Here is a 57,671-nt window from a genome sequence, read left to right as displayed (position 1 = left end):
GACTTCCTGCCCGAGACCAGGCACGTCCGCGAGTCGGACTGGCGGGTCGCCCCGCCCGCGCCCGGCCTTGAGGACCGCCGGGTGGAGATCACCGGGCCCGTCGACCGCAAGATGACGATCAACGCGCTCAACTCAGGAGCCAAGGTCTGGCTGGCGGACTTCGAGGACGCCAACGCTCCCACATGGGAGAACACCGTCAACGGCCAGCTCAACCTGCGCGACGCGCTGGACCGGACCATCGACTTCTCCGCCGGAGACAAGAGCTACGCGCTCAAGCCGGACGAGGAGCTCGCCACCATCGTGGTCCGCCCGCGCGGCTGGCACCTGGAGGAGAAGCACCTCACCCTCGACGGCGTTCCCTTCTCCGGCTCGATCGTCGACTTCGGCCTCTACTTCTTCCACTCGGCGAAGCGGCAGATCGCCAAGGGCAAGGGCCCCTACTTCTACCTGCCGAAGCTGGAGTCGCATCTGGAGGCCCGCCTCTGGAACGACGTCTTCGTCAGGGCCCAGGACCTGCTCGGCGTCCCGCAGGGCACGATCCGCGCGACCGTCCTGATCGAGACCTACCCCGCCGCCTTCGAGATGGAGGAGATCCTCTACGAGCTCCGCGACCACTCGGCGGGGCTCAACGCGGGCCGCTGGGACTACCTGTTCAGCGTGATCAAGAAGTTCCGCACCCGGGGCAGGGAGTTCCTGCTCCCCGAGCGCAACGCGGTGACCATGACCGCCCCCTTCATGCGCGCCTACACCGAGCTCCTGGTCCGCACCTGCCACAAGCGCGGAGCCCACGCCATCGGCGGCATGGCCGCGTTCATCCCCTCCCGCCGCGACCCCGAGGTCAACAAGGTCGCCCTTGAGAAGGTCACAGCGGACAAGACACGCGAGTCGGGAGACGGGTTCGACGGCTCGTGGGTCGCCCACCCCGACCTGGTGCCGATCTGCCGCGACGTCTTCGACGGCGTCCTGGGTGACCTGCCGAACCAGCTCGACCGGCTGCGCGAGGACGTCTCGGTCTCCGCCGCCGACCTGCTGGCGGTCTCGAAGACTCCGGGTGACATCACCGAGGCGGGCCTGCGCAACAACGTGGACGTGGCCCTCCGCTACCTCGCCGCCTGGATGGGCGGGCTGGGCGCGGTGGCGATCCACAACCTGATGGAGGACGCGGCGACGGCGGAGATCTCCCGCTCCCAGATCTGGCAGTGGATCCACAACGACATCCGGCTCGCGGACACCGGTGCCGTGGTGACCAGGGAGCTCGTCGAGCGGATCATCGACGAGGAGCTCGCCAAGATCAGGGCGGAGGCCGGCTACGACGAGGCCCTTTACGCCCAGGCCACCGCCCTGTTCAAGGAGGTCGCCCTCGACGACGACTTCGTGGAGTTCCTGACGCTGCCCGCCTACGCCCGCATGCCCTAAAGACGACTCCCCTACGGGGCGTCCCTCCACCGAGGAGGGCGCCCCGCGCGCAGGAGACACCGGCCAGGCCCCGTCCGCCGATCACGACGGCGGGGCCGCCCGAGATCCCCGGCACACGGGGAGCTCCCAAGGCTCGCCGGAAAGGAGGAGCGATGCAGGCGAAGAGACTCGACGAGCCGATCCGACGATTCCTGGAGTTCCTCGGCCCCGGCTCCGTGATCACCGATCCCGTACGGCTGCGCACCTACGAATGCGACGGCCTGACCCACCACCGCGCGACTCCCGGGGTCGTCGTGCTGCCGGAGACCACGGAGCAGGTCGCGGCCGTGGTGCGGATCTGCGCCGAGTACGGCGTGCCGTTCGTGGCCAGGGGCGCGGGGACCGGACTGTCCGGCGGGGCACTGCCGAGGACCGACGGGGTGCTGGTCGTCACCTCGAGGATGCGGCGGATCCTCTCGATCGACCTGCGGAACCGGTGGGCGGTCGTCGAGCCGGGGGTCACCAACCTGGCGATCACCGAGGCGGTCCGCGACCAGGGGTACTACTACGCGCCCGACCCCTCGAGCCAGCAGGTCTGCTCCATCGGCGGCAACGTCGCGGAGAACTCCGGTGGCGCGCACTGCCTGAAGTACGGCTTCACGGTCAACCACGTGCTGGCCCTTGAGGTCGTCACCCCGGACGGTGACATCGTCGAGCTGTCCGGTACCGACCCCGGCTACGACCTGCTGGGCGTCTTCGTGGGCTCCGAGGGCACACTGGGCATCGCCACCAAGGTCACCGTACGGCTGACACGGGCTCCGCAGTCCGTGACGACGCTGCTGGCCGCCTTCGACGGCATCGCACAGGGCGGCCTGGCGGTCTCGGCCATCATCGGCGGCGGCATCCTGCCCGCGGCGATCGAGATGATGGACGCCCTGGCGATCGAGGCGGCGGAGGCCGCGGTCTCCTGCGCCTACCCGGAGGGCGCGGGGGCGGTGCTCATCGTCGAGCTGGACGGCCCGGCCCCCGAGGTCGCCTACCAGCTCGGCGAGGTGACGCGGATCTGCCGGGAAAGCGGCGCGTTCGAGCTGCGGACCGCCGCGGACCCGGCGGAGCGGGCGGCCATCTGGAAGGGCCGTAAGTCGGCCTTCGCCGCGGTCGGCCGGATCAGTCCCGCCTACATCGTGCAGGACGGGGTCGTGCCCAGGACCGCGCTGCCCGGGGTGCTGGCGGACATCGACCGATTGTCGCGGGAGCACGGCATCCGGGTGGCCAACGTCTTCCACGCGGGAGACGGCAACCTGCATCCGCTGGTGCTGTTCGACGATGGCGAGCCAGGCGCGGGCGAGCGGGCCGAGCTGGTCTCCGGCAAGATCCTCGATCTCTGTATCGAGCACGGCGGCTCGATCACCGGGGAACACGGCGTCGGTGTCGACAAATCCCGATATATGACGAAAATGTTCTCCAACGACGATCTCGACACCATGCAGCTGGTGCGCTGCGCCTTCGACCCCGTGGGCCTGTCGAATCCGGGCAAGGTCTTCCCGACCCCGCGCCTGTGCGGCGAGGTTCCCAGAGTGCGCAAGGGCGTGCATCCGCTGGTCGAGTCAGGACGGGCGGAGCAGTTCTGATGGACGCCTTGCGCGAGACGGGCGCGACGATCCGGAGGGCGGGGCCCGAGGACGCCGTGGCCGGGATCACGCCCCGCTGGGTCGCGCTTCCGGAGACGACCGCTCAGGTCGCCGCGCTGATGCGGGTCTCCGCCGAGCACGACCTCGCCGTCGTGCCCGTGGGAGACGGGACGAAGCTGGGGTGGGGAAACCCGCCGGAGCGGTGCGACCTGGTGATGGGCACCCGCCGCCTCGTCCTCGACGGCGGGACACCCGTCGAGCACTCCCCCGGCGACCTGGTGGCCAGGGTCAGCGCGGGACTCCCCGTGGACTCGCTCGCCTCCTTCCCCGGGTTCCCGCAGGAGCTGGCCCTGGACAACCCGCTCCCCGCGGGCACCGTCGGCGGCACGCTCGCCACCGCGATCGCCGGCCCCCGCAGGTTCAGGTACGGCACCGCCCGTGACCTGCTGATCGGCGTCACCGTCGTGCTGGCCGACGGCACGGTCGCAAGATCGGGCGGCCAGGTCGTCAAGAACGTCGCGGGCTACGACCTCGGCAAGCTCCTCTGCGGCTCATACGGCACGCTCGGCGTCATCACCGAGGCCGTCTTCCGCCTTCACCCGGCTCCGCCGGAGCGCCGCTGGATCACCGTGGAACCGTCCGGGCCCGCGGAGACGCCCGCCCCGCCGGGTGGGCCGTCCCCCTCGGGGACACCGACGGCCCAGGACACACCCACGGCCCCGGATGCGTTCACCGCGGACCCGTTCGCCGCTCTGGACGCGCTCGTCGCCGAACTGACGGCCTCCCAGGCGGAGCCGAGCGCCATCGAGGTGGAGTGGCCGGACGCGCGGGGCCGGCCGGCCGTGGCCGTTCTCGTCGAGGGGACGGCGGCCGGGGAGCGGGCGCGGGCCGTGCTCGCGATTGCCCGCGAGCACGGAGACGCGCGGATCCGCGAGGGGGCACCCGACTGGTGGAACACCCTGCCCGGCGACAAGGTGCTGCTCGAGGTGCGGGTTCCACCCGCCGGAGCGGGTGAGGCGCTGCGGGCCGTCGCGGCCTGCGGGCTGCCCGCGCGGGTGCGCGGATCGGTCGCGTCCGGGGTCCTCGGGATCGCCCTGCCCGAGGACGTCGGCCAGGCGGCGTTCGCGGCTTTCGTCTCGTCGGTGCGTGTGGCGCTCGGGCACCTCTGCGGCGGGCTGACCGTTCTCGCCGCGCCGTACGAGTTGGCGCGCGGGGTCGACCGCTGGGGGCCGACCGGCGCTCTGCCGCTGATGCGGCGGGTCAAGGAGCGGTTCGACCCGGACCGGAGGATGTCCCCCGGCCGGTTAGTCGGAGGGATCTGAGGTGGACCCCGAGCTGATCGGCGACTGCGTGCACTGCGGGTTCTGCCTGCCGACGTGCCCGACCTACGTGCTGTGGGGCGAGGAGATGGACTCCCCCCGAGGCCGGATCCACCTCATGAAACAGCATGTCGAGGGCACACCCCTGACACCGGAGATGGCCGGGCACTTCGACGCCTGTCTGGGCTGCATGGCGTGCGTGACGGCCTGTCCCTCTGGAGTGAGATACGACCGGCTGATCGAGCAGACCCGGGCCGAGGTCGAACGGACCCAGGTCAGGTCGCTACAGGAGCGGGCGCTGCGTGCCCTGATCTTCCTTCTGTTCCCCTACCCCCGGCGGCTGCGGGCGATGCGGCTGCCGCTGCGGCTCAGCGCGGGACTGCGCCGCCGGATCGCGCCACGGCTCGAACGGATCAGCCCGTCCCTGGCGGCGATGGCCGACCTCGCTCCCCCGGTCTCCGCCAGGGTGCGGCTGCCACGCAGGGTCGCGGCGAGGGGCGAGCACAGGGCCACGGTCGGGATGCTCACCGGATGCGTCCAGGGTGAGTTCTTCCCCCAGGTCAACGCCGCCACCGCGAGAGTGCTCGCGATGGAGGGCTGCGAGGTGGTCATCCCGCCGTCGCAGGGCTGCTGCGGGGCCCTGTCGCTGCACTCGGGCCGGCCGGAGCAGGCGAAACGGCTCGCCAGGCGGATGGTGGCGACCTTCGAACGTGCCGGGGTGGACACGGTCGTGGTCAACGCGGCGGGCTGCGGATCGACCATGAAGGAGTACGCCGACATCCTCGACGGCGAATGGGCGGAGCGGGCACGGGCCATCAGGGCCGTCGACCTGTCGGAGTATCTCGTCGCGCTCGGACCCGCGGCCCGGCGGCACCCGCTGCCGCTCACCGTGGCCTACCACGACGCCTGCCATCTGGCGCACGCGCAGGGGATTCGGTCACAGCCCCGCGCACTGCTGGCCGCCGTTCCCGGTCTCAGGCTGAGGGAGATCGCGGAATCGTCCATCTGCTGCGGCTCCGCGGGAACCTACAATCTCCTTCAGCCGGAGGCCGCACGCGACCTCGGTGACCGCAAGGCGGAGCGGGTGCTGGCCACCGGCGCCGATCTGCTGGTTTCGGCCAACCCCGGCTGCACCATGCAGATCACCTCGGCGATCCGGCGTCGCGGCGCGGAACCGATCCCTGCGGCGCACATCGCCCAGGTGCTGGACGCCTCGCTGCGCGGCCTCGCGGAGGTGCGGTGAGCCCGGGGCGGGACGTGACACCGGCGGCCGGAGGCGCGTGGAGCCAGGCGGACCCGGTCTCGGGAGCGCACGGCCGGGGCGGGAGTCGGGGGAACCGACAGGACGGGCACGGGTGGTATGGACAGCGGCTTGGGCAGTGGCATGGATGTGAACGGCGTGGACATGGGTGAGACAGGAACCGGCGCCCCCGGCGCGAGCGGACGGGGCGCGAGCGAGCAGGGCGCGGACGAGCGGGACGTGAGCGGCACGGACGAGCGGGGTGCCAGCGGCACGGACACGGGCGGGCTGCCCGGTGCCGGCGGGCCGGGCGCGGGGGGCGTGGGGGGCGTGGGGGGCACGGTGCAGTCGGTCGACCGGGCGCTGGACGTGCTGGAGGCGCTGGCGGAGCGGGGCGGGGAGGCCGGGCTCTCCGAGATCGCGGCCGGGACCGGCCTGCCGTACGGGACGATCCACCGGCTGCTGCGCACCCTGCTCTCCCGGGGGTACGTACGCCAGGAGTCCGACCGCCGTTACGCGCTGGGCGGCGCCCTGGTACGGCTCGGCGGGGTGGCCGAGCGCATGGTCGCCACCTGGGCGCAGCCGTACCTGGCGAGAATGGTCGAGTTGTCCGGGGAGACGGCCAACCTGGCGGTGCTGGAGGGCGATTTCGTCGTCTACGTCGCCCAGGTGCCCTCGCCCAGGAGGCTGCGGATGTTCGCCGAGGTCGGCAGGCGGGTGCTGCCGCACAGCACGGCGGTCGGGAAGGTCCTCATGGCCGATCGGACGGACGACGACGTGGCGTCGCTGGTCGAGCGGACCGGCATGCCCAGGCGGACCGCCAACACGATCACCGACCTGCCCGGCATGCTGGCCGAGCTGCGGCGGGTGCGGGAATGGGGCTACGCCCTGGACCTGGGCGAGGAGGAGCTCGGCGTGCACTGCTTGGCCGTCGGGGTGCGCGACGGCAGGCGTACGATCGCCGCGATGTCGGTCTCCGGCCCGGCCGAGCGGATCGAGGCGCTCGACCGGGAGGATCTCGCGGACGGCATGCGGAAGATCGCGCACGACTTCGGCTCCGAACTGGGCGGGTGACCGTCGCCGCGTCCTCTTCCCACGCTCCTTCCGCGTGGTCGCCTCGGCTAGCGGCTCGGCGGGGTGATGTTGAGGTTGCTGCCCTGCGGAACCGGCACCACCGAGACCTGGCCCTTCTGGATGGCCTGCCAGAGCACGGCGCCCTGCGGGCCGAGAACCCTGACGAGGTCCTTGATGGACTCCAGCTCGGTGCGGACCTTGGCGTTGCGCTGGGTCTGGGCGACGTTCTCCGCCTTGGCCGCCTGCTCTGAGGCAAGGGCGTTCACCAGGGCCTCGGGGGGTTCGGGCTTCTGGATGGTCAGGGAGATGTCGCCACACTCGCCGCTGCCGCTGTAGTTCTGGTTGCAGAAGTAGTCGGCGCCGCCGGTCTCCTCGATGAACTGCCTGGCCAGCACGCCGACCCTGGCCTCCCACGCCTGCTTCACCTTGGGGTCGTTGAACAGCCCCCGCCACTCGAACTCCTGCGACGCGGCGTCCATCGCACGGTCGAGCGGCACCCGCATGTAGATGTTGAGCATCCGCCGCCAGCCTTCTGACTGGCCGTCCTCGTAGTAGGCGTGGAACTTCAGCCCGATCTTCTCGTGGAAGCGCTGCAGCGTCTTGCAGTCGGTGTTCAGCGTGAACGTCGCGACCCCGGACACGGTCATCTCGACGTTGTCCTTGGAGACGACGGACAGCGGCTTGGACTCGGCGTCCCTGGCGTCGGAGAAGTCGAAGGTCCGCTGGCCGAACGGGTAGGAGTAGCCGGTGTCGCCGGGGCCGAGCAGCGTGGCGCCGCTCGAGGGGTTGATGCACCGCTCGAACTTGATGGCCTCGAAGACGCCGCCCGCGTAGTGCAGGACCACCTCGTCGGGCTGGGTGCTCACCCGCGTGCATCCGCTGAGGATCAGGCCGCACACCACCAGCACGGGAATCCCGATCAGGTAACCCCTCAGCCGCCTCCGCCTGACTTCTGGCTTCTTCGTGCTCATCGTTTCATCCTTTACTCCCGCTTTATGTCCGCTTCGTCGAAGGCGGATCTTATTACCACCGCGCCGCGAGCGGAGAAAGTCATCTGGAACCGGACGGTGACGAGCGGCGGAGTAGGGGTGTGGGCGCGAGGGCGCCCCGGAAGGAACTTTCTGAGATGACTGGACGAAACGGGTGGTGACGCTGCCCCTCCCCGCTGTGGCCGGGATGTCCGCACCCCCCTCGTTCTCCGATGACGCGACGCTGATCCAGGAGTCGCTCGCGGATCCCGACAGATTCGCCGGGCTCTTCGACCGGCATGCCGACGAGATCCATCGATATGCCGCCCGGCGACTGGATGACATCACCGCGGCCGAGGACGTGACGGCTGAGACGTTCCTCACCGCCTTCCGCAAGCGGAAGCGCTACGACCTGAGCAGAGCCGACGCCAGACCCTGGCTGTACGGCATCGCCTCGAACCTGATCTCGGGACACCGCAGGTCCGAGGTCCGCAGGCTCAAGGCACTCGCCCGGCAGGCGCCGGAACCGGCGGACGGATTCGAGGAGCGCAGCGCGGAGCGGGTCACCGCGGACCGGCTCAGGCCCGCGCTCGCCACCGCGCTCGCCGGCCTCCGTTCCGCGGAACGGGACCTGCTCCTGCTGGTCGCCTGGGCCGAGCTGACCTACGAAGAGGCCGCGCAGGCGCTCGGCATCCCGGTCGGGACCGTACGGTCCCGGCTCTCACGCACCCGAACCAAGATCCGCCGCTTCCTGGAGTCACCCGCTTGACCTCTCCCCTCCCTGAGGGGATTCCCGCGGTCGCCCGCAGGGGTTCCTGTTTCACCGCCGGCCGCCCGCCCGAAAAGGATCTTTCGTTGGGGTCTTACACCGGCTCCGCAGGCGTTTCACCTCTCCGCCGGCCCGGCGGCGAGGGTGGAGCCGATCGTGCGGGTGGCGGCTTGGTCATCGCCGCCACCGAACACATTACCGAAACCTGCGGCGTCGTGCCGCGTTTCCTCCCGGCCCTGAAGGACCGGGTCTCCACACTTAAGGAGTTTCGATGAACAACGACGAGATCCGGCTGGTGGCCGACATCCGCCCGGACGCGCAGCCGTACGACCGTGAGGCGGGGAACGCGGCCCGGCGGAGGCTGGCCGCGACCGCCGGGACGCGCGAGCCGCGCTGGCGCAGGTCCTACACGATGGCGCTGGCCGGGGCGCTCGCGGTCGCGGTCGCGGTCGGCACGACGGTGGTGGTCTCCGTGACCTCGCGGGCGCCGAACCGGGAGGACCTCGGCGCCGAGACGGTCGTCGCGCTGCCGAAGCTCTCCCGCGTGTCCGCGAGCGAGGTGCTCGGCCGGGCCGCGCGGGCCGCACGGGACGAGCTCGATCCGCGTGACGACCAGTTCGTCAAGGTCGAGTCGCAGACGATGAACGCCGTGCTGGGAGGAGAGCTGGTCACCCGCGACGACGGCACGACGGAGCCGCAGAAGCGCTACCTCTACCGGACCAGGAGAGTGATCTGGCAGTCCGCCGACGGACAGCGGGCGGGCGCGCTGAAGGTCGACTATCTGAAGCCGCAGGCCTATCCCGGCTGGCCCATCCCGAAGGAGGCCTACCAGCAACCCGACAACGGGTGGAACAGGCTGCCGGTCTGCGAGAGACCGCCCGCCTATCTGCGCTACGACTACGCGAGCTTGAAGAAGCTGCCCACCGACGTCGACGGGATGCGCGCCTTCCTCTACACGGGAGAGCGCGGCGGCGACTCCAAAGACGCCGCCGCGTGGACCGCGGCAAGTGACATGCTGCAGGAGAACTACATGCCCGCCGCCCAGCGCGCGGCGCTGTTCAAGGCCATCGGAACGATTCCCGGGGTCGACGCCGTGGAGAACGCAGAGGACGCCGCGGGCCGCAGGGGCATCGGCGTCGGCCGGATCTCCTGGGGCGTCCGGGAGGACCTGATCTTCGACCCGAGGACCTACGAGTTCCTGGGCGAGCGAGGCGTCGTGGTGGACGAGAAGGAGGCCCAGGCCCCGGTGGGCAGCCTGGTCGCCTCGAGCGCGCAGTTCTCCGTCACCGTGACCGACTCCGTCCCCGAGGTACCCGAGCAGCCTGGCGACGTGACCGTCAAGATAGACGGCAAGGAGGCCGACTGCGGCTGAGGCGGTCAGCAGGAGCCGAGCACCCTCTGCATGGCGTCCTTCTCCGCGGACGTCACCCACAGGTCGTACTTGACCTTCACCTGGATCTGACGTGAGACGTAGGTGCACCGGTAGGCGTTGCGCGGCGGAAGCCAGGTCGCGGCGTCACCGGCGCCCTTCTGGCTGTTCAGCGGGCCGTCGACGGCCAGCAGGTTCAGCGGGTCGTTGGCGAGTTCCTTGCGCTTGTTCTCCGGCCACTGCTGCGCCCCCTTCTGCCAGGCGTCGGCGAGGGCGACCACGTGGTCGATCTGCACCGCGGAGCTGGTCCGCTGGCCGCGCTCGAACTTGATGGTCTTGCCGCTGTAGGGGTCGTCGAGGGTGCCGGTCAGCACGATACAGTCGTGGGTGCCCTGCTTGAAGGTCTCGTCCTTCAGGTCGCGCTTGAGGATGTCGTTACGGGTGTCGCAGCCGTTGTGGTCGACGTCGGACCACGCGGGACCGAACTCCTCGCGATCGAAGCCGGTCATCGGGGCGCGCCCCTTGACCTGAAGTTTCTTCAGACCGTTGAGAGCCTCGGCGGTGGACTGCCCCCTGGCCGCGGACGAGCCGCCGCCCGCCTGACCCGTGAGGCCGCAGCCCGCCAGCGTGAACGCGACCGCAACGGCGACCGCACCTCGTCCCAGCGCCGATCGCACCATGCCACCCCTTATACGCGTTCACCAACTATGAAGTGGCAAATTACCCCACACATCAGTTCCAATCATAAAAGCCGCGCCCGGCCTTGCGGCCGAGCTCTCCGTCGGCCACCTCGCGGCGCGACGGCTCCGGCGGCTCGAAACGCGATCCGAGCCGCTTTCCGTCCCCCGGGCGCGAACCGGATCCAGGATCTCCTCAGCGGTACCGGGGCCCGCGACGACCTCCACGAGCACCCGGACCTTGGGCTTCGGACCCCTTCGCGGCCTCAGGCTCGGCCGTAGGAGTCCTCAAGACGCTCGATGTCGTCCTCGTCGAAGTGACCGAAGGCCACCTCCAGGATCCTGGTCGCCTTGCCCGCGGAGCTGAGGCGGTGGGTCTGGCCCGCCCGGATGAGCACGCGATCACCGACCGCGGGCTCGATCCGCTCGCCGTCGATCTCGAACACCGCGTCGGGGTCGAGGGCGACCCAGAGCTCATCGCGGTGCTCGTGCCTCTGCAGGCTGAGCCGCTGCCCCGGCGCCACCTCGATGATCTTCACCGTGGACGTCTCGTTGAGCGTGTAACGCTCGAACGCGCCCCACGGGCGCTCGTCGCGAATAACCGCGCCAAGCCGGTCGATCTCCTGCAAGATGCCTCCATCCGCTCACCTGAGTACCGGAACTCTCGCACGTGTGCGTAACAAGCGCGCATGTTCCATGAAACTGGACGCTTAACTCCAGGTGAGACGATTACCTCACGTCACGAGAATTCCACCGTCCACCGGAATCACCGCCCCCGTCACGTAGGACCCGGCGTCGGAGGCGAGGAAGATCGCCGCCGTGACGAGCTCGGCGGGGTCGCCGGGGCGCTTCATCAGCACCCGGTGCTCGAGCTGCCGGTCCAGGTATCCCCTGTTGTACTGCTCCGTCATCTCCGAGGCGAAGAAGCCGGGCGCTATGCAGTTGACCCGGATCCCGAGCCGCCCCGTCCACTGCTGGGCCAGGTCTCGGGTGAGGCCGACGACGGCCGCCTTTGAGGCACTGTAGGCGGCCTGCGGCAGGCCCATCGTGGTCTCCCCCAGGACACTTCCGATGTTGACGACGGAGGAGCCGGGGCGCATGACCCGGGCGCAGGCCTGCGCCATCCAGTAGGTGCCGTACAGGTTGATGTCCACGACCTGACGGAACTGCTCGGGGGTTTCCCTGAGCGCGGGTACCGCCGTACCGACGCCCGCGTTGTTGATCAGGATGTCCACCGCGCCCAGCTCGGCGACCGCCGCGCCCACCAGGGCCTGGCACTCCTGTGGGCTGGTCACGTCGGTCACCCGCGCGACGCACCGCCTGCCGGTCTCCTCGACCAGGGCGCGCGTCCGCTCAAGGCGGTCTTCACGACGGGCACCGATCACGATGTCCGCCCCCGCCTCGGCCAGTCCTCTGGCGAACGCGACACCGAGTCCTGAGGAGGCCCCGGTGACGATCGCGACCTTGCCGTCCAACCGGAACCGATCAAGCATCCGGCGCCTCCTCACGACTTCTCATCCGTCTGTCCGCGCGAACGCAGAACGAGATTCTAGACGTGGGACACGCGCCGCCCGTGAGCAGGTTTCTCACGGGTGGCGCGTGGACGACTCGGCAGAGGCTTCCCGCGGACGGCTACAGGCCGTACTCCTTGGTGATGCGCTCGTGCCGCTCGACCTCGACATCGACGGTCTTGGCCAGGTCGAGCCAGGCCAGGGGGTGGACCCAGCGCTCGGTCGCGTCGTCGAGCACCGCGTCCACCTCGACCGGCGTGACCTCCGGCGGGACCGCGATCCAGCCGAACACACCGGGCAGCCGCTCGCCGGAGGTCGGGTGCGTCACGGTGTAGTTGTCGTCGCTGTAGACCCACATCGGCCAGCCGCGCTCGGCCATGACCTCGTTGAACTCGGTCCAGTCGGCTTCGCTGGGCGCCGCGCCGTCGAAGAACCAGCTGGTGTAGCCACCGGGGCGGAGCATGCCGACCGCGGCGAACGGTGGGATGAAGCCCTCCTGCTCCTCCTGGCTCTCCGGGACCGGCTCCAGCAGCTGCGGGTCGAAGACGACGAGGTCTCCGGCGTTGTAGTCCATGCCGGGAGGCTGCGGAATGGCGAGGCGGGCCGTGGCAGGGCCGGTCCGCAGGCTGATGACCGCGCGCTGGCTGCCGTCGGGGGCGGGCAGGATGATGCGCACCAGGCCCATCTCCTCCTCGATCGGCCCCTCCGTCGACTGCAGCGGCATGCCGAGCTTGGTCGTGCCCGCGCGAACGGTCTCCCAGTCCTCGGCGGCCGTGGCCATGGTGATCATCCGCCAGACGTCCTCCGCCTCGATCCCCTCGGAGTCGAGGATGTCACGCAGGATCGCGGCGCCCTTGGCGTTGTCGCCGCTCTGCTGCACGGCGGTCGACCACAGGCGGCTCGCCTCGACGCCGGCGCCCGCGGCGACCGCCGCCTCGCCCTCGGCTGCGGCCTGCTCCCAGCGCTCCCGGGCGCGGTACAGACGGCCAAGGGCCAGGTGGCGCTGTGCGGCGGGAAGTCGCTGCGCCATCTGCTCGAGGCGCTCGTCCTGACGGGCCTCGATCAACAGGCCGGTGAGATAGGAGACGTCCTGCGGGTCGGCCGTCTCGATGTCGTCCGACTCGACCAGCATGGTCCAGTAGATGTCGGCGCCCTTCGCCGGGTAGCCGAGGAAACCCAGCGTGGTGGTGTGCCTGCGGGTCGCGGGCAGGTCGCTCCCCGACAGCGGGGTCAGCCAGCCGACCCAGCGCTCCGGGTCGGCGTTGAAGCCGTCGGCGGCGTCGAAGTACTCGACCAGCTCGGCCTCTGGGCCGGGAGCCTCCGGCTCGACGATCTCGTCCGCGGCGGCGCGCAGCGCGGCAACCCGCTCCACGGTGTCGCCGGGGACCTTGAGCTCGCCCATGGCGGACTCGGCGATGTCGGCCAGCTGCCGAGCCTGCCAGACGCTCTGCCTGCTGGCCGCCAGGTCCCCGGCGACCAGCGCCAGCTCGACCCTGGCGTGGTAGCCGCCCATCATGGCGAAGTAGTCGATCCACTGCTTGAGGACCCGGCCGAGCTGCCAGGTGTTGGTGATCCTCGCGGATCCGGCGAGCTCGCGGATGGCCCGCGCCCACTCGGCCCAGTCACGCGGGTGATCGCCGACCACGTCCAGATCAGGCAGGGCGTCGACGGACTCCTGCGGCTTCCCCAGGGTGGCGAGCACGAGCGAGCGCAGCACGCCTTCGCGGTGCGCCTTGGCGACGGGGTCGTCGGGCTTGAAATCGGTCGCGGCGTCGAGCGCGGTGAGCGAGTCCTGCGCGCGTCCCGCGGCCAGGAGGGCACGGGCCGAGGCGGCTGCGAGCTCCCAGCTCGACTCCCTGCCCGCGCTGCCCAGCTTCGCCACGGCGGACTCGGCGTAGGTGACCGCCTCGTCCGCCCGGCCCGCGTCGACAAGGGCCGCGACGTACTGCTCCGCGACCGCGGAGAAGGCCAGCGAGTCCGGCTCGACCGTGAGGGCGCCGAGGGCCGCGAGCCGCTCGGCCGCGTAGCCGGGCCCGTCGGTGTTCGCCTGGGTGAGAGCCAGCGCCACCACGGCGCCGGGGGCCCCGGGGCAGTCACGGACGTCGTCGCGTCCCGCGAACTCGACCAACGTCTCCGCGTCGGCGATGGCGACGGCCCCCTGGGCGCGGTCGCCGATACGGCCGATCAGATGCCAGTAGCGGGCGTAGAACTCCAGCCAGGGCAGCTCCAGGTTCTGCGCCTGCTGTGCGATGGCCGGCGCGAGCACGTCGAGCTGCGAGTATCGGCCCTCCAGTGCCTGCGCGGGCACGTCGCCGATCGCCATGGCCAGGCCGGTGTTCCCGGCTTCGTGCAGTTGCCGCTGGGTGTCGCCCACCCAGGCCCAGATGTCCACGTCCATGGGACGTCAGTCTGCCAGGTCGGCGACCATGCCCCAAACGACTCTGTCATCCCGCCCGGCGAAGCGATTCGGCCAGTTCAGCGGAGTTCGCCGTGGCCGGCCTCGAAGACACCGCTTCCGGCGCCCCCGCACCGCGGAAATCCCGTGCCCGCCGCGCGTCTCTTCCTGGGAGGAGACGGTCCCGGCGGCCTCAGAGGCTCAGCTCTCCCGAGGCGACGAGTACGGCGGGGCCCGCGAGATAGCTGGTGTGCTCGTCGAGGGTGACGGAGACCGTGCCGCCGAGAATCTCGACCGCCCAGGTGCCCGTCGACTCCCCCGCCAGGTGGGCGGCCGCCACGGCCGAGGCGACCGCGCCGGTGCCGCAGGAACGCGTCTCGCCGGAGCCACGCTCGAAGACGCGCATCACCACGCGGCGCTCTCCCACCGGGTTGAGCAGCTCGATGTTCACACCGGCGGGGAAGACCCCGGGATCGAACGCGGGCTGGCGGGTCAGGTCGAGCTGGGCGACCGGGTCTCCGATGACGCATGCCAGATGGGGGTTGCCCATGTCGACGTGGAGACCTTCGTAGTGCCTGCCCGCCACGGTCGTGGCGCTGCCGCCGAACACCCGGGGCCGCCCCATGTCCACGGTCACGTCGCCGGTCTCCGCCAGCCGTACGCGCTTGACGCCCCCCCTGGTCGCGACCCCGAACTCCCCCGCGCCCGCCAGGCCGGCGTCGACCAGGTAGCGGGCGAAGACCCTCACACCGTTGCCGCACATCTCTGCGACGCTGCCGTCCGCGTTGCGGTAGTCCATGAACCACTCGGCCTCGCCCGCCTGGCCGGCGACCTCGGGGCTGAGCTTCGTCCGCATCACGTGCAGCACTCCGTCGGCGCCGATCCCCGCACGCCGGTCACAGATCGCAGCGACGCGCGCCGCGGGAAGATCCAGCTCACCGTCGGGATCGGGGAGGATCACGAAGTCGTTCTCTGTGCCATGCCCCTTGACGAATCGCATGTCCCAACTCTATCGGCGCCCGCGGGACCGTCTCGACTCAACGGAGCACTTCGGCGAGCGCCCTGCCGAGCAGGTCCGGGGCCTGCTGGGGCAGCCAGACCACCCGGGGGTCGCGGCGGAACCACGACTCCTGACGGCGGACGAACCTGCGGGTCGCGCGGATCGTCTCGTCCTTGGCCTGCTCCTCGCTCCACTCGCCGCCGAGCAAGCGCAGCACCTGGGCGTAGCCGAGCGCGCGGCTGGCCGTACGGCCCTCGGCGAGCCCGTGCGCGGCCAACTCCCTGACCTCCTCGACCAGTCCGGCCTCCCACATGCGCTCGACCCGCGCGGCGACCCGCTCGTCCAGAACCTCCCTCGGCACCTCGACCCCCAGCTGCACGCTGTCGTAGACCGCGTCGTAGGACGGCATCGTCGCGGAGAACGGCCGCCCGGAGAACTCGATGACCTCGAGCGCGCGGACGATCCTGCGGCCGTTGCTCGAGAGGATCGCCTCCGCGGCCTCCGGGTCCCGCTCGCGGAGCCGTTCGTACAGCGGGGCGGTGCCCACGAGCTCCAGCTCCGCCTCCAGCCTGGCGCGGATCTCCGGGTCCGTGCCGGGGAACTCCAGGTCGTCGAGCGCGGCCCGCACGTAGAGCCCGGACCCACCGACCAGGATCGGGACGATCCCCCGCGCCCGCAGGTCGTCGATCAGCGGCCGGGCCAGCGACTGGTACTCGGCCACGCTCGCGGTCCGCTTCACGTCCCAGATGTCGAGCAGGTGGTGCGGGATCCCGCGTCGCTCCTCCGGGGAGAGCTTGGCCGTCCCGATGTCCATTCCCCGGTAAAGCTGCATGGAGTCGGTGTTGATGATCTCACCCCCGAGTTCGAGGGCGAGATCCACGGCGAGGTCGGACTTCCCCGCGGCGGTGGGGCCGATGACGGCGATGACTGGTAGCTGACGCACAGTGATAAGTGTGTCAACTCTCTGGGTATGCATGAGATGACGATGCTTCGTCGCATCGGATCGGGGGACTCACCTATGTCGATCTTCGACAAGGTCAAGAGCATGCTTGGCGACCACAGCACCAAGGCCGAAGAACTCGCCAAGCAAGGCGTAGACCAAGCAGCACAGGCAGCCAAGGAAAAGACCGGCGGCAAGTACGACGATCAGATCGACACCGCGGCGGCAAAGGCGAAGGAGATGGCCGACCAGATCGACGGCCAGACCGACCAGTCACAGACTCCCGGGCAGACCAGCCCGTACGCGTCCCAGGACGACGACTCTCCCTTCTCCGGCCAGAACGACCCGTACGGGTCTCCGGACGACGAGACGCCTCCTTCCGCGGGCCGTACGGACACTCCTCCGGCCTGAGGCCGGATGGGCTGCGGGGGACGGCGTTCCGGGAAGCGCCATCGGAAAGTTCCGGGGAGACGCCGTCTGGCAGACGGCCGTCCACCAGCCGCCGGGGAGCGATGATCCTTCTCTCCGGCGGCCGGGAGGCGGGGTCCGCGAGGGGCGGGTCAGTCCCAGTCGAGAGTCGGCTGCAGATAGCCCTCCAGGGTCAGCAGCCACCGCTTGGACTCGACGCCCTCTCCCCCGCTGAACCCGCCAAGCCCGTTTCCCGCGACCACCCGGTGGCACGGGACGATGATGGGAATGGGATTGGCCCCCATGATCGACCCGATCGCCCGCGCGGGGACGCCCGTCAGGCTCCGCGCGGCCAGTTCGCCGTAGGTCACGGCCTTGCCGTAGCCGACTGTTTCGTACAGCGTGCCGAGCACCCTGCGCTGCACGGGTGAGGTCAGCCGCCAGTCCACGGCGACGCCGAAGATCCGCAGCCTGCCCGCGTAGTACTCGGCGAGCTCTTCCAGCACGGGAGCGGTCCTGGCCGGGTCGTCGACCTCGGCCAGCCTCAGCCGCTCCAGCATGTGTTCCTTGAGTCCGGCGCTCCTGTGGCTCCAGCCGACCCCCGCGACCCCGTCCTCCGTGACGGCGGCGAGCATGTCCCCCAGCGGTGTCGGGACATTCCCGAATGCCACGGTTCCTACCATATGGACTGTGTCCCTTCGCGAACTCGTCGTCCTCGGCACCTCAAGCGCGGTCCCCACCCGTCACCGTAACCACAATGGGTAGAACCTTCCTTAGAGTAAGAACTCCCAACAGACCTGCGTTCCTCCCGTTCCGTGTGGTGCTCCCTAGATCTCACCAGACATGAAACCCAGAGCGCCGCCGATCACGGTGCGAAAGCCACGGCGGCGGGGCAGACTGGAGAGGTGAACACTCGCTCGCGGTACGCCAGTCACCGTGTGTATCTCGTACCCGTCGATCTGGCCGAGTTGACGGGCCCCGTCACGGGCGTCGTGGAGCTTCCCACCCACCTGGACTGGTCCGAGCAGCATGTCTACGATCTGACCGACGAGAGCCAGCTCGGGCTCATGTACGAGCGGGTGATCCGCGAAGCCGTTCACCCTGACGACCTGCGTGCGCATCTGAACGGCGCGGTGCTGATTCGCATATGGCCGCGCCTGTACCTGCCGGTTCAGGCCAGGCAGGCGTGGGAGGCCCGCTTCCGGGATCTGGTGCGAGCGGCATAGGGCTGCCCATGGAACCGCTGCACGAGCTCGCCACCCGGATCGGCCTGGCGTCGACGGAACGTTTCGGTTTCGCACTCGCCGGTGGCTACGCCGTACAAGCTCATGGCTTCCTCACCCGGCGTTTACCGTATGACGGTACTGCGTGCGACACCGATGGATACGTTCGGCAACGCCCCCTGATGATCTTTAGTACGACGTAAACTCGCTGTCATGAGTGCGGCACACGAAGAGTACGACGATCTTCATCGCCTGGTCGACTGCTTGACGCTGAACCAGGCGCGAGCCCTGCGTGCCGTCGCCTTGGAGCTCGTCGAGAGCGAACCCACACCTCTCGCCGAAACACATGGCCGACGACGGCGACTGTCGTTCGCCGGGATCATCGCCGACGAGCCGGACAGCGCCCAGCGTTCGGAGGAAATCCTTCTCAACCGGTTCCGGGTCGGTTAGTGCTGATCTGCGATACCGGTCCCCTGTACGCAGCGATGAACAGGAAAGACCAGGAGCATGCCCGCTGCCTTGATCTTCTCGAAACCCACCCGGGCCCGCTGATCCTTCCCAGCCCGGTTCTGGCAGAAGTCTGCTGGCTGTTGGAGTCACGGATAGGACCGGCCGCCGAAGCCGATTTCCTTCAGTCCATCGTGGACGGCGAGCTGACCATGGAACCGTTGACCACCACCGACGTCGCCAGGATGAAAGCCTTAGTGGTGAAGTACGCGAACTTCCCTCTGGGAGCAGTGGACGCCGCGGTGATCGCCGTCGCGGAGAGACTCAACGTCCACGAGATAGCCACCATCGACCATCGCCACTTCGGAGCGGTGAAGAATTCCCGCGGCGGTCACTTCACACTGCTGCCGTAACCGCCGACCTCGCGCCCCTCGGACACGAAATCGCCGTCGCGACGGCTCCGTGGGACACCTAGCATCGATTTCGTGTCCCCTCGTGAGCTCGTCGTCCTCGGCACCTCAAGCGCGGTCCCCACCCGTCACCGTAACCACAATGGTTATCTCCTGCTCTGGGACGGTCAGGGCTTTCTGTTCGATCCCGGGGAGGGCACCCAGCGCCAGATGCTCCACGCGGGCGTCAGTTCCCATGACATCACCTGGATCTGCGTCACGCACTTCCACGGCGATCACTGCCTGGGGGTGCCCGGAGTCGTCCAGCGCATCGCCAGGGACGGGGTCGCCCACCAGGTCGGGGCGGTCTATCCCGGGAGCGGTGAGACCTACTGGCGGCGCCTGCGCCACGCGAGCGCCTTCGCCGACACGCCGGTCATCGCCGAGCACCCCGTCGCGGGAGAGGAGGTGCTGCTCGACGCCGGGCCCGTGACCCTCACCGCCCGCCCACTCTCTCACCCCGTCGAGTCGTACGGCTACCGCGTCGACGAGCCGGACGGCTACCGGATGATTCCCGCGCTGCTGGCGGAACGGGGGGTCGTGGGTCCGTCGGTCGGACAGTTGCAGCGCACCGGCACGGTCGTCGCCCCCGATGGCACCACGGTCAGGCTGGAGGAGTGCAGCAGGCCACGTCCGGGCCAGAGCGCCGCCTTCATCATGGACACCCGGCTGTGCGAGGGGGTTTTCGCCCTCGCCGCGGGAGCCGACCTGCTGGTGATCGAGTCCACCTTCCTGTCGGGCGAGTCCGCGCTCGCCTCGCGGTACGGTCACCTGACCGCTGCCCAGGCGGGCCAGGTCGCCGCCGAGTCCGGCGTCCGCCGCCTCGTCCTGACCCACGTCTCCGAGCGCTACGTCGCGGACGACGAGCCCCGTTTCCTCGAGGAGGCGCGTCGGTGCTTCGACGGCGACGTCGTCCTGGCGCACGACCTGGCGCGGATCCCCGTTCCCCGCCGTCACGTCACACGGTGAGCACGCCCCGGGGAGGCCTCAGGGGGTGACGGGCGTTCTCGACAGGAGGCCCGCGACGAAGTAGCCGACGCCGTAGGGGGCGTCCGCGTAGAGGATCTCACCGGCAAGGGAGCCGCCCGCGCCGGCGAGGACCTGGAGCGCGGCCCGGCCCTCGACCCACAGTTCCGCCGCCTCCCGAGGGTCGAGCTCCGGAACCTCCCCTCTGGACAGCGCCTCGACGATCGCGGTGTTGTACGGCTCCGCGCGGGTGTCCAGGTATCCCGGGGACTTCTCGGTGAGGCGGGCGGATCCGTCGGCCATGACCAGAATCGCCACCCTGCCGTGCCCGCCTGCCAGCCGCGCGCCCAGCGACTCGCACGTCTGCCGGGAGGCGTCGAACGGCACCGCGTGGAATCCCGCCGCGGCCAGTCCCTCCCGCTCGAGCAGCCAGCGGCCGATCGACAACGAGAGCGGCAGCACGGCCTCGCCCGTGCCGACCCGGACAGCGGCCCCCCATGGGGCCAGGCTTCCCGCGGCGTCCGCGCCGTAGGCTCCGGCCAGGGTGGCACCGCCGACCACCACGATCGCGTCGGGCGCGGCGTCACGCAGAACGCCCAGCGCGGTCGCGCAGGCCGCCCTGAGCCCGTCGAGCTCGACCGCGGCGGCACCCGCCAGCTCGGGAACCAGCAGCGGGGGATGCGGGCAGACGGCCGCGGCGACAAGCATCTCGACAGACTAACGGAGCACCTCGGCCCGGCCACACGTCGTGCCCCGGGAACGGCCGCCCGGTTTCCCGGTCCTTCCGCGCGGTCTCCTGACCCCCGGCACCCGATCCCGGATTTTCCCGATGAACTGCCTCTTTTCCTCACTTCCGCCGCATCAGGTTTTCACGTCCGGCGTGGAAGAACCCTCACGGAAAGAGCCCAGAAAACCCGTGCCATCCAGGGGAAACCCGCACGGGACCCGTGGAGGCTGCCCCAAACTGGGCGGAAGACGGAAACGCTCGTATGACCTTCAGGAGGAAGTGCGACTTGTCGTATTTCGGGAAATCGGTGACGCGCTTATGGCCGTACACCCTGACAGGTGTGGCCGCAGTCGTCGGCGTCACGGGGCTCGGGTTTTCGCTCATCGTGAGCGCGGTCCCGGACCCGCCCCCGTTCAGCCCCGTGGATGCCGGGTTCCCCGCCGTCTCCCCCGGCATCACGTCGACCATCGCGGGTCCGCCGCGGGAAGTGGGCGGGGCCGGCCCCTCCGCCTCGGAGGCCGTGCTCGTCCCGCCCGCCGGGCGCCCCGCCGGGCAGGGGGCGAAGCCGAGCCGCGAGGTGAGACGAATCCCCGGCCCGCATTCCCGGCTTCCCGGCCCACACCACCGAATCTCCGACCCACGTTCCTGGTTTCCCGGCCCACGCCGCCGGATCCCCGGTCCGCTCTCCCGGCCTCCCGGCCCACGTCCCCGGATCTCCGGCTCGCTCTCCCGGCCCTCAGCCGCCCCGACCCCGGCCAGGCCTCACCCTGGCCAGGCCGGATCATCGCCCGGACGGCCCGACCCCTGCGCGGCCTTCGACGACTTCCGCCGTGCGTACTGCCGGGCCGTACTCGACGAGCTGGCGAACCGCTGAGCGAAGGCCTGCGGCCGGGGTGTCCCTTCCGAGGCTCAGGAGCGGACGGAGCAGCCGGAAGACTCCTGGACGGCGGGGGCGGCGGGACGGCCGATCGACGGCATGCCGAGCATGACCCCGGAGCCCGTGGCCGCCGGAGCGGCCTGCCTGGCCTCCCAGGCGTCGCCCGCGCGGGTACGGCGCAGCTCGGACGCGGGCCCGTCGGCGACCAGATGGTGCGGCGCCGCGTAGGTGACCTCGACGCGGACCATGTCACCGGGACGCGGAACCTCGGCGCCGGGGGTGAAGTGGACCAGGCGGTTGTCGGGGGCACGCCCGGACAGACGATTGGTCGCCCCGTCCTTGCGTCCCTCGCCTTCCGCGACCAGAACCTCGAGCGTCCGGCCGACCTGCTTCTTGTTCTCCTCCCAGGAGATCTCGGTCTGCAGGGCGACGAGACGTTCGTAGCGCTCCTGCACGACCTCCTTGGGGACCTGGCCGTCCATGGTCGCGGCGGGCGTGCCGGGACGGATGGAGTACTGGAAGGTGAAGGCGTTGGCGAAGCGCGACCGGCGTACGACGTCCAGCGTCTCCTGGAAGTCTTCCTCGGTCTCGCCGGGGAAGCCGACGATGATGTCGGTCGAGATGGCCGCGTCCGGCATGGCGGCGCGGACCCGCTCGATGATGCCCAGGTAGCGCTCGGCCCGGTAGGAGCGGCGCATCGCCTTGAGGATCCGGTCCGAGCCGGACTGCAAAGGCATGTGGAGCTGGTGCATCACGTTGGGCGTCTCGGCCATGGCGGCGATGACGTCGTCGGTGAACGCGGCCGGGTGCGGGCTGGTGAAGCGGACCCGCTCAAGGCCCTCGACGTCGCCGCAGGCGCGCAGGAGCTTGCCGAAGGCAAGCTTGTCGCCGAACTCGACGCCGTAGGTGTTGACGTTCTGGCCGAGGAGGGTGATCTCCAGCACGCCCTGGTCGACCAGGGTGCGCACCTCGTTGAGCACGTCGCCGGGACGGCGGTCCTTCTCCTTGCCGCGCAGCGACGGCACGATGCAGAACGTGCAGGTGTTGTTGCAGCCGACGGAGACCGAGACCCAGGCGGCGTACGCGGACTCCCGCTTGGTCGGCAGCGTGCTCGGGAAGGTCTCCAGGGACTCCTTGATCTCGACCTGCGCCTCCTGCCGGACGCGCGCCCGCTCCAGCAGCACCGGCAGCGAGCCGATGTTGTGCGTGCCGAAGACCACGTCGACCCAGGGCGCCCTGCGGACGATCTCCCCCTGGTCCTTCTGCGCCAGGCAGCCGCCGACGGCGATCTGCATGCCGGGGTTGCTGACCTTCGAGGGACGCAGGTGCCCGAGATTGCCGTAGAGCCGGTTGTCGGCGTTCTCCCGCACGGCACAGGTGTTGAACACGACCACGTCGGCGGTCTCGCCCTCGGGCGCCGGGACGTATCCCGCGTCCTCGAGAAGGCCGGAAAGGCGCTCGGAGTCGTGCACGTTCATCTGGCACCCGTAGGTACGAACCTCGTACGTGCGGGCGCTCTCCACGGTGACAGTCATCTCAAGACAAGGGTAGGCGCTTCGCCGACCTCCGGGGACGGCCCACACCATCCCCACTTCAGGTAATGAATTCGTCACTCTACGTCAAGGGAATCGCTAAGCTGGGGTTCCAAAGCCGCATGTGAGAATGAGATTCGTCCGACAGCTGAGAGCGGTGAGCCGGGATGGCGATGCTCGTGCAGACCTCGGAGGCGCCCGTGAAGGCCAGGAAGCCGCACAGGAAGGCAACGTCGACGAGCGTCTGGAGCACTCCCGGCGAACTGGGCGTCGATGAGTGGTTCGAGCTCAACTCGCGTGACGACGGCAGTCGTTACGAGCTCATCGACGGGAGCCTCATCGTGTCCCCAGCGCCATCGTTCAGGCATCAGCGCCTCGGAGACCGGCTCCAGACCTATCTGGAGAGTGTCCGCCCGAAGGAAGTGGTGCCGATCACGGCGACCGGCCTGCTCCTGGACCGGAAACCAGGCGTCATCCCCGACCTGATGGTGGTCGACAAAGCCCCCTTCGAGGGAGACGCGAACGTGGCCCAGCCAGAATGGGCACACCTGGTCGTGGAGATCGCCTCCAAGTCCACCACCGCCACGGACCGCCAGACCAAGCACGCCAAGTACGCCAAGTACGCAGAGGCGGGCATCCCGCATTTCTGGCGCGTCGAGATGAGGCCCTTCCGCGGTCAGGGCAACGAGAAACTTCCCGTGATCTTCACGTACACGTTGGAAGCGAACCGCGAATACCAGCTCACCCACCGAATCAGCGCGGACGCGACCGTCGAGCCGACCGAGCCGTTCAAACTGACGCTCGCCCCGGCCGCTCTCGCCGAGATATGACAGAAACACGACAAATCTTTACCCAAAGTAAGCATGCTGTGATCTGATCGGTACCTCTGGGTTAGCCCGAGGTGCCGCTTACAGATTTACGTTGTGTTTCATGACGGAGAACGGGGAAGCGGCTCCTCTGGTCGTCCTCACGGACGTGAACAAGCATTTCGGCAACCTCCATGTCCTGCGTGACATCAATCTGACGATCTCCCGGGGCGAGGTGGTCGTCGTCATCGGCCCCTCGGGGGGCGGCAAGTCGACCCTGTGCCGGACGATCAACCGGCTGGAGACCGTCGACAGCGGGACGATCACCTTCGACGGGCGGCCGCTCGCGGCGGAGGGCAAGCCGCTGGCCAGGCTCAGGTCCGAGGTCGGCATGGTGTTCCAGTCGTTCAACCTGTTCGCGCACAAGACGATCCTGGAGAACGTCACCCTCGGGCCGATCAAGGTGCGCGGCCTGGCCAGGGCCGAGGCCGAGCGGCAGGGCATGCAGTTGCTCGAGCGGGTCGGCATCGGCGCCCAGGCGTCGAAGTACCCCGCCCAGCTGTCGGGCGGCCAGCAGCAGCGTGTGGCCATTGCCCGCGCTCTGGCCATGAACCCCAAGATGATCCTGTTCGACGAGCCAACCTCGGCGCTGGACCCGGAGATGGTCCAGGAGGTGCTCGACGTCATGATCGGCCTGGCCGCCGAAGGCATGACGATGATGGTCGTCACCCACGAGATGGGGTTCGCCCGCCGCGCGGCCGACCGGGTGGTGTTCATGGCCGAGGGCCAGATCGTCGAGGAGAGCACTCCCCAGGAGTTCTTCACCTCCGCCAGGACCGACCGGGCGAAAGACTTTCTCTCCAAGATCCTTACGCACTAGGGAGCGGTTTCTACGGGCCCTCGCAACGGCGGGGACCCACCCCCCTTGACGGCTCACCCAATTTCTCTTGAGGAAAGACGAGGTAGCAGGATGCGTGTACATCGTGTCGGAGCCGCAGTGATCACGGTGGCGGCCCTGGCGGCCGGGCTCACCGCGTGCAGCAGCGGCGGCGACAAGTTCGTCGTGGGCATCAAGATTGACCAGCCGGGCCTCGGACAGAAACAGCCGGACGGCTCGTTCAAGGGTTTCGACGTCGACGTGGCCAAGTACGTCGCCAAGGAACTCGGTTACCAGGACAACCAGATCCAGTTCAAGGAGGCGCAGTCCTCCAACCGTGAGGCGTTCATCCAGCAAGGCCAGGTCAACATCGTCGTGGCGACCTACTCGATCACCGACGACCGCAAGAAGAAGGTCGGTTTCGCCGGGCCGTACCTCATCACGGGCCAGGACATCCTGACCCGCGCGGACGACACGACGATCAACGGCGTCGACGACCTGAAGACCAAGAAGGTCTGCGGCGCCCAGGGCTCCTCCTCGCCGAAGCGCCTGGTCGAGAAGTTCGGCGACGCCTGGAAGAGCCAGTACCTCACCGAGCAGCAGGGCTACGGCGCCTGCCTGCCGCTGCTGGAGAACAAGCAGGTCGACGCGATCTCCACGGACGCGACGATCCTCGCCGGGTTCGCCACCCAGTCACCCGGCAAGTTCCGCCTCGTCGGCAAGCCCTTCTCCGAGGAGAAGTACGGCATCGGCGTGAAGCTGGAGGACAAGAACACCCGCGAGAAGATCAACAAGGCCCTCGAGAAGATGTTCGCCGACGGCAGCTGGAAGAAGGCCGTCGACGCCAACTTCGGCGAATTCGGCAAGTTCTTCACCACACCGCCCACCATCGAGCGCTACTGACCGGTCCGGCCGGGGCGCGGGCGTCCCGGCCCCAGGCCACTGGAGGGACGAGTGCACGCACTCTTCGAGGAGTTCCCGACCATCCGGGAAGCCTTCTGGCTGACGATCCGGCTCACGTTCGCCAGCGGGATCACGGCGCTGGTCCTCGGGACGATCCTGGCCGCGATGCGGGTCAGCCCGCTGCCCGTGCTGCGCGGCATCGGCACGGCGTATGTGAACATCCTGCGGAACACCCCGCTGACCCTGGTGATCGTGTTCTGCGGGCTGGGCCTCGGGCTGGTCCTGGACGTCTCGTTCTCCACAAGCCTGTCCACCAACTACCTCTGGCTGTCGATCATCGGCCTGTCCGCGTACACGGCCGCGTTCGTCTGCGAGGCGATCAGGGCCGGGATCAACACGGTGCCGCTCGGCCAGGCCGAGGCGGCCCGCGCCATCGGCCTGACCTTCTCCCAAAACCTCAGGCTGATCGTGCTGCCCCAGGCGCTGCGCGCGGTGATCGCCCCGCTGGGGAGCATCCTGATCGCGCTGACCAAGAACACCACGGTGGCCGCCGCCATCGGCGTCACCGAGGCCTCCCTGACGATGAAAACGCTCTTCGAGGCGCACGGTGACGCGGTCGTGCCGATCTTCTTCGGGTTCGCGCTCGGCTTCCTGGTCCTCACCCTGCCGACCGGGCTGCTGTTCACCTGGTTGTCCAAGCGGCTGGCGGTGGTCCGATGAGCGCGGTGACCGCCGAGCCGGAGCAGGCGAGCGGGCACCCGAGCGTGCCCGAGCGGGCCGGTGTCCTCTACGACGCGCCGGGGCCTCGCGCGCGGCTGCGCAACAACGTGCTCACGGTGCTGGTCATCCTGGCCGTGCTGCTGGCCGCCTATGTGATGGTGACCAAGCTGGAGGAGAAGAACCAGCTCGATCCGGCCCTGTGGACGCCGTTCCTGCGGGGCGACGTGTGGGTCAACCTGATCCTGCCCGGCCTGCTGAACACCCTCAGCGCCGCGGTGGTCGCCTCGCTGATCACGGTGCCGTTCGGGTTCGTCCTGGGCATCGGGCGGCTGTCGGACCACTCCTGGATCCGCGTCCCCGCAGGCGTCGTGGTCGAGTTCTTCAGGGCGATCCCGCTGCTCATCATGATCTTCGCGGTGATGTACGGCGGGAGCGCGGTCTTCGGGCTCACCGTGACGCCGTTCGCGGCGGTGGTGATCGGGCTGGTCCTGTACAACGGGTCGGTGCTGGCGGAGATCGTGCGAGCGGGCATCCAGTCCATCCCTCGCGGCCAGTCCGAGGCTGCCCTCGCGGTCGGGCTGCGCAAGGGCCAGGTCATGAGGATGATCCTGCTGCCACAGGCGGTCACGGCGATGATGCCGGCGATCGTCGCGCAACTCGTCGTGCTCCTGAAGGACACCGCCCTGGGGTTCATCGTCGCGTTCGAGGACCTGCTGAACGCGGGCGCGCGCGTGCTGCCGTCGAACTTCAACAACATCATCCCCGCGGTGATCGTCATCGCGATCGTCTACATCATCATCAACCTGATCGTCGGCGCCATCGCCACCTGGCTGGAACGGCGCAGCCGCCGCAGCCGTAGAACCACGGCCCGGCCCGTCGAGCCTCCGGGAGCGATCGTGGTGCCCGGCCCGGCCCCGGGCGTCTCCGCGGTGGACTGACCCGGGGCTCCGTGGGAGAGCGGTCACCGGCTCCGCTGCCCGCCCCCGTGTACCGGCGGCCCCACCCGCCGCCTCAGCACTGCCCGGGAAAACCTGATCATCACCGTTTGGGGGACTGCGCTCGGTGGTCGTGGAAAACGAATTTCCGCATGTCGCGCGGGATGAGCGCCATACCGGCGACAGGCGGCGGGTTATCGGGCAGGATGGCGCCATGTCCCCCGAGCAGATCGTCCGGCCGTACGGTACCTGGCCCTCTCCGATCTCGACCACGGGTGTCGCCCGGTCGGGGCTGCGCCTGGGATTCCCGACGGTGTCCGGCGCGGAGATGTGGTGGAGCGAGGATCGCCCCCTGGAGGGCGGACGCACCACGATCGTGCACCAGGGTGCCGACGGCACCCGCAGCGAGTTGCTGGCCGCCCCGTGGAACGCCAGGACCCGCGTCCACGAGTACGGCGGGCGGCCGTACGCCCCGGTGCCCGGCGGAGGGGTGGTGTTCGCGAACTTCACCGACCAGCGGCTCTACCTCCTGCTCCCCGGCGGGAAACCCGAGGCGATCACGCCGGAGCCCGGCCTCGAGAGCGGTCTCCGCTACGCGGAGATGATCGTCCGCGACGGACACGTCTGGTGCGTCCGCGAGCGGCACCACGACGACGACGGGGTCAGCCGCTCGATCGTCTCGGTGCCCCTGCGCGGCGGGGCGGAGCCACACGAGCGGGTCCGCGGGAGCGACTTCTACGCCTGCCTCTCTCTGTCTCCCGACGGCGAGCACCTGGCGTACGTCTGCTGGGACCACCCCCGCATGCCGTGGAACGGCACCGAGCTGCGGGTCACCCGGCTCTCCGACGGCGAAACCAGGACCGTGAGCGGCGCAACCGCCGAATCGGTGCTCTTCCCCCGTTGGCGTGACGATCGGAACCTGTATTTCGTCTCCGACCGGTCGGGCTGGTGGAACCTCTACCGGATCGGCGTTGACGAAGCCTCGCCCGAAGCGCTCTGCCCGCTCCAGGAGGAGTGCGCCGGGCCGCTGTGGCAGCTCGGCGGCTCGTCCTACGCACCGCTGGCCGACGGGCGGATCGCCCTGCTGCACGGGCGTGGAGACCTGCGGCTGGGCATCCTCGACCCGGAAACCGGTGTGCTGACCGATCTGGAGACGCCCTACGACGGCTGGCATCCGTCTCTGTCCTCCGACGGACACGCGGTGGCCGCGATCGCGTACGGCGCCGCGGTGCCCAGGTCCGTCGTCAGGGTGGACACCGCGACAGGGCGGGCCGAGGAGTTCCGGCGCGACATCGGGGAGCTGCCAGACCCCGCCTACCTTCCGGTGCCCCGGGCCGTGGAGTTCGAGGGCAGATCGGGGCGGCGAGTGCACGCGATCGTCTACCCGCCGTCCCATCCGGAGGCTCGCGGCGACGGCGCTCCGCCGTACGTCGTGTTCGCCCACGGTGGTCCCACGTCGCACAGCGTCAGCGCGCTCGACCTGGAGAAGGCCTTCTTCACCAGCAGGGGCATCGGCGTGGTCGACGTCAACTACGGCGGCTCGACCGGGTACGGCCGCGCCTACCGGGACCTGCTGCACGGTCAGTGGGGCGTGGTCGACGTGGAGGACTCGATCGCCGTAGCCGAATGGCTGGCCGCCGAGGGGCTGGCGGACCCGCGACGGATCGCGATCAGGGGCGGCAGCGCGGGCGGATGGACCGTCATGGCCGCCTGCTGCACTTCCGACACGTTCGCGGGCGGCGTCTCCTACTACGGCGTGAGCGCGCTCGCCTCGTTCAACGCGACCACCCATGATTTCGAGTCCCGCTACATCGAGTGGCTGGTCGGCCCCGAGGATCCCGCCCTCTACGGCTCCCGCGAGCCGCTCGGCCGGGTCTCCGGGGTGACGTGTCCGATGCTGCTGCTGCAGGGCCTGTCCGATCCGGTGGTGCCTCCCGCGCAGTCCCAGGCTTTCGCCGACGCCCTCGCGGAGCGCGGTGTCCCCTGCACCTACCTCACCTTCGAGGGCGAGTCCCACGGCTTCCGCCGCGCCGAGACCCGAAGCGCGGCCCTGGCCACCGAACTCGCGTTCTACCAGCAGCTCTTCCGCACCTGACAGCGGGCCGCACCGCGGGATCGTCCGGCAGCCAGGCAGGCACCGCACGGCAAGGTCACCCGGCAGCCGAGCAAGCACCGCACCGCAAGGTCACCCGGCAGCCGGACAGGCGCCGGAAGGCAGGGACATCCCGCAGCCGGACAGGCGCCGCGAGGCGCCGTCCGGCCGGTCGGCCGTAAGGACAGAAGATCTCCGGACCGTAGGGACAGAAGATCCCCGGAAGGGAGCGGAGCCTAGCGGGCGAACTCCGTGGCGCGGGACTCCCTGACGACCGTGATGCGAATCTGACCGGGATAGGTGAGCTCCTCCTCGACCTGCTTGGCCACGTCGCGGGCGATCACCTGGGCCTGGATGTCGTCGACGGAGTCGGGCTTCACCATGACTCTGATCTCCCGGCCCGCCTGCATGGCGAACACCTTCTCCACCCCCTCGTAGGAGGTGGCGATCTCCTCCAGCCGCTCCAGCCGCTTGACGTACGCCTCGAGCGACTCGCGCCGGGCGCCGGGCCTGCCACCGCTGATGGCATCCGCTGCCTGAGTGAGGACGGCTTCGACGGTTTTGACCTCGACCTCGTTGTGATGGGCCTCAATCGCGTGGACCACGTCCTCGTGCTCGCCGTACCGCCTGGCGATCTCGGCCCCGATGAGCGCGTGACTGCCCTCGACCTCATGGGTGAGCGCCTTGCCGATGTCGTGCAGAACCGTACAGCGCTTGAGTAGCACGGGGTCGAGCCGAAGCTCGGCCGCCATGATCCCGGCGATGTGGGCGGACTCGACCAGGTGACCGAGCACGTTCTGACCGTAGGAAGTGCGATAGCGGAGCTGGCCCAGCAGGGTGATCAGTTCGGGGTGCATCTCGGTGATGCCGAGCTCCACGAGGGCGTCCTCGCCCGCGCGCACGCACAGGTCCTGGACCTCGGCCTTGCTTCGCTGGTGGGCCTCCTCGATGCGCTGGGGATGGATGCGCCCGTCGAGGACGAGCTTCTCCAGCGTCAGCCGGGCGGTCTCCCGGCGAACCGGGTCAAAGCATGACAACAACACTGCTTCGGGTGTGTCGTCGATGATCAGATTGACGCCGGTGGTCGACTCGAAGGCGCGGATGTTACGGCCTTCGCGGCCGATGATGCGGCCCTTCATCTCGTCACCGGGCAGGTGCAGAACGCTGACGACGGACTCGGCCGTCTGTTCCGTGGCCACGCGCTGGACCGCCAATGTGACGATCTTGGTGGCGCGCTTCTCCCCCTCTTTGCGGGCCTGACTCTCGATCTCCCTGACGATCAGGGCGGCCTCACGCTTGGCCTGGTTCTCGATATCCCTGACCAGCTCGGACTTCGCCTGGTCACCGGTGAGCCCGGCCACCCGCTCCAGAACGGCCCTGCGCTCCTGGGCGACCCGGTCGAGGTCCTCACGACGGTCGGCGAGCTCGGTCTCCGTCTCGGCGAGCTTACGGGCCCGCTCCGTCTGACGTCTGGCCTCCTCGTCGAGCCGCTGCTCTCGTTCGGCCAGCCGCTTCTCCCTCCGCTCGAGATCCGAGCGGAACTCCTTGAGCTCGTTCTTCAGGAGGCGGCTCTCCGCCTCGGCGTCCTTGCGTGTCTCGGCGGCGGCCTCAACAGCGATCTCCGACCTGCGCAGGAGCTCTCCGGCATCGCCCTCGGCTCTGGCTCGGATCTCGGCGGCCTCACGCCTGGCCTCCTCCAACTCCGCCTGGATCGCGGCCTCCTGCTCGGCGGAAGGTCCACTCGGCCTTCCCAGCACCCCCCCGGTGCGACGCAGCAACACGATCAGCGCGGCTATCGTCACCACGGCGAGAACCGCGACCGCGACCGTCAAAGTGACGACCACAACCGAATTCATGCGCGCCCCGCCCTCCTCGCGTTGCCAATAGCAAGACACGAGGCGTCACACGCACGGCACGGAAAGTCCAAGCGGGTGGCACCACCAGGACAAATATCGATCCGAGATCGACGTCGCACCGGCCCTTCCCCACCGACCCGCCGTCTACCCGCATCCGTCAAGCTTGTTCGTCCGTAATTCACCGTTATGACAATCCGCGCTGCGCGGAGTAACTCCTCACTGCCGTCGAGGTTAAGCGTCAGAGAGGTAACGGGCAAGCAAAGAACCGCTGGGAAACGCCCGAACGCAAGGGGACGCCCCTTCTCTCCCGCGCGACACAGCCGGACGTGGCGCGGGCGTCACCGGTCCGCCGTTACCGGCGGTGATGGTTTCGCCTTCGCCGTGCCCGTTATTCCGTGAAGCGAAGAGAACACCGACTGTCACGAAATGCCCTCATCTGTCATCCGGATAACTCATCAGTCATCCGGATAATCGGGCTCGGCCACGGAAGCAGCATTCTCCGCCTCCTCCCCCTCCAGCGCCTCACGGATCACCCGGAAGGCCAGGCCCGGACCGTATCCCTTTCTGGCGAGCATGCCCGCCAGCCTCCGGGTCCTGACCGCGGGCTCCAGGCCACGGGTCGACGACAGTTTGCGCATCACCAGCCTGCGTGCCGTCTCGGCCTCCTGCTCGGGGTCGAGCTGCTCAACCGCGTCCTTGACGATCTCCTCGTCCACACCCCGGTGACGCAGTTCTGAGGCGAGGGCCTTGCGAGCGAGCCCCCGTCCGGCATGGCGGGAGTTCACCCACGCCTCGGCGAACGCCTCGTCGTCGATGAGGCCGACTTCCGAGAAACGCTCCAGCACGGCCTCCGCGGCCTCCTGCGGCACCTCACGCTTGCGCAGCGCCTCCGCGAGCTGGGCCCGGGTGCGCGGCGCCATGGTCAGCAGCCGGAGACAGATCGCCCGCGCCACCGCCTGCGGATCGGCGTCAGGTCCCCGGCTCGCCGGAGAGCCCTCGACCGGCCCGTCCGGCAGGACCCCACGTCCTCCGGTGAGCCGTTCGCCCCCACGTTCTTCGCCGGACCGCCCGGATCCACGCCCTCCCCAGGTCCGCTCGCCCTCACGCCCCTCCCAGGACCGCCCGGCGCGCCGAGCCCCCCGGCCACTCCTGCCGCCGGCACCCTCTCCCCGAGCCTCTTGGGCATCCGAGCCGTCGTCGTCCGCGCCGAACCCGTCCCACGTCTCCGGACGGTCCCGGCGAGAGCGGCGGGCGCGGCCGCCTCCTCTCCTGGAGCCTTGTCCGGTTACCCCGGAGGATGCGGCCTGCGGCACGTCGGGCCAGGCACCCCAGTCTCGCGGCCCGGCCGCGTCGGCCGGACCGGAATCAGGTCCCGTCGTCATCGGTCAACCCGGATCAGACGTCACCCGGCTTGGGGGGCGCCGCCTTGGAACCACGACCCGTGGGAGCCGCGGCGGGAGCCGGAGCAGCGGGCGGCGGAGTGGCCGGGCTGTCCAGACGAGGACCGATGCCGAGCTTCTCCTTGATCTTCTTCTCGATCTCGTTGGCCATGTCGGGGTGGTTCTTCAAGAAGTTACGGGCGTTCTCCTTGCCCTGACCGAGCTGGTCACCCTCGTAGGTGTACCAAGCGCCGGACTTGCGGACGAAGCCGTGCTCGACGCCCATGTCGATCAGGCCGCCCTCACGGGAGATGCCGATCCCGTAGAGGATGTCGAAGTCGGCCACGCGGAAGGGCGGGGCCATCTTGTTCTTGACGACCTTCACACGGGTGCGGTTGCCCACCGCCTCGGTGCCGTCCTTCAGGGTCTCGATGCGACGGATGTCGAGGCGGACCGAGGCGTAGAACTTCAGCGCCTTTCCACCGGTCGTGGTCTCGGGCGAGCCGAACATGACACCGATCTTCTCGCGGAGCTGGTTGATGAAGATCGCGGTGGTGCCGGTGTTGTTGAGCGCGCCCGCGACCTTACGCAGGGCCTGGGACATCAGACGGGCCTGGAGGCCGACGTGGCTGTCACCCATCTCCCCCTCGATCTCGGCCTTCGGCACCAGGGCCGCGACCGAGTCGATGACCAGGAGGTCGACGGCGCCGGACCGGATCAGCATGTCGGCGATCTCCAGCGCCTGCTCGCCGGTGTCGGGCTGGGAGACGAGCAGCGCGTCGGTGTCGACTCCGAGCTTCTTGGCGTATTCGGGGTCGAGGGCGTGCTCGGCGTCGATGAAGGCGGCGATGCCGCCGCCCCGCTGGGCGTTGGCCACGGCGTGCAGCGCGACGGTGGTCTTACCGGAGGACTCCGGCCCGTAGACCTCGACGATGCGGCCGCGCGGGAACCCGCCGATGCCGAGGGCGACGTCGAGCGCGATGGAACTGGTCGGGATCACTTCGATGGGCGCGCGGGTCTCGTCACCGAGACGCATGACGGAGCCCTTGCCGAACTGCCGCTCGATCTGAGCGAGGGCGGTCTCGAGCGCCTTCTCGCGGTCGTTAGCTGCCATGGGAGCCCCCTGGAGGGTCGCGGGTCGGATCGGTTGCCAGAAAGCTACGGGGTGCCACCGACATTTTCCGGAGAGCACGCCGAGGAGCGACGGCGCGTCCAATATAGCCGAACGACTGTTCGATCGCGGCTCAACGGCAGCACATGTTCCGGACTGTCCCAGCCCCTCCACGACGACACCCCCATCCGGAAGGCGACATTTCCGGGCATTCCCTCGCGCATGTTGTCATGAGGCTGAGCTGGGGTGATCCTTAAGGCAATCGACCCGAGGTGGCCGACGTGACCAGCACCTTCAGCCAGCAACGCCTGACCTATCTTGGATCCCTGTCCGCCGAGCTGTCGGAGCGGGGACTGGCCAGCCGCATGGTCGGGGGCGACGACCCCGTGCTGTGGGTGTGGCATCCGGACAGCCTGAGGCAGACGATCGTCTTCGCCACCCCCGCCAAAGGCGGCTGGTTCTTCCTGTGGTCACCGGACGGACAGGAGAAGGTGGGAGACTTCCGGCGGGTCGCCGACTCACTCGAGCACATGCTGCGGGACTCCGGGCAGCCCCCGGCCCCACCTCGGGGCGCCCCCGCCGACTCCGGCTGACCCCTGCCGACTTCGACTGACGCCTGCCGGCTTCGGCTTCGGCTTCGGCTTCGGCTTCGGAAACGGCGATAGCGGGAAACGCGCCCGAGGAAGCCTCGTGCGGAAAGCGCCGCACGAAAAAGAGATGGTCGATAATTCCGTCAAATCATGACATCGAACATCGCAGTGGACCGTACCGCCGGATACCACCCCCTGGAAAACCAGGCCATTGACGCCAGGACCGAAAGGTCCGTATGCCGAGGTTAGAAACGGTGAACTTCGATCGTCCCGCGTGAACCGGACGCCCTCACCGCCGCGGCCCGCCGCCAGAGCGGGCGCCGCCCGGCCCTCACCCGCCCGACCTCCCTACCGGTCACGACGGGGGCGACGGCGAGCTCCGGCGGAAAAGGCTCGACGGGCGCCCAGTCCCGGCTGTCACGGGTGTCCGCGCCGTAACGCGGCACGACCACGGCCAGGAACGCGGCCGCGGCCAGGAAAATCAGAAAATTGGTCATTTTCCCAGTCCACTTCCATTGCCCATGGCATCCATTCTTGACATCCTTAAAACAAGTGGCCAGATCCAGTAGAGGGTCGAATGGATCGGATTTCTACCGAACGTGATGTCGTCGCGCTCCTTGGTGATTGGGCGTCGGGCCGCGGCCCCCTCTATCGCAAGCTGGCGGACGCGCTGGATAGAGCCGTCCAGGACGGCGCGCTGCTCCCCGACGACCGGTTGCCCTCGGAGCGCGGGCTGGCCGAGGCGCTCCAGGTGAGCAGGGCGACCGTGGTCGCGGCCTACGAGGAGTTGCGAGGCACCGGCCTGCTGGTGAGCCGTCAGGGCAGCGGAACCAGGATCGCGTCGGACGTCAAGGTCCGGCGGCCGACGACCGACGGGCGGGTGCCCGGAGGCACCGCCATGACGATCTTCCAACGGCTGATCGACGGCCCCGGCGAGCTGATCTCCATCGCGGTGGCCGCGGGAGGGGCGGCGCCCGAACTCGCCGTCGCGCTGCGCGAGCTGGTCCGCGACGACCTGGACGAGCTGCTGGCGGGCCCCGGCTACCACCCCTCAGGCCTGCCCGCCCTGCGTGAGGCGGTCGCGAACCACCTGACCAGGACCGGGCTGCCGACCGCGCACGACGAGATCATGGTGACGACGGGCGCGCACCAGGGCCTCGTGCTGGTGACCGAGCTGTACGTCAGCCAGGGGGCGACCGTGCTCGTCGAGTCACCCAACTGGCCCGGCTGCCTGGATGTGTTCCGCGCCGCGGGAGCGCGTCTGGCGACCGTGCCGCTCGACGAGGAGGGCCCCGAGGTCCGGGCGGTCAGCGCCATGCTGCGCGAGCGGAAGCCCGCGCTGCTCTACCTGATGCCGACCTATCACAACCCGACCGGGGTGCTCATGTCGGCGGCGCGCAGGCGCAGGATCGCCGAGCTCGCGGTCGAGCACGAGGTGCCGGTTCTGGAGGACAACGCCTACATGACCTACCACCCGGAGTCGGGGGCCGTGCCCGCGCCGCTCGCGGCCTACGCGCCGCCCGGCACGGAGATGCTGTCGCTGGGCTCACTCGCCAAGGCCGTCTGGGGCGGCCTGCGCATCGGATGGGTTCGCGGCCCCGCCGAGATCGTGCAGCGCCTGGCCCGCCGCAAGGTCCTCGCCGACATCGGCAGCCCGGTGCTCGACCAGGCGCTCGCGGCCAAGCTCCTGCCCCGGCTCGACCGGATCCTCGCGTCACGGGCGAAGGAGCTCGGCAGGCAGCTCGACCACATCGACGGGCTGCTGCGCGAGCGGCTGCCGAGCTGGCGCTGGCGGCGCCCTGACGGAGGCGGCGCCCTGTGGGTCGAGTTGCCCGGGGTCGACGCCATGGCGTTCGCCCAGGTCGCCGTACGGCACGGCGTCGACGTGGTGCCGGGCAGCATGATGGACCCGGATGGGGGGCACGGCAACCACATCAGGCTGCCCTTCACCTTCGCCCCTGAGACCCTCGACGAGCTCGTCCACCGGCTCGCCCGGGCCTGGGCGGAGATCGAGCGGCACGGCCCCGCCCCCGCCGTACGAGTCGTCGTTTGAGTCATATGAAGTCTCGGAAGCCGGAGAACCGTGCGGGTCGCGCGGGCCGTACGGCTCACGCGACCCGCACGGGCCCTATGACAGACCTTCCTTTCTGCGCATCAGCCCGTACAGCATGACCCGCATGACCGGCCGGTCTTGCTCGTCGAAGAACTCCCCGCGCTGCTGGAGGATCCCGCAGTCCGGCCTGGACAGGGAGGCCGCGACCCCGACGACCGTCACCCTGCCCGTGAGGATGTCTCCCGGCCTGACCGGCCGCAGCCACCGCAGCTCGTCGACACCCGGCGAGACCTCGGCGGCGGCGTGCAGCAGGACCTCCTCCGCGTAGAGCCTCATGAACATCGCCGTGACGTGCCAGCCGCTGGCGATGAGGTCTTCGTGGTCGAGGTGACGGGGCTGGGGGTCGTACATCCGGGCGAACTGCACGATCTCCTCGTGGGTGACCTTCTGACTGCCCAGCTCGTAGACGTCCCCGATGCTGAAGTCCTCAAAGGCGCGCGACATCCGCGACCTCTCTCCCCAGGCCTGCCTTTTCGAGCCGGTCCGCGAGCCGGGGGAAGAGGGCGAGGATGTTGCCTCTGAAGTCGAGGTCGGCGATTCCGGCGAGGTGCCCCAGGGTTGCCGAGACGACCGCGTCCTTCATGAACGGGAAGTCCGTGCCGAACAGGATGTTCTCCCCCGCGGTCACCTCCCTCAGGCAGGCGAGGGTCGCGGGTGAGGCGGCCTGGGCCGTCTCGTAGTACAGCCGTCGCAGCTCGGCCGCGACGTCGACCTCCCCCGCCTCGGGCAGCACCCAGGTCGCCGCCAGCTCAAGGCGCCACGCCAGGAACGGCACGGTGCCGCCCGCGTGGGCGAGGATGAACTTGATGTCGTGGCAGCGTCCGAGGGTGCCGCCGAAGAGCAGGTCGGCGACCGCCCTGGTGGTGTCCATGACGAAGTCGACGAGCGGTGGCGGGACCTTGGCCGTGAACCCGGGCCCTCCGGCGCAGTCACACCGGTAGGCGGGGTTCGGGTGGACGAAGACCACGGCCCCGCGCCGGTTGAGCTCGTCGAAGACCGCCGCGAACGCCGGGTCGCCCAGGTAGCGGCCGTCCGCGAGGCTGGCGCTCATGACGACGCCGTCGAGGCCGAGCACGTCGAACGCGTGGTCGATCTCCGCCAGGGTCGCCTCGACGTCCGGCAGGGGGAGGACGGCGAGGGCGCCGAACCTGCCGGGGAAGCTCCGCACCAGATCGGCCGACCACTCGTTGGCCTGCCGGACCAGCGACGCCGCGCCCTCGTCGAACGCCGCATCGGGCAGCAGTATGGACAGGATCGCCGCCTGGACGCCGTTGGCGTCCATGACCCTGAGGGAGTCGGTGACCGTCCACTCGGGGAGGGGGACGCCGGGGGCCATGTGCGTCACCCCTCTCCGGCGCAGCTCGGTGATCAGCGGCGGGTGGTAGCTGTGGTGGTGGACGTCGATCCAACCGCCGTCCATCTCAGATCCGCGCGATCTTGGGGAGCTGGCTCAACGCCTCGTCCAGCTGGGCCTGGGGGATCGAGTAGTCCTCCAGCTGACCCGCCAGGTAGGCGTCGAAGGCTCCCAGGTCGAAGTGCCCGTGCCCGGACAGGCCGAACAGGATCGTGCGTTCCCGTCCCTCCTCCTTCGCCACGAGCGCCTCCTGCACGGCGCCGCGCAGGGCGTGCGAGGACTCGGGCGCCATGACGAACCCCTCGTGCCTGGCGAACCGCACGGCCTCGGCGAACACCTCGCTCTGGTCGTAGGCGCGCGCCTCGATGTATCCCTGCTCGTGGAGCGCGCACAGCGTCGGGGCGTCCCCGTGGAAGCGCAGCCCACCCGCGTGGATGGGCGCGGGCATGAAGCCGTGGCCGACGGTGCGCATGGGCAGCAGCGGGCCGAGTCCCGCCGTGTCGGGGTAGTCGTAGGTGTAGGCGCCGCGGGTGAGGGTCGGGCACGCGGTCGGCTCCGCCGCGACGAACCGGGTCCCCGGGCGTTCCCCGGAGAGCCGGTCGGCCATGAAGGGGAACACCAGCCCGGAGAAGTTGGAGCCTCCGCCGACGCACCCGACCACGACGTCGGGGTAGTCTCCCGCGAGTTCGAGCTGGCGCTTGGCCTCGAGGCCGATGACGGTCTGGTGCAGCACCACGTGGTTCATCGCGGAGCCGAGCGCGAACTTGGTGTCGTCGTGGGCCAGGGCGTCCTCGACGGCCTCGCTGATGGCGATGCCGAGGCTGCCTGGCGAGTCGGGGTCCTTGGCGAGGATGTCGCGGCCCGCCTGGGTGCGTTCGGTCGGGGAGGCGAACACCTCCCCTCCCCAGGTCTGCATGAGCGAGCGGCGGTAGGGCTTCTGGTGGTAGGACGCCCGCACCATGTAGACCGTGACGGCGACGTCGAACAGGCTGCCCGCGAAGGACAGGGCGGAGCCCCACTGGCCCGCTCCGGTCTCCGTCGTCACCCGCCGCACGCCCTCTTTGGCGTTGTAGTAGACCTGCGGGATCGCGGTGTTGGGCTTGTGCGAGCCCGCGGGCGAGACGCCCTCGTACTTGTAGTAGATCTTCGCCGGGGTGTCGAGCGCCTTCTCCAGGCGGTCGGCGCGCACGAGCGGGCTCGGCCGCCACATCCGGTAGATGTCCCGGACCTGCTCGGGAATGTCGATCCAGCGCTCCGGGGAGAACTCCTGCTCGATCACCGCCTGCGGCAGCAGCGGCGCGAGGTCCTCGGGGCGCAGCGGCTCGTGGGTAACGGGGTTGAGGTACGGCGGCAGCGGGGCGGGCAGGTCGGGGAGGATGTTGTACCACTGCTGCGGCAGGTCGTTCTCCGCCAGGATGAACTTCTTCACGGATTTCCCGGTCCTTCCGTTTGGAACAGCGGTGCGTTCAGAACTGCGGTGCGGCGCTGGGGGCGCGCAGCGTGCCGAGGTGCTTGTGCCAGAGGTGGTCGGGATTCTGTTCGACCTGGCGGGTGATCTCACGCATCTTGGTCAGCGCCGCGGGCTCGCCACCGTCGTAGACATCGCCCTGCAGCATCTTCAGAACGTCCAGGCGGTATCTGGGGTCGGCGACGAACGCCGTGAACAGGATGTTGAGCCGGTAGTAGATGGAGATGAACTCGTACCAGTTACTCACGGCGTTGCGTAGCTTGCCCTCGTAATTGGCGAAGGAGGGCTTGGTGAAGTCACCCCTCTCCGCCGCCGCGAGGATGTCGTAGGAGGCGATCCTGCCGCCGTTCATCGCGACGCTGACACCGCTGGAGAAGATCGGGTCGACGAAACGCGCCGCGTCGCCGATCATCAGCCAGCTGTCGCCGCAGATCTCCCGCATCGCATAGCTGTAGTCGCCCTCCGGTTTGAACGGCCGGACCTGCTTGCTCGCGCGCAGCGCCTCGGCCAGCTCGGGACGGCTCTCGACGCACTTCCAGAAGAACGTCTCCCAGTCGGCCCCGGCCTCGCTGAAGTGCTTCTTCTGGGTGACGACGCCGACGCTGGTGACCGTGTCGGTGATGGGGATCTGCCACACCCAGGTGTCCGTGATGGGCAGGAAGTGAATGAAGATGAAGTCGGCCTGCTCCTTGTTCACCGAGAGCGCCGTGCGGTCGAGCCCGTCGAACCAGGTGTGGACCGCGTACTGGTTGAACACCGGGTCGGAGACCTTGAGCTTGAGCTGCCTGCCGAGGAAGGTGTTGCGCCCGCTGGCGTCGACCACCATCCGCACCCGCACGTCCGTCTCCCTGCGGCCTATGGTGAAGAACACCCTGGGGTCCGGCTCGGAGAAGTCGACCCGCCGCACCCGGATTCCCTCGTAGACCTTGGCTCCGAGCGACTCCGCGTGCTGCAGCAGGATCAGGTCGAACAGGCCCCGGTCCACGTGGTAGGTGTAGTCCTGGTTCACCCCGGCCTGGTCACGCTCGCTGAACTCGATCTCGGCCGCCCTGAAGCCGTGGGAGAGGTCGAAGCCCAGCGTGGGGATCTTCGTCTCGGCCGCCGAGGTCCACGCGGCGCCGTACTTCTTGGGGAAGCCCGCCGCCTCGATCTTCGCCAGCGCGCCGATGTCGGACAGCACGGGAGTCGTCGCGGGTATCAGGGACTCCCCCACGTGCTCGCGCGGGAAGATCGCGCTCTCGAACACCACACAGGACAGGCCGGCCTGTGACAGGTAGGAGGCGATCGTGGATCCCGCGGGACCGCCTCCGATGATCGCGATGTCGAAGTCAACGTCGGACATGATTGCTCTTCCCCTCGTAGACACGCTCACGGACACACCGGGGCACGCTCACTCGACGCCGAGCCCGACGACGAGCCTGCTGATGCTCAGCAGGTCCTTGAAGTTCCCGCCCACCATTTCCTCGACGGGAATCTCAATTCCGAACTGTTCCCTGATGAAGCCCACGAGCCGGGTTGTCGTGAGCGAATTGAGAATTCCCCATTCGAGCAGCGGGGTGTCCAGTTCGATCTCGACGTCCGAAGCGTCGAGGATTCTCTCCTCCAGGTATTTCCGGAGTACGTCGGCGACCTCCGACTCGTTCATTTGCCGCTCCCGTCTTATGGGTGACCCACCGGGCGGTCACGCCGCCGTGGCCGTCGCCGTGGGCACGGCCACCGGCATGAGACTACGAAGCCCGCAGTCTGACTGTCCTCATGACAAATACTGAACTTCACCCTTCGCCTGCCCCTCGGTCGATCGGACGGCTCATCCTTTGGTAGGGGGTGGAAGTGATGACGGACGAAGCGCCTTCCAGGCGTTTTCCGGTGTTCGGGGCAGAACGGCGGAGTACGGCTTCCGCTGGAAGGATGAGGACAGTGGAAAGCGGCCGATCCTAAGCTTCCGACTGTGGATTTCGCCTGGGATCCCGACCAGCGGGAGCGATACGAGCTGGTCCGGGAAAAGACACGTACATGGCCGGTCATCGAAGACGGATTCCTCACCCGTGAGGACTGGAAACGGTGCGCGGGGCTCGGGCTGACAGGCCTTTCCGTCCCCGTCGAGCACGGCGGCGGCGGGCTCGGCTTCCTGAGCACGGCCAGGACCGTCGAGGCGTTCGGCAGGGGCTGCCCGGACATGGGACTGGTGTTCGCCACCATGGCGCACCTGTTCGCCTGCGCGATGCCCATCGCCGAGCACGGCGGCGCGGAACTGCGGGACGGGACGCTCCCCGGGCTGTGCTCCGGCGAGCTGATCGGCGCCAACGCGATCACCGAGGAGGGCGCGGGCTCCGACGTCACGGCGATGACGACGCGCGCGGTGCGGGACGGCGACGACTACGTCATCACCGGGACCAAGTCCTTCGTGAGCAACGCTCCGATCGCGGACGTCTTCACCGTCTACGCCTCGACCGACCCGGCCTTCGGCCACCTCGGGGTGAGCGCGTTCGCCGTTTCGCGGGACACTCAGGGGCTGACCGTCGGCGAGCCGTTCAGCAAAGTCGGGCTGGACAGCGTCCCCGCCGCCGTGGTCCGGCTCGACGGGTGCCGCGTCCCCGCGGGCAACCGTCTCGGCAGGGAGGGGCAGGGCGCGGCGATCTTCCAGTCCTCGATGCGCTGGGAGCGCACCTGCCTGTTCGCGGGCTATCTGGGCAGGACGGAACTGCTGCTGGAGCGCTGCGTCGACCACGCGCGGGAACGCCGGCAGTTCGGTCGCCGCATCTCCGACAACCAGGCGGTGTCCCACCGCGTCGCGCGGCTGCGGCTCCGCCTTGAGGCGGCGCGTCTGCTGCTGTGGCAGGCATGCTGGCGGCTCGACCGGGGCGAGCACGCCGTGCTGGACGTCGCGATGGCCAAGCTCGCGGTCAGCGAGGGCGCGGTGCAGGCCGGTCTCGACGCCGTGCAGATCTTCGCCGGGGCGGGCGTCCGCACGGAGACCGGCGTCGAGCGCGAGCTCAGGGACGCGCTGCCCTCGACCGTCTTCTCCGGGACGTCCGAGATCCAGCTTGAGCAGATCGCCAAGGAGCTGGGATTATGAGACTGCACGATCTCGTTCGTGAGAGCGCCCGCCGTACCCCCGCGGCAACCGCCGTCGTCGGCGCGGACGGCACACTGAGCTACGGCGAGCTGGACGCGGAGGCCGACCGTCTGGCACGCGCGCTGGCCGGGATCGGCGTACGGCGGGGCGACCGCGTCGCGCTCTGGCTCGACAAGTCGGCGCGGGCGGTCGTCGCCATGCAGGCGGTGCTGCGCCTGGGGGCCGCGTACGTGCCCGTCGACCCGCTCAGCCCGGCCGACCGGGCCGTCCACCTCGTGCGGGACTGCGCGCCCCGTGCCGTCGTCGCCTCGCAGGAGCGCCTGCGGACACTGGAGCGGCACGGGGTCGGTGTCCCCGGTCTGCGCGCCGACGGCCCAGTGGACGCCCCGCCCGCCGAGCCGCCGCCCGACCCGGGTGGGGCGGCCGACGATCTCGCCTACATCCTCTACACCTCGGGCTCGACCGGTGTGCCGAAGGGGGTGTGCCTCTCGCACCGCAACGCGCTCGCCTTCGTCGACTGGGCCGCCGCCGAGCTTGAGGCGACCCCCGCCGACCGGTTCGCCAACCACGCCCCCTTCCATTTCGACCTGTCCGTCCTGGACCTGTACGTGGCCTTCCGCGCTGGGGCGTCGGTGCACCTGATCCCTCAGGAGACGGCCTACGCGCCACGCCTGCTGGTCGATTTCCTCCTCGACCGGCGGATCACGGTGTGGTACTCGGTGCCCTCCGCGCTGATCCTGATGGCCCGCGACGGCGGCCTGCTCGACACCCGCCCCGCCGACCTGCGCGCGCTGCTGTTCGCCGGCGAGCCGTATCCGGTGACACACCTGCGCACGCTCCGTGAGCATCTCCCCGAAGTGCGCTTCCTGAACCTGTACGGTCCCACCGAGACCAACGTGTGCACCTTCCACGAGGTCACCGTGCTGCCGGAGGACAGGACCGCGCCCGTTCCGATCGGACGGGCCTGCTCCGGCGACCGGGTGTGGGCGGTCAGGGAGGACGGGGGCGTCGCAGGCCCCGGTGAGGAGGGCGAGCTGATCGTCGATGGGCCGACGGTGATGCTGGGGTACTGGGGCCACCCGCCGCAGGGCGGCAGGCCGTACGCCACGGGTGACCGGGTCGTCCTGCAGGACGACGGCGACTACCGATTCCTCGGCAGGCGCGACGGTCAGATCAAGGTCAGAGGACACCGCGTCGAGATCGGCGAGATCGAGTCGGTGCTGCAGGCGCATCCCGCCATCAGCGACGCGGCCGTGGTGCTGACCGGCAGCGGGATCGACGCCAGGCTGGTCGCCTACGCGGTGCCCTCGGGCGAGGAGCGCCCGAACCTGCTGGAGGTCAAGCGCCACTGCGCGGCCGCGCTGCCCCGTCACATGATCGTCGATGTCGTCCGGTACGTGGACGCGCTGCCCCGCACCCCGAACGGCAAGGTCCACCGTCGCCTGCTCACCGCGGAGGTGCGATGACACCGGTGTCCACGGACACGGTCGAGGTCGGCTCCCGGCCACCGGAGCCCGCCCCGGCCACGAACCGCGGCGTCACCGTCGTCCTGTACGTCCTCACCGCGGCGGTGCCCGCCCTGGCGGCCCTCGGGCTGCTGGTGGCGATGGGCACGTCCGCGAGGCCCGGCCGCGGGACGCCGACCGGTTCCGGACCGGCCGACCACAGCGTCCAGCTTTTCGTCTCGATCGCCGTGGTCATCCTGGCCGCCAGGCTCTTCGGGCGGCTGGCGAAACGCCTCGGACAGCCGCAGGTCGTCGGGGAGATCTTCGCCGGTCTCTGCCTGGGGCCCTCGGTGCTCGGCGCGCTCGTGCCCGGAGCCGGCTCCTGGCTCTTCCCCGTCGAGCTGCGCCCCGTCCTGCAGGGCCTCGCCGATCTCGGGCTGATCGCCCTGATGTTCGTCGTCGGCCAGGAGACCCGGCAGACCTCGTTGAAGGGACAGGGCAGGGTCGCCACGGCGATCGCGCACGCGGGGATCGCCGGCCCCTTCCTCGGCGGCGCGCTCCTGGCGATCCTGCTGTACCGCGACTGGGCCGGGCCTCAGGCCAGCCCGGTGGTCTTCGCGATGTTCCTCGGCTCCGCCCTGTCGATCACCGCCTTCCCCGTGCTGGCCCGCATCCTGGCGGAAAGGGGCATGCTCCGCACCCTGCTGGGGAGGCTGAGCATGCTGTGCGCCGCGATCGCCGACGTGGTCGCGTGGTGCCTGATCGCCGCCATGACCGCCGTCGCGGGCCGGGACACCCCGGCCAGGGCCGTGCTCACCGTGACGCTCGTGATCGTGTACGGCGCCGCCATGACGTGGCTGGCACGCCCCTGGCTGACCCGGGTCTTCGCCGCGCTCGAAGGCCGCGAGGAGATGCGCCTCCTGGTGCTGCTCGCGGGTCTCCTGGTGTCGGCCGCCGCGACCTCGGCGATCGGGATCCACGCGATCTTCGGCGCCTTCCTCTACGGCCTGTGCTGCCCGGCCGGTTCCCTCACCCGGCTGACCGAGCGGATCAACTCCGTCTCGGGCGTCCTGCTACTGCCGTTCTTCTTCGTGGGCACCGGCCTCCGCACCGACATCTGGCGCAGCGGGTTCGACACGACGCTGCTCGGCGTCACCGCGCTCGTCATCGTGGTCGCGATGCTGGGCAAGCTGACGGGGCCGATGCTGATGGCCCGCGCGTCCGGGCTGAGCTGGCCGGACTCGGCGACACTCGGGGTGCTCCTCAACGCCCGCGGCCTCACCGAGCTGGTGGTGCTCAACCTCGGGCTGGCCCTGGGACTGCTCAGCGACAGGCTGTTCGTCGTCCTGGTCCTCATGGCGCTGGTGACCACGGCGGCGACGGCCCCGCTACTCGGCTTGCTCGACCGTGTGACGTCCCACCGGGACCGGAGCGGGCGCGGGCTGTAGCCCGAGCAACAGGCCTGCGACGACCAGGGCGGCCCCGAGGAACTCGGGCCAGCCGGGATGGCCGGTCCCCAGCACGAGCGCGGCGACGATGGTGCCGAGCGGCAGGAAGCCGGAGAACAGGCCCGCGCGCTCGGCACCGAGGCGGGGCAGCGCGTCGTACCAGCAGAAGAACGCGAACGCGGTCACCACGACGGCCAGGTAGCCCAGTGCCGCCGCCTCGGAGGGCGAGGGCGCCCTCAGCATCCGTGGCCCGTCGACGAGGGCTCCGGTGATCAGGAGCAGCGGCACCGCCGCGGCGGCCGAATAGGCGGCGACCCTGACCGCGCCGAGCTTCGGCAGCAGCGGGATCGCCAGCAGCGAGAACCCCACCTCGCCGCCGAGCGCGCCGAGCGCGAGCAGCACCCCGACCAGCGTCGCGCCGCCCAGGCCGATCGTGACGGCCGCCCCCATCGCGACCACGACCGCGGCGACCACGACGTGGGGGGTCGGTCTCCTGCCCTCCATGAGCGGTGTGGCCACCGCGAAGACGATGGGAACCGTGGCCACGATCGTGCCGACCATCGCGGGATCGGCGTAACGGGTCGATTCGACGATGAACACGTTGAACGCCGCGAGCCCGACCAGGGCCAGGAGCACGACGAGGAGGAGTTCGCGCCGGGTCAGCCTGACCGGCGGTAGCCGCCTGGCCTTCGCGACGGCGAACAGCAGGACGGCGCCGACGGCGTAGCGCACCGCCTGCCCGCCGTACACCGGGTAGGCGTGAAGCGCGGGAGAGACCCCTGTCAGCGTGCCGACGCAGAACATCGCGGTCGCCGCACCGATCATGCCGCGCCGCCGGTCGGCCTTGCCCTGTATGGACATCACGGAGTGCCATCGTGGCAAGCGAAGCGATCTTGCGAAAGTACCAATGGGCGGGTAAGTGGACTGACACCGGCTCGCCGCTACGCGTTGGCCGCTCTGTTGCGTTCTTCCTCCGGATATGTCCTGCGGGACAGGTGAGGGAGGTTCTCGCCCACCTTCATCAGGCCCGTCTCATAGGCGTAGATCACCGCGCCCGCCCGGTTCCGCAGGTGCTTTTTGTGCAGCACGTTCTGGACGTGGGACTTGACGGTGCTCTCGCTGAGCGAGAGGTCCCTGGAGATCTCCGCGTTGGTGTAGCCACGGGCGAGCAGGCGCAGCACGTCAAGTTCCCTGCTGGTCATGTCGGTCACCGGCGGCGTCCTCGGGCCTGCGGCGGCCCGGACGGCCCTCTGGTACACCTCGGGGGCGAGAAAGGAGTATCCGGCCGACAGCATCCGGATCGCGGCGCGAAGCTCCTCCGCGGACGCGTTCGTGAACAGCAGCCCCCCGACCTCCGGCTCGGTCATGTCGAAGACCCGGGCGTCCCAGGCGTCGACGAGCGCGAGAAACCGGGGCGGCCCGCATGGGAGCTCCGCGGCGATCTTCCTCGTCGCCTCGACGGAGTCGGCGCAGTCGGTGAGCGGCCCCATCACGACGACCTCGGGAGAGAGGTCGCGGATGCTGCGGATCGTGTCCGCGGAGTCGGTCGTCTCACCGGTGACCGCCATGTCACCGGCCTCGTGGAGGATCTCCCTCAGGCCGATCCGGAGAAGCGTGCGACTCTCGGCCAGCAGGACCGTCTTCTTCTGTGCGGCACTCTTCATCGCCATCGTGTCTGACCGGGGAAATCGCGGCGGTGGAGGTTTACGTCCGGCTCGTCGGCGGCCGAAACCCGCGTGCGAGCCGTCATGAGATCACGAAAGGTCCGGCTCAGGAGGTACGGCCGCCGCCCCCGAGGGCCGGCACCGCCCTCACCTCCACCGGCGAGAGCCGGTGGAGGCGCGCACGACGGTCTCCGGGGCGCCTGTCGCGACTGAGGCGTCTCCACGACGAGCCCGCCCCTGGCGAGCGGATAAGGGGTCATGGGGCGAATCGGCTCGCGGTTGACACGAGACGTAGCGGACAGACCTCCACTATCCGGATGCTCATACCTTGGGTATACAACAGCGGGACCGTAATGTATCTACCAATTTTTGTTACTTAACCCTCGCTATTTGCGACCGGAACAGTATTCGGCCAGGTGACAGCCGTACCGGAAAAGTCGATCAACGGGGCGTACCATACCGAATTCGGCGCGGAGTGACGAGGAGAGTTCTCCCGCACGGCGGGGCGACAGACACTACTCGCAGGTTTACACAGCTAGGTGACAGCGCATCGGGAAATGGCCACAACCGGCCAACCCTCTCCCGAACGGAATTCAAGATCGAGGACGGGAAAGGGATGTCCGTATCCGGCGGCGTTTCGCACCACAGGCCGGAGCAGGAGAGGAAACCGGCGCCGGGTAAGGGGAACGCAGCAGGAAGCCCCGGATCGGCAGAAAAGGGCACCGGAGAGGCGGAGAGCCACAGGAGGCGGAGGAGGTGGAGCCGGGAGGACGTCAGCGCAGCGGGGCGGCGACGTCGGACACCCCGCACACGGCCCGCCAGACGTCCTTGGCCGCGAAGCCGTCGGCGAGCGCCTGGTTCACGGTGCGCCCTCCCAGGTCGGCGATGACGTAGTCGCGGGCCCACGACTCGGCGTAGACATCACCAAAGTGCAGTTTCATCCGGCTCCAGAACTCCGACAGGCGCATCCTCCAAGTATGGTCCCTTCTCCGGGCACGAATCCCGGAGAGGGCCGGTCAAAGGACGCGCGAGCCGTACATCTCGCCGAGGGGGTCGGCGAGCAGTTCGAGGCGAGCGCCGTCGGGGTCGCGGAAGTAGATGGAGGCGCCGCTCTCGATCTGGTGCGGAATGCCCGCCGCCTCCAGCTTGCCGCGGAGCCGCTCCCAGGTCGACGGGTCGACCGAGATGGCGATGTGGTGAAGCCCGCCGAGCACCTCCCGGTAGGGGCCGACATCCAGCCCGGGAAAGTCGAAGAAGGCCAGCAGGTTGCCGTTGCCGATGTCGAAGAAGAAGTGGTTCGACCCCCGGTAGTCGCGGTTCTCGAAGATCTCGGTGAGGGGGAACTCCAAGAGGTCCTGGTAAAAGGCGATCGTGGTCTCGACGTCCGAGCAGACGAGTGCGAAGTGGTGCAGGCCTCTCGCACTGCTCGGCGGGCGGTGCTCCCTCAGATGCTCCGCCTTGATCCGTTCACGTGCCGCCTCGACGGCCGGATGGTCGATGCTCATCGCTGGCTCACCGTTCACTGGGTCGGGTGCTCATTTGAGATCTATCTCCGTCTTATCGGCGGATGAACCTTTCCTGGGCACTTCGCCGCGTGTGAGGTTTTCGCCGCCGTCCTCTCACCGCCCCCGTATCCCGCCGGTGCCGCGCCTGCGCCTCAGCGGAACCGGGTGACAAGGCAACAGATCTTCACGGCAGACAAAGGCACTAAAGGAGGCAAAGCATATTAAAGACGACTTATGGCGATCTTTCCTCCTGCTGTGGGGCGCGGGCGGGAGGCGGATTCTGTCGGTGGGGCCGTGCACTATGGAGCGGTGGACCGGGCCGGACGGCCGGACCGGGAGGACGAGGGGGCGAGCCGTGCGCGAAGCGAACACCGATCCCGCGGGCGGGGTGCTCGGCCATTTCACCCCCGTGACCAGGGAGTGGTTCGCCGGGGCCTTCTCCGCCCCGACCGCCGCCCAGGAGGGGGCGTGGGCGTCGATCGCCCGGGGGGACAACACCCTCGTGGTCGCGCCCACCGGGTCGGGCAAGACACTCGCCGCGTTCCTGTGGTCACTCGACCGGCTGGCCGCGGAACGCACAACCTCGACGGCCGCCTCCGCCGCGAGCCCGTGCCGCGTTCTCTACGTCTCCCCGCTCAAGGCGCTGGCGGTGGACGTCGAGCGCAACCTCAGGGCACCACTGGCCGGGCTGAAGCAGACCGCGCGGCGGCTCGGGCTGCCGGTGCCGGAGATCTCGGTGGCGATCCGCTCCGGCGACACCTCGGCGCAGGAACGGCGGCGCTTCGCGGCGAAGCCGTCGGACATCCTCATCACGACCCCCGAGTCGCTGTTCCTGCTGCTGACCAGTCAGGCCCGGGAGGCCCTGCGCGGCGTGGAGACCGTCATCGTCGACGAGGTGCACGCGGTTGCGGCCACGAAACGCGGCGCGCACCTGGCCCTCAGCCTGGAACGGCTCGACGGCCTGCTCCCCAGGGCCGCCCAGCGCATCGGCCTGTCGGCGACCGTGCGCCCGGTCAGCGAGGTCGCCGCCTTCCTCGGCGGCCTCAGGCCCGCCGTGGTGGTCCAGCCGCCCTCGGAGAAGGTGATCGAGGTCGAGGTGGTCGTGCCGATCGAGGACATGACCGAGCTCGACGCCCCGGTACGGCCCGCGGGACCCGATGACGAGGACCGGTGGCTGACCGAGCCCCCGGCCAAGCGGTCCATCTGGCCACACGTCGAGGAGCGGCTGTTCGACCTGATCGGGGAGCATCGCTCGACGATCGTGTTCGCCAACTCACGGCGGCTGGCCGAACGGCTGTGCACCCGTCTCAACGAGCTGGCCTGGGAGCGGCGGCCCGGCGACACCGGGCAACCTGGGTCGCCCCCGTCTGTGCCCGCCGCCTCCCTGTCGACCCCGGCCGCGATGATGGCGCAGGCCGGCGCGTCGAAGGGGGCGGTCCCCGAGATCGTGCGGGCTCACCACGGATCGGTCTCGAAACAGGAGCGCTCCCAGATCGAGGAGGCGCTGAAGTCCGGACGGCTGCCCGCGGTCGTCGCGACCTCCAGCCTGGAGCTCGGCATCGACATGGGCTCGGTCGACCTGGTCGCCTGTGTCGGATCGCCGCCGAGCGTGGCGAGCGGACTGCAACGGATCGGCAGGGCCGGTCACCAGGTGGGGGCGATCTCGCGTGGCGTGATCTTCCCCAAGTACCGCGGCGACCTGATCCAGACGGCCGTGGTCGCCGAGCGGATGCGGAGCGGGGAGATCGAGGAGCTCCGTTATCCACGCAACCCGCTCGACGTGCTGGCCCAGCAGATCGTGGCGATGACCGCGCTCGACGAGTGGACGGTCGACGACCTGGAGACCCTGGTACGGCGTGCCGCGCCGTACCACGGGCTGCCCCGCAGCGCGCTGGAGGCGACGCTCGACATGCTCGCGGGGCGCTACCCCAGCGAGGAGTTCGCCGAGCTGCGCCCGCGCATCGTGTGGGACCGGGTCACGGGCGTCCTGAGCGGGCGCCCCGGCGCCCAGCGGCTGGCGGTGACCAACGGCGGCACGATCCCCGACCGCGGGCTGTTCGGCGTGTTCCTGGTCGGGGAGAAGGCCTCCCGGGTGGGCGAGTTGGACGAGGAGATGGTCTACGAGTCGCGTGCCGGGGACGTGTTCGTGCTGGGCGCGACCTCGTGGCGGATCGAGGACATCACGGCCGACCGGGTGCTGGTGTCCCCCGCCCCGGGGCAGCCGGGCAAACTGCCGTTCTGGCACGGCGACAGCGCGGGGCGCCCCGCCGAGCTCGGCAGGGCGATCGGCGCGTTCCTGCGCGAGATGTCCGGCGCGGGCGCGGACTCGCGGGCGAGCTCGAGCGCGAAAACGGGTTCCGGCGGGCGGGGCGGGGCGGCGGGCGAGGGAGCGAAGGCAGTCCCGGACGAGGGGAACGGCTCGGCGCGCGAGGGTGCGCTGGAGCGGATCAGGGCGGCCGGGCTCGACGGGTTCGCCGCGGCGAACCTGCTGTCCTACCTGGCCGAGCAGCGGGAGGCGACCGGATACGTGCCGGACGACCGGACATTGCTGGTCGAGCGGTTCCACGACGAGCTGGGCGACTGGCGGGTCGTGGTGCACTCGCCGTACGGAGCCAGGGTGCACGCGCCGTGGGCCCTGGCGATCGGGCGGCGGCTACGGGAGCGCTACGGCGTCGACGTGCAGGCGGTGCACTCCGACGACGGGATCGTGCTGCGGGTCCCCGACACGCTCTCCGGCCCCCCTTCGGACATCGCGATCTTCGACGCCGACGAGATCGAGCAGATCGTCACGGAGGAGCTGGGCGGCTCCGCGCTGTTCGCCGCGCGGTTCCGGGAGTGCGCGGGGCGGTCGCTGCTGCTGCCCCGGCGCACCCCGGGCAAGCGCACCCCGCTGTGGCAGCAGCGGCAGCGGGCCTCGCACCTGCTCAACGTGGCGGGCGGATACGGCTCGTTCCCCGTCGTGCTGGAGACGATGCGCGAGTGCCTACAGGACGTGTTCGACGTCCCCGGGCTGGTCCGGCTCATGCGTGACATCTCGGCGCGGCGGGTGCGGCTCGTCGAGGTCGAGACCGGGCAGGCGTCGCCGTTCGCGGCGTCGCTGCTGTTCAACTACGTCGGCGCGTTCATGTACGAAGGGGACGCGCCCCTGGCGGAGCGTCGCGCGCAGGCGCTCGCCCTCGACACGAGCCTGCTGGCCGAGTTGCTCGGCCAGGCTGACCTGCGCGAGCTGCTCGACCCCGACGTGATCGCCGACACCGAGCGGGAGCTGGCCCGACTCGACCGGCCGCTGCGCGGCGCCGAGGACCTGGCCGACCTGCTCCGCTCACACGGTCCCCTGGTCGTGGCGGACGTGAGCCTGCGCGAGGGCGACCCCGCCTGGCTGACCGAGCTTGAGGCCGCCCGGCGGGCGATCAGGGTGCGGATCGCCGGTCAGGAGCAGTGGGCGGCGATCGAGGACGCCGCCCGGCTGCGTGACGCGCTCGGCGTGCCACTGCCGGTCGGGGTGCCGCACGCGTTCCTCGAACCGGTCGAGGATCCGCTTGGTGACCTCGTCGCCAGGCACGCCCGCACCCGCGCCCCGTTCTCCGCGGGCACGGCGGCCGCCAGGTTCGGGCTGGGCCCCGCGGTCGTCACCGACGCGCTGCGCCGCCTGGCCGTCTCCGGGCGGGTGGTGAGCGGGGAGTTCAGGCCGGGGGGCCGGGGGGAGGAGTGGTGCGACAGCGGGGTGCTGCGGATGCTGCGCCGCAGGTCGCTGGCCAGGCTCCGCAAGGAGGTCGAGCCGGTCACCCCCGAGACCCTGGCCGCCTTCGCCCCCGCGTGGCACGGCATCACCGGCAGCCCCCAGCGGGGCAGGCCGCCCCTCGACGCACTGGTCGGCGCGATCGAGCAGCTGCAGGGGGCCGCGGTGCCCGCCTCCGCGCTGGAGACGTTGATCCTGCCCTCGCGGGTGCCCGGATACGACCCCTCGCTGCTGGACGAGCTGACGGCGTCGGGCGAGGTCGTCTGGGCGGGGCAGGGGTCGCTGCCCGGCGGGGACGGCTGGATGGCACTGTACTTCGCGGACACCGCCCCGCTGCTGATGCCCGATCCCGTGGAGATCACCATGACCCCGGTGCACGAGCGGGTGCTCGAGGTCCTTGGCGGCGGGGGCGCGTTGTTCTTCCGCGACCTGTCAGGCCGCGTCGGCTCCCTCATGCCGGGCTCGGTCCCGGACGACGGCCTGCTCGCCGCCGCGCTGTGGGATCTGGTGTGGGCAGGACGGGTCACCGGTGACACGCTCGCGCCGCTGCGCGCCACACTAGGCACCGGGCGCCCTGCGCACCGCAGGGCGCCCACGCGCAGGCGGCGCGCGGTCCTGCCCACGCGGAGCGGGCCACCGACCGTCGGCGGGCGCTGGTGGCCGCTGCCCGCCCCCTCGCAGGACGCGACCCAGCGGGCACACGCCCAGGCGGAGGTCCTGCTGGAGCGGCACGGCGTGGTCACCCGCGGCGCGGTCGCCGCGGAGCGGCTGCCCGGCGGGTTCGCCGCGGTCTACCCGGTGCTGCGCGCCTTCGAGGAGAGCGGCCGGTGCCGCAGGGGCTATTTCGTCGAGGGCCTGGGCGGAGCGCAGTTCGCGCTGCCGGGCGCGGTCGACCGGATGCGCGCGACCCCGGCGGCACCAGAGACCGCCCGCCCGGCGAGCGACCCATGGAACGCGCGCCCGGCGAACGACCCGTGGAACGCCCGCCCGCCGGGCGAGGGCGCGCGGCGGGCGGTGGTCCTGGCGGCGACCGACCCGGCCAACCCGTACGGCGCCGCCCTGCCCTGGGCCGCCCATCCGGGTGAGGTGTCCCACAAACCCGGCAGGAAGGCGGGTTCCCTGGTGGTGCTGGTGGACGGGCACCTGATCCTCTATGTGGAGCGCGGCGGCAGAACCCTGCTGTCCTTCACCGACGGCGACAGCCTCCAGCCCGCCGTCGACGCCCTCGCGCTGGCCGTACGCGACGGCGCGCTGGGCAAGCTGACCGTTGAACGCGCGGACGGCGCCGCCATCAACGACTCCCCGCTGGGAGCCGCCCTGGAGTCCGCCGGATTCCACCCGACCCCCAGGGGGCTACGCCTGCGCGCCCATTGACGGTCCCGGGTCCCCGCCGCGCGCTCCGATGGGGGTTGCGGTCACGGCGGCGGCCCGAGTGGTGTGTGACCTGGTGTTTTCGGTCATGGGCGGGCGGGGCGGAGGCGGGCCGCGTCGTTGACACCTTTGGCTCCAGGATTAACATCTGGCACAGGACGAAGGTAAACGCTCTTGTAAGCGCTCATGGATCGCTCCCCCTCCGAGAAGGATCCGTATGCCCGCCCTGACCACCGCCCTGCGCCGGCTTCTGGCGTCCGTCTCCCCGCGCCGGCTACCGGTGCCCGGCTTCCCGCGCCGTCTGCTGGCCCCCGCGCTCGCCCTGGTAACCGGTATGGGGTTGACCCTGGTCGCAACCCCCCAGGCCGTCGCGGCCGCACCCCCCTGTCCCGCGCTCTGTGCCCTGACCACCTTCGACGACTACGCCAACGGCAGCCTGCGCTCACAGGGCACCTGGCATGTCAACACGCCCGGAGCCGCCGACGGAGCCCTGGCGGGCGACGCGGTGCCCGCGGGTTTCTCCGGCAAGACGCTGATCAACAAGCTGGACATCGGAGCCCAGCCGATCCAATACCGGGGCAACGCCTACGCCGCCCTGGACGACCTGGCGATCGCGGAGGGCGCGACCGGCACCCTCTTCTGGGAGTTCGCCGCCGACGACCCGGCCAAGACCGACGTCAGCATGGGCCTGAGCGCCGACGCGTCGCCGGGCCTCGGCTTCGACACCACCGGCGACGAACTGGATCTGGACGACTACGCCGTCCAGGTCCGGGTCAACGAGCAGGGCCTGGTCTTGCGGGACGGCGACCGGGACCGGGTCGCGGGCAACGTCACCCTCGCCTCCGGCGTGATCTACCGGATCTGGGCCGTGGTCGACACCGCGGCCGACACCTATCAGGTGCGCGTCGCCGCGCCGGGCGCCCAGCCGGTCCCGATCACCGCCGACGGCCGGGACACCTTTGCCTTCAGGACCGGCGGCTCGGCCCCGCTGGTCACCTTCCTGCACCTGAACGACCCGCAGGACCCGCCGCGCGGGGTCTCCTACATCGACAACATCCACCTCGACCCGGACGGCACGACCCTCGACGACCCGACCCCCGCCTTCGACAAGGTTCTCGACCTGGAGGACTACGCCCCCGGTGCGCTGGACGGCCAGGACGGCTGGACGACCTACGGCGGGGCGGTGACCGTCTCCCCCGATCCGAGGGACCCGAAGAACCAGGCGATCCGGATAACCGGCGGAAACCGGGAGGCGTTCCGGGCGGTCCCCGCGATCGCGCCGGGCACCAGCGGCACCCTGTTCTTCCGCTTCCACCGGGCGGGCGAGGTCGGCACCAGTGTCGGTCTGACCGACGTGGACGAGCCGTACTCGCTCGACGACTTCGAGGTCCAGGCGCACAACCAGAGCTCCGACACGCTGGACGCCCGCGACGCGGGGGGCTTCTCCCCCTCGGGCACCTGGACGGCGAACAGCTGGCAGTGCGTGTGGCTGGTCGCGGACAACGCCACCGGCACCTTCACGATGTACAGCAGGGGCGGCCCGTACGCGGTGACCACCCGGCTGCCCGCGGACGCGGAGAAGCGGTTCGGCTTCCGCAACGGCACCACGGAGGCACTGGACCGGTTCGCCGTGATCAACGAGGCCCGTAGCGACACCGCCCTCTACTACGACGACATCGCGGTCGACACCGGCGGCGTGAACCTGCGGGTGCCCGGCGGGCGCGCCGACGCCTGCGGCGTCGCGGACACCAGCGGGCTGCCGCTTCCCGACCCGCTGCCCGGCACTCCCGTGGTCACCGGCCTCGGCGTCACCCTGCGGGAGTTCACCACCATCCCCGCCAGCAGCCAGAGCGTGCCCAGGACCCGGATCAACTACATCGGGGAGATCCCGGACGGCTCCGGACGGCTCTACGTGCCCGACCTCAACGGCAAGATGTACCTCGTCACGAACGGCACCCCCGCGCTGTTCCTCGACGTCGCGGCGGCCTTCCCCGACTTCCAGTCCAGCCCCAACCTGGGCACCGGCTTCGGCTTCGTCGCCTTCCATCCCGACTTCGCCACCAACGGCACGTTCTACACCGTGCACTCCGAGGCGGGTCCCGCACTGCGGGCGCACACGCCCGACCTGCCCTACCCCGACGACACCTCCGTGCACAGCGTGATCACCGAGTGGACCGCGACCGACCCGGCGGCGAACGTCTTCTCGGGGACGAGACGCGAGGTGCTGCGGATCGGGTTCAGCACCTTCCTGCACAATGTCCAGCAGATCGGCTTCAACCCGACCGCCAAGGCGGGCGACCCGGAACGCACCCTGCTCTACGTCGCCATGGGCGACGGCGAGATCACGCCGGAGTTCAGCACGGGCCCGCAGAACCTGGGGACGCCGCACGGCAAAATCCTGCGCATCGACCCGGCGGGCACCAACGGACACGGCGGCGGGTACGGCGTGCCGCCCGGCAACCCGTTCACCGGCAAACCGGGCGCGCTCGGCGAGATCTACGTCTACGGCCTGCGCAACCCACACCGGTTCAGCTGGGACCCGGCGACCGGCAAGATGTACATCGGCATGATCGGCGAGGTCAACATCGACTCGGTCTACGAGGCGAGGGCGGGCGACAACTTCGGCTGGAACGAGCGCGAGGGCGGCTTCCTGTTCAAGAAGTCCGACCCGACCCATGTCTACCCGCTGCCCGCGGACGACGCCGGGCACGGCTACACCTACCCGGTGATCAGCTACGACCACGACACCGGCAACGCGCTGGTCGGCGGCTTCGTCTACCGGGGCCGGGCTGTGCCCGAGCTGACCGGGAAGTACGTCTACGGCGACATTGTCAGCGGCAGGATCTTCTACTCCGAGGTCGGGGAGATGGTCAGGGGCGGCGGGCTCGCGACGGTCAAGGAGCTGACGCTGTTCGACGCCGCCGGGCAGAAGACGACGATGGACCAGCTCTCGGGCAGCGACCGTGTCGACCTCCGCCTCGGTATCGACGGCAGCGGCGAGTTGTTCGTCCTGGCCAAGGCCAACGGCAAGATCTGGCGGGTCACCCGGCCCCCGCAGCACGCCGACTGCGCCGTCGGCACCGTCGCGGTCGGCAACGTGATGGCCCAGTCCGACTGGGCGCCCCGCACACCCGGCAAGTGGCGCTTCCCCGGCGACGAGGTGATCTTGACCGAGCCCGGCACCGAACCGCCGGGGCCGCGCCGCCCGTTCGAGTTCGCCACGCTGAAGACGGGGCCCGAGTTCGCCTCGGTGCAGATCGACGCCGAGATCAGGCTGGACGAGGACGTGGACATCGACGAGCGGGACGTGGTCATGGTCTTCGGCTACCGCTCTGACACGGAGTACTACTACGTCCACCTGTCACAGAGCAACGAGATAGAGGTGCACAACGGCATCTTCGTCGTGAACAACGCCGACCGGCGGCGCATCGACGGCCATTGGGACGGCACACACGGCCCTCCCCCCGCGGTGACCGACGCGGAGTGGCACAAGGTTCGGATCCGGCACTGCGCGTCCACCGGCGAGATCGCGGTCTACATGAACGACTCGGCGGTCCCGCTGATGACGGCGACGGACAAGACCTTCGGCTCGGGGCGGATCGGCTTCGGCTCCTTCGACAACTTCGGTCGGATCCGTGGCCTGACGGTCACCGGTACCGCGGCGTGCGCGGGCCGTACGGCCACCGTGACCGGCACGGCCCGTGACGACGTGCTGCGCGGCACCACCGGACCTGACGTGATCGTCGGGCTGGCCGGCAGAGACACCGTGCGCGGCCTCGGCGGCGACGATGTGGTCTGCGGCGGCGAGGGCAACGACACGCTGCTGGGCGAGGGCGGCAACGATGTCCTGTACGGCGGGCCGGGGCGCGACGACCTCAACGGCGGGGCGGGCGACGACACCCTGCACGGCAGGCGCGGCGAGGACGTCTTCAACGGCGGACCGGGAAGGAACACCGTGGTTTACGAGTAAGACCGGCCAGGACTTCTCCGGAGGTCCTCCGAGATCGTGCGCGTTACCGGAAAGGAGTCGCCCATCACGAGAAGAGAGGTATCGGTCGGCGAAAACCCGGCCCCCAAAGACCCTTAACACCTCTTCCTCGCGATAAATGATGCCCCAATCCTGTTTAATGCCATTTATCCCTATATCAGGGTTGTGGCCCTCCGCTACCTCGCCCGCGGAGAACCGGCCGGGGAAACCCGCTCAGCAGAACGGCCGCGCGCCCATAGTGCCGCCCCGGTCCCACCGAACGGCCGCCCCCGCCCCGCGCCCCCGGGGGTCGGTCGAGCCCACGTCAGTACTAC

General features: G+C 69.9%; 48 protein-coding genes and 1 pseudogene (1 of these 49 running past the window's edge). 26 read left to right on the top strand and 23 right to left on the bottom strand.

What is annotated here, in order from left to right:
• From aceB to AB0395_RS16235, 5 genes are all read left to right on the top strand, one after another.
• A protein-coding gene (gene aceB / locus AB0395_RS16255) for a malate synthase A (RefSeq protein ID WP_366281250.1) crosses the window boundary here: on the top strand, positions 1-1,416 show its 3' portion. It extends 171 nt beyond the left edge of the window; the window shows 1,416 of its 1,587 coding nt (coding positions 172-1,587); its start codon lies off the left edge, out of view; its stop codon occupies positions 1,414-1,416.
• A 152-nt stretch (positions 1,417-1,568) separates the two neighbouring features.
• On the top strand, positions 1,569-3,026 hold the full coding sequence (locus AB0395_RS16250) for an FAD-linked oxidase C-terminal domain-containing protein (protein WP_366281248.1): 1,458 nt from the start codon (positions 1,569-1,571) through the stop codon (positions 3,024-3,026).
• Positions 3,026-4,348, top strand: a complete 1,323-nt coding sequence (locus AB0395_RS16245) for an FAD-binding oxidoreductase (protein ID WP_366281246.1) — start codon at positions 3,026-3,028, stop codon at positions 4,346-4,348. The genes AB0395_RS16250 and AB0395_RS16245 overlap by 1 nt, the downstream gene beginning before the upstream one ends.
• 1 nt (position 4,349) lies before the next feature.
• Positions 4,350-5,588 carry a heterodisulfide reductase-related iron-sulfur binding cluster gene (locus tag AB0395_RS16240; protein ID WP_366281244.1) on the top strand — a complete coding sequence of 413 codons (1,239 nt, stop codon included), beginning with the start codon at positions 4,350-4,352 and terminating at the stop codon, positions 5,586-5,588.
• 162 nt (positions 5,589-5,750) lie between these two features.
• Positions 5,751-6,659, top strand: a complete 909-nt coding sequence (locus tag AB0395_RS16235; protein ID WP_366281242.1) for an IclR family transcriptional regulator — start codon at positions 5,751-5,753, stop codon at positions 6,657-6,659.
• A 47-nt stretch (positions 6,660-6,706) separates the two neighbouring features.
• Here the strand turns inward: AB0395_RS16235 and AB0395_RS16230 are convergent, their stop codons facing one another.
• Positions 6,707-7,630, bottom strand: coding sequence for a hypothetical protein (locus AB0395_RS16230; protein WP_366281240.1), 924 nt, complete (start codon positions 7,628-7,630; stop codon positions 6,707-6,709).
• 175 nt (positions 7,631-7,805) lie between these two features.
• Here AB0395_RS16230 and AB0395_RS16225 point away from each other — a divergent pair, with 175 nt between their 5' ends.
• Complete coding sequence (locus AB0395_RS16225; protein ID WP_366281238.1) at positions 7,806-8,396, top strand: RNA polymerase sigma factor; 591 nt, start codon at positions 7,806-7,808, stop codon at positions 8,394-8,396.
• 271 nt (positions 8,397-8,667) lie between these two features.
• Positions 8,668-9,768, top strand: coding sequence for a CU044_5270 family protein (locus AB0395_RS16220; RefSeq protein ID WP_366281236.1), 1,101 nt, complete (start codon positions 8,668-8,670; stop codon positions 9,766-9,768).
• Between the two features lie 5 nt (positions 9,769-9,773).
• On the opposite strand, the gene AB0395_RS16215 is transcribed toward AB0395_RS16220, so the two are convergent.
• The 6 genes from AB0395_RS16215 to miaA all read right to left on the bottom strand — a co-directional run bounded on the left by AB0395_RS16215 (position 9,774) and on the right by miaA (position 16,291).
• Positions 9,774-10,445 (bottom strand): HNH endonuclease family protein, encoded by a 672-nt coding sequence (locus AB0395_RS16215; RefSeq protein ID WP_366281234.1) that lies wholly within the window; start codon positions 10,443-10,445, stop codon positions 9,774-9,776.
• A gap of 263 nt (positions 10,446-10,708) precedes the next feature.
• On the bottom strand, positions 10,709-11,071 hold the full coding sequence (locus tag AB0395_RS16210) for a phosphomannose isomerase type II C-terminal cupin domain (protein ID WP_366281232.1): 363 nt from the start codon (positions 11,069-11,071) through the stop codon (positions 10,709-10,711).
• 105 nt (positions 11,072-11,176) lie between these two features.
• A complete protein-coding gene (locus AB0395_RS16205; protein WP_366281230.1) occupies positions 11,177-11,935 on the bottom strand; it encodes an SDR family oxidoreductase in 759 nt (252 codons plus the stop codon).
• Positions 11,936-12,074: 139 nt separating this feature from the next.
• Positions 12,075-14,351, bottom strand: coding sequence for a tetratricopeptide repeat protein (locus AB0395_RS16200; RefSeq protein ID WP_366281228.1), 2,277 nt, complete (start codon positions 14,349-14,351; stop codon positions 12,075-12,077).
• A 190-nt stretch (positions 14,352-14,541) separates the two neighbouring features.
• Positions 14,542-15,348, bottom strand: a complete 807-nt coding sequence (gene dapF, locus AB0395_RS16195; protein ID WP_366281226.1) for a diaminopimelate epimerase — start codon at positions 15,346-15,348, stop codon at positions 14,542-14,544.
• Positions 15,349-15,385: 37 nt separating this feature from the next.
• Positions 15,386-16,291: a tRNA (adenosine(37)-N6)-dimethylallyltransferase MiaA gene (gene miaA, locus AB0395_RS16190; protein ID WP_366281224.1), complete on the bottom strand. Its 906-nt coding sequence runs from the start codon at positions 16,289-16,291 to the stop codon at positions 15,386-15,388.
• Positions 16,292-16,366: 75 nt separating this feature from the next.
• On the opposite strand from miaA, the gene AB0395_RS16185 reads away from it, so the two are divergent.
• A complete protein-coding gene (locus AB0395_RS16185; RefSeq protein WP_366281222.1) occupies positions 16,367-16,699 on the top strand; it encodes an antitoxin in 333 nt (110 codons plus the stop codon).
• A gap of 149 nt (positions 16,700-16,848) precedes the next feature.
• Here AB0395_RS16185 and AB0395_RS16180 read toward each other — a convergent pair whose 3' ends face one another.
• Complete coding sequence (locus tag AB0395_RS16180; RefSeq protein ID WP_366281220.1) at positions 16,849-17,367, bottom strand: methylated-DNA--[protein]-cysteine S-methyltransferase; 519 nt, start codon at positions 17,365-17,367, stop codon at positions 16,849-16,851.
• Positions 17,368-17,601: 234 nt separating this feature from the next.
• Between AB0395_RS16180 and AB0395_RS16175 the strand changes: the two genes are divergently transcribed.
• From AB0395_RS16175 to AB0395_RS16160, 4 genes are all read left to right on the top strand, one after another.
• Positions 17,602-17,922: a hypothetical protein gene (locus AB0395_RS16175; protein ID WP_366281218.1), complete on the top strand. Its 321-nt coding sequence runs from the start codon at positions 17,602-17,604 to the stop codon at positions 17,920-17,922.
• Positions 17,923-18,132: 210 nt separating this feature from the next.
• The gene (locus AB0395_RS16170) at positions 18,133-18,369 is read left to right on the top strand and encodes a hypothetical protein (protein WP_366281216.1); all 237 of its coding nucleotides are present in this window, start codon (positions 18,133-18,135) and stop codon (positions 18,367-18,369) included.
• A complete protein-coding gene (locus AB0395_RS16165) occupies positions 18,369-18,779 on the top strand; it encodes a PIN domain-containing protein (RefSeq protein ID WP_366281214.1) in 411 nt (136 codons plus the stop codon). Before AB0395_RS16170 ends, AB0395_RS16165 begins: the two co-directional genes overlap by 1 nt.
• Before the next feature lie 72 nt (positions 18,780-18,851).
• Positions 18,852-19,784, top strand: a complete 933-nt coding sequence (locus AB0395_RS16160) for a ribonuclease Z (RefSeq protein WP_366281212.1) — start codon at positions 18,852-18,854, stop codon at positions 19,782-19,784.
• Positions 19,785-19,802: 18 nt separating this feature from the next.
• Here AB0395_RS16160 and AB0395_RS16155 read toward each other — a convergent pair whose 3' ends face one another.
• Positions 19,803-20,489 (bottom strand): hypothetical protein, encoded by a 687-nt coding sequence (locus AB0395_RS16155; RefSeq protein WP_366281210.1) that lies wholly within the window; start codon positions 20,487-20,489, stop codon positions 19,803-19,805.
• A 359-nt stretch (positions 20,490-20,848) separates the two neighbouring features.
• Here AB0395_RS16155 and AB0395_RS16150 point away from each other — a divergent pair, with 359 nt between their 5' ends.
• Positions 20,849-21,382, top strand: a complete 534-nt coding sequence (locus AB0395_RS16150) for a hypothetical protein (RefSeq protein WP_366281208.1) — start codon at positions 20,849-20,851, stop codon at positions 21,380-21,382.
• A gap of 35 nt (positions 21,383-21,417) precedes the next feature.
• Here AB0395_RS16150 and miaB read toward each other — a convergent pair whose 3' ends face one another.
• Entirely contained in the window at positions 21,418-22,920 is a 1,503-nt protein-coding gene (miaB, locus tag AB0395_RS16145; protein WP_366281206.1) for a tRNA (N6-isopentenyl adenosine(37)-C2)-methylthiotransferase MiaB, read from the bottom strand.
• Between the two features lie 164 nt (positions 22,921-23,084).
• Here miaB and AB0395_RS16140 point away from each other — a divergent pair, with 164 nt between their 5' ends.
• The 6 genes from AB0395_RS16140 (at position 23,085) to AB0395_RS16115 (ending at position 29,253) form a co-directional block, all read left to right on the top strand.
• Entirely contained in the window at positions 23,085-23,747 is a 663-nt protein-coding gene (locus tag AB0395_RS16140) for a Uma2 family endonuclease (RefSeq protein ID WP_366281204.1), read from the top strand.
• Between the two features lie 100 nt (positions 23,748-23,847).
• Positions 23,848-24,603: an amino acid ABC transporter ATP-binding protein gene (locus AB0395_RS16135; RefSeq protein WP_366281202.1), complete on the top strand. Its 756-nt coding sequence runs from the start codon at positions 23,848-23,850 to the stop codon at positions 24,601-24,603.
• 90 nt (positions 24,604-24,693) lie between these two features.
• Positions 24,694-25,503, top strand: coding sequence for a glutamate ABC transporter substrate-binding protein (locus tag AB0395_RS16130; protein ID WP_366281201.1), 810 nt, complete (start codon positions 24,694-24,696; stop codon positions 25,501-25,503).
• Positions 25,504-25,554: 51 nt separating this feature from the next.
• Positions 25,555-26,223, top strand: coding sequence for an amino acid ABC transporter permease (locus AB0395_RS16125; protein WP_366281200.1), 669 nt, complete (start codon positions 25,555-25,557; stop codon positions 26,221-26,223).
• A complete protein-coding gene (locus AB0395_RS16120; RefSeq protein WP_366281199.1) occupies positions 26,220-27,161 on the top strand; it encodes an amino acid ABC transporter permease in 942 nt (313 codons plus the stop codon). Before AB0395_RS16125 ends, AB0395_RS16120 begins: the two co-directional genes overlap by 4 nt.
• Before the next feature lie 211 nt (positions 27,162-27,372).
• Positions 27,373-29,253 (top strand): prolyl oligopeptidase family serine peptidase, encoded by a 1,881-nt coding sequence (locus tag AB0395_RS16115; protein ID WP_366281197.1) that lies wholly within the window; start codon positions 27,373-27,375, stop codon positions 29,251-29,253.
• Positions 29,254-29,486: 233 nt separating this feature from the next.
• Here the strand turns inward: AB0395_RS16115 and rny are convergent, their stop codons facing one another.
• The 3 genes and pseudogenes from rny to recA form a co-directional block, all read right to left on the bottom strand.
• Positions 29,487-31,106, bottom strand: a complete 1,620-nt coding sequence (rny, locus tag AB0395_RS16110) for a ribonuclease Y (RefSeq protein WP_366281196.1) — start codon at positions 31,104-31,106, stop codon at positions 29,487-29,489.
• A 455-nt stretch (positions 31,107-31,561) separates the two neighbouring features.
• On the bottom strand, positions 31,562-32,488 hold the full coding sequence (gene recX, locus AB0395_RS16105; RefSeq protein ID WP_366281194.1) for a recombination regulator RecX: 927 nt from the start codon (positions 32,486-32,488) through the stop codon (positions 31,562-31,564).
• A gap of 124 nt (positions 32,489-32,612) precedes the next feature.
• Positions 32,613-33,599 (bottom strand): annotated as a pseudogene (recA, locus tag AB0395_RS16100) (recombinase RecA); the annotation flags it as partial.
• A 278-nt stretch (positions 33,600-33,877) separates the two neighbouring features.
• Here recA and AB0395_RS16095 point away from each other — a divergent pair.
• A complete protein-coding gene (locus AB0395_RS16095; protein ID WP_366281192.1) occupies positions 33,878-34,189 on the top strand; it encodes a hypothetical protein in 312 nt (103 codons plus the stop codon).
• A 242-nt stretch (positions 34,190-34,431) separates the two neighbouring features.
• Here the strand turns inward: AB0395_RS16095 and AB0395_RS16090 are convergent, their stop codons facing one another.
• Positions 34,432-34,683 carry a hypothetical protein gene (locus AB0395_RS16090; RefSeq protein WP_366281190.1) on the bottom strand — a complete coding sequence of 84 codons (252 nt, stop codon included), beginning with the start codon at positions 34,681-34,683 and terminating at the stop codon, positions 34,432-34,434.
• Positions 34,684-34,763: 80 nt separating this feature from the next.
• Between AB0395_RS16090 and AB0395_RS16085 the strand changes: the two genes are divergently transcribed.
• Complete coding sequence (locus AB0395_RS16085; RefSeq protein ID WP_366281188.1) at positions 34,764-36,239, top strand: PLP-dependent aminotransferase family protein; 1,476 nt, start codon at positions 34,764-34,766, stop codon at positions 36,237-36,239.
• 75 nt (positions 36,240-36,314) lie between these two features.
• On the opposite strand, the gene AB0395_RS16080 is transcribed toward AB0395_RS16085, so the two are convergent.
• Genes AB0395_RS16080 through AB0395_RS16060 form a run of 5 tightly spaced genes read right to left on the bottom strand, consistent with a single transcriptional unit; the run spans position 36,315 to position 40,766 of the window.
• Complete coding sequence (locus tag AB0395_RS16080) at positions 36,315-36,743, bottom strand: MaoC/PaaZ C-terminal domain-containing protein (protein ID WP_366281186.1); 429 nt, start codon at positions 36,741-36,743, stop codon at positions 36,315-36,317.
• Positions 36,727-37,719: an amidohydrolase family protein gene (locus AB0395_RS16075; protein WP_366281184.1), complete on the bottom strand. Its 993-nt coding sequence runs from the start codon at positions 37,717-37,719 to the stop codon at positions 36,727-36,729. Before AB0395_RS16075 ends, AB0395_RS16080 begins: the two co-directional genes overlap by 17 nt.
• 1 nt (position 37,720) lies before the next feature.
• A complete protein-coding gene (locus AB0395_RS16070) occupies positions 37,721-39,082 on the bottom strand; it encodes a TrpB-like pyridoxal phosphate-dependent enzyme (RefSeq protein ID WP_366281183.1) in 1,362 nt (453 codons plus the stop codon).
• Between the two features lie 37 nt (positions 39,083-39,119).
• Entirely contained in the window at positions 39,120-40,463 is a 1,344-nt protein-coding gene (locus tag AB0395_RS16065) for an NAD(P)/FAD-dependent oxidoreductase (protein WP_366281182.1), read from the bottom strand.
• Positions 40,464-40,511: 48 nt separating this feature from the next.
• Complete coding sequence (locus AB0395_RS16060; protein ID WP_366281180.1) at positions 40,512-40,766, bottom strand: acyl carrier protein; 255 nt, start codon at positions 40,764-40,766, stop codon at positions 40,512-40,514.
• Between the two features lie 303 nt (positions 40,767-41,069).
• Here AB0395_RS16060 and AB0395_RS16055 point away from each other — a divergent pair, with 303 nt between their 5' ends.
• The 3 genes from AB0395_RS16055 to AB0395_RS16045 are packed head-to-tail and all read left to right on the top strand — an operon-like array spanning position 41,070 to position 45,090.
• The gene (locus tag AB0395_RS16055; RefSeq protein ID WP_366281179.1) at positions 41,070-42,197 is read left to right on the top strand and encodes an acyl-CoA dehydrogenase family protein; all 1,128 of its coding nucleotides are present in this window, start codon (positions 41,070-41,072) and stop codon (positions 42,195-42,197) included.
• Positions 42,194-43,663: an amino acid adenylation domain-containing protein gene (locus tag AB0395_RS16050; protein ID WP_366281177.1), complete on the top strand. Its 1,470-nt coding sequence runs from the start codon at positions 42,194-42,196 to the stop codon at positions 43,661-43,663. The genes AB0395_RS16055 and AB0395_RS16050 overlap by 4 nt, the downstream gene beginning before the upstream one ends.
• The gene (locus AB0395_RS16045) at positions 43,660-45,090 is read left to right on the top strand and encodes a cation:proton antiporter (RefSeq protein ID WP_366281175.1); all 1,431 of its coding nucleotides are present in this window, start codon (positions 43,660-43,662) and stop codon (positions 45,088-45,090) included. Before AB0395_RS16050 ends, AB0395_RS16045 begins: the two co-directional genes overlap by 4 nt.
• Here the strand turns inward: AB0395_RS16045 and AB0395_RS16040 are convergent.
• The 4 genes from AB0395_RS16040 to AB0395_RS16025 form a co-directional block, all read right to left on the bottom strand.
• Positions 45,031-45,951 (bottom strand): DMT family transporter, encoded by a 921-nt coding sequence (locus AB0395_RS16040; protein WP_366281375.1) that lies wholly within the window; start codon positions 45,949-45,951, stop codon positions 45,031-45,033. The two genes, AB0395_RS16045 and AB0395_RS16040, sit on opposite strands and share 60 nt — an antisense overlap.
• A gap of 80 nt (positions 45,952-46,031) precedes the next feature.
• The gene (locus AB0395_RS16035; protein WP_366281173.1) at positions 46,032-46,754 is read right to left on the bottom strand and encodes a response regulator transcription factor; all 723 of its coding nucleotides are present in this window, start codon (positions 46,752-46,754) and stop codon (positions 46,032-46,034) included.
• 773 nt (positions 46,755-47,527) lie between these two features.
• On the bottom strand, positions 47,528-47,722 hold the full coding sequence (locus tag AB0395_RS16030) for a DUF3046 domain-containing protein (protein WP_366281172.1): 195 nt from the start codon (positions 47,720-47,722) through the stop codon (positions 47,528-47,530).
• Positions 47,723-47,770: 48 nt separating this feature from the next.
• The gene (locus AB0395_RS16025; protein WP_366281170.1) at positions 47,771-48,259 is read right to left on the bottom strand and encodes a VOC family protein; all 489 of its coding nucleotides are present in this window, start codon (positions 48,257-48,259) and stop codon (positions 47,771-47,773) included.
• A 355-nt stretch (positions 48,260-48,614) separates the two neighbouring features.
• Between AB0395_RS16025 and AB0395_RS16020 the strand changes: the two genes are divergently transcribed.
• On the top strand, positions 48,615-53,372 hold the full coding sequence (locus AB0395_RS16020; RefSeq protein WP_366281168.1) for an ATP-dependent helicase: 4,758 nt from the start codon (positions 48,615-48,617) through the stop codon (positions 53,370-53,372).
• 214 nt (positions 53,373-53,586) lie between these two features.
• The gene (locus AB0395_RS16015; RefSeq protein ID WP_366281167.1) at positions 53,587-57,339 is read left to right on the top strand and encodes a PQQ-dependent sugar dehydrogenase; all 3,753 of its coding nucleotides are present in this window, start codon (positions 53,587-53,589) and stop codon (positions 57,337-57,339) included.
• Positions 57,340-57,671 lie beyond the last annotated feature (332 nt).

The sequence above is a fragment of the Streptosporangium sp. NPDC051023 genome (assembly GCF_040689595.1).
Lineage (GTDB): Bacteria > Actinomycetota > Actinomycetes > Streptosporangiales > Streptosporangiaceae > Streptosporangium.
Note: the sequence above shows the minus strand (reverse complement) of the source record. Positions and strands in the feature narration are given on the sequence as shown.

Bases quoted from the DNA above. Each gene is read 5' to 3' on its own strand.
- AB0395_RS16045 (WP_366281175.1), top strand. From the start codon at position 43,660: ATGACACCGGTGTCCACGGACACGGTCGAGGTCGGCTCCCGGCCACCG.
- AB0395_RS16200 (WP_366281228.1), bottom strand. From the start codon at position 14,351: ATGGACGTGGACATCTGGGCCTGGGTGGGCGACACCCAGCGGCAACTG.
- AB0395_RS16015 (WP_366281167.1), top strand. From the start codon at position 53,587: ATGCCCGCCCTGACCACCGCCCTGCGCCGGCTTCTGGCGTCCGTCTCC.
- recX (WP_366281194.1), bottom strand. From the start codon at position 32,488: ATGACGACGGGACCTGATTCCGGTCCGGCCGACGCGGCCGGGCCGCGA.
- AB0395_RS16085 (WP_366281188.1), top strand. From the start codon at position 34,764: ATGGATCGGATTTCTACCGAACGTGATGTCGTCGCGCTCCTTGGTGAT.
- AB0395_RS16035 (WP_366281173.1), bottom strand. From the start codon at position 46,754: ATGAAGAGTGCCGCACAGAAGAAGACGGTCCTGCTGGCCGAGAGTCGC.
- AB0395_RS16220 (WP_366281236.1), top strand. From the start codon at position 8,668: ATGAACAACGACGAGATCCGGCTGGTGGCCGACATCCGCCCGGACGCG.
- AB0395_RS16185 (WP_366281222.1), top strand. From the start codon at position 16,367: ATGTCGATCTTCGACAAGGTCAAGAGCATGCTTGGCGACCACAGCACC.
- AB0395_RS16250 (WP_366281248.1), top strand. From the start codon at position 1,569: ATGCAGGCGAAGAGACTCGACGAGCCGATCCGACGATTCCTGGAGTTC.
- AB0395_RS16030 (WP_366281172.1), bottom strand. From the start codon at position 47,722: ATGCGCCTGTCGGAGTTCTGGAGCCGGATGAAACTGCACTTTGGTGAT.
- AB0395_RS16135 (WP_366281202.1), top strand. From the start codon at position 23,848: ATGACGGAGAACGGGGAAGCGGCTCCTCTGGTCGTCCTCACGGACGTG.
- AB0395_RS16155 (WP_366281210.1), bottom strand. From the start codon at position 20,489: ATGCTTGTCGCCGCGGCCGTCTGCCCGCATCCCCCGCTGCTGGTTCCC.
- dapF (WP_366281226.1), bottom strand. From the start codon at position 15,348: ATGCGATTCGTCAAGGGGCATGGCACAGAGAACGACTTCGTGATCCTC.
- AB0395_RS16120 (WP_366281199.1), top strand. From the start codon at position 26,220: ATGAGCGCGGTGACCGCCGAGCCGGAGCAGGCGAGCGGGCACCCGAGC.
- AB0395_RS16215 (WP_366281234.1), bottom strand. From the start codon at position 10,445: ATGGTGCGATCGGCGCTGGGACGAGGTGCGGTCGCCGTTGCGGTCGCG.
- miaB (WP_366281206.1), bottom strand. From the start codon at position 22,920: ATGACTGTCACCGTGGAGAGCGCCCGCACGTACGAGGTTCGTACCTAC.
- rny (WP_366281196.1), bottom strand. From the start codon at position 31,106: ATGAATTCGGTTGTGGTCGTCACTTTGACGGTCGCGGTCGCGGTTCTC.
- AB0395_RS16115 (WP_366281197.1), top strand. From the start codon at position 27,373: ATGTCCCCCGAGCAGATCGTCCGGCCGTACGGTACCTGGCCCTCTCCG.
- AB0395_RS16065 (WP_366281182.1), bottom strand. From the start codon at position 40,463: ATGTCCGACGTTGACTTCGACATCGCGATCATCGGAGGCGGTCCCGCG.
- AB0395_RS16140 (WP_366281204.1), top strand. From the start codon at position 23,085: ATGGCGATGCTCGTGCAGACCTCGGAGGCGCCCGTGAAGGCCAGGAAG.
- AB0395_RS16080 (WP_366281186.1), bottom strand. From the start codon at position 36,743: ATGTCGCGCGCCTTTGAGGACTTCAGCATCGGGGACGTCTACGAGCTG.
- AB0395_RS16205 (WP_366281230.1), bottom strand. From the start codon at position 11,935: ATGCTTGATCGGTTCCGGTTGGACGGCAAGGTCGCGATCGTCACCGGG.
- AB0395_RS16075 (WP_366281184.1), bottom strand. From the start codon at position 37,719: ATGGACGGCGGTTGGATCGACGTCCACCACCACAGCTACCACCCGCCG.
- AB0395_RS16235 (WP_366281242.1), top strand. From the start codon at position 5,751: ATGGGTGAGACAGGAACCGGCGCCCCCGGCGCGAGCGGACGGGGCGCG.
- AB0395_RS16040 (WP_366281375.1), bottom strand. From the start codon at position 45,951: ATGTCCATACAGGGCAAGGCCGACCGGCGGCGCGGCATGATCGGTGCG.
- AB0395_RS16050 (WP_366281177.1), top strand. From the start codon at position 42,194: ATGAGACTGCACGATCTCGTTCGTGAGAGCGCCCGCCGTACCCCCGCG.
- AB0395_RS16230 (WP_366281240.1), bottom strand. From the start codon at position 7,630: ATGAGCACGAAGAAGCCAGAAGTCAGGCGGAGGCGGCTGAGGGGTTAC.
- AB0395_RS16025 (WP_366281170.1), bottom strand. From the start codon at position 48,259: ATGAGCATCGACCATCCGGCCGTCGAGGCGGCACGTGAACGGATCAAG.
- AB0395_RS16060 (WP_366281180.1), bottom strand. From the start codon at position 40,766: ATGAACGAGTCGGAGGTCGCCGACGTACTCCGGAAATACCTGGAGGAG.
- AB0395_RS16170 (WP_366281216.1), top strand. From the start codon at position 18,133: ATGAGTGCGGCACACGAAGAGTACGACGATCTTCATCGCCTGGTCGAC.
- AB0395_RS16245 (WP_366281246.1), top strand. From the start codon at position 3,026: ATGGACGCCTTGCGCGAGACGGGCGCGACGATCCGGAGGGCGGGGCCC.
- AB0395_RS16130 (WP_366281201.1), top strand. From the start codon at position 24,694: ATGCGTGTACATCGTGTCGGAGCCGCAGTGATCACGGTGGCGGCCCTG.
- AB0395_RS16090 (WP_366281190.1), bottom strand. From the start codon at position 34,683: ATGACCAATTTTCTGATTTTCCTGGCCGCGGCCGCGTTCCTGGCCGTG.